Annotated in this window: 62 protein-coding genes and 1 riboswitch (2 of these 63 cut by a window edge); of the genes, 56 read left to right on the top strand and 6 right to left on the bottom strand. The window is 46.5% G+C overall.

The features are described from left to right. The 7 genes from spoIVB to NST47_RS14040 form a co-directional block, all read left to right on the top strand. On the top strand, positions 1-784 hold the 3' portion of the coding sequence (gene spoIVB / locus NST47_RS14010) for a SpoIVB peptidase (protein WP_341155712.1). Its footprint begins 548 nt before the window's first position; the window shows 784 of its 1332 coding nt (coding positions 549-1332); the start codon falls outside the window, past its left edge; its stop codon occupies positions 782-784. Positions 785-994: 210 nt separating this feature from the next. Next, a complete protein-coding gene (gene spo0A / locus NST47_RS14015; RefSeq protein ID WP_076227841.1) occupies positions 995-1798 on the top strand; it encodes a sporulation transcription factor Spo0A in 804 nt (267 codons plus the stop codon). Positions 1799-2052: 254 nt separating this feature from the next. Beyond that, positions 2053-2955, top strand: coding sequence for an ATP-dependent DNA ligase (locus NST47_RS14020; RefSeq protein ID WP_341155713.1), 903 nt, complete (start codon positions 2053-2055; stop codon positions 2953-2955). 79 nt (positions 2956-3034) lie between these two features. Beyond that, positions 3035-3316: a hypothetical protein gene (locus NST47_RS14025; protein WP_341155714.1), complete on the top strand. Its 282-nt coding sequence runs from the start codon at positions 3035-3037 to the stop codon at positions 3314-3316. 80 nt (positions 3317-3396) lie between these two features. Further along, positions 3397-4461 (top strand): putative cytokinetic ring protein SteA, encoded by a 1065-nt coding sequence (steA, locus tag NST47_RS14030; RefSeq protein ID WP_341155715.1) that lies wholly within the window; start codon positions 3397-3399, stop codon positions 4459-4461. Further along, a complete protein-coding gene (locus tag NST47_RS14035) occupies positions 4449-5204 on the top strand; it encodes a glycosyltransferase family 2 protein (RefSeq protein WP_341155716.1) in 756 nt (251 codons plus the stop codon). Before steA ends, NST47_RS14035 begins: the two co-directional genes overlap by 13 nt. 74 nt (positions 5205-5278) lie before the next feature. Next, complete coding sequence (locus NST47_RS14040) at positions 5279-6124, top strand: hypothetical protein (protein WP_341155717.1); 846 nt, start codon at positions 5279-5281, stop codon at positions 6122-6124. A 47-nt stretch (positions 6125-6171) separates the two neighbouring features. Here NST47_RS14040 and NST47_RS14045 read toward each other — a convergent pair whose 3' ends face one another. After that, a complete protein-coding gene (locus tag NST47_RS14045; protein ID WP_341155718.1) occupies positions 6172-6441 on the bottom strand; it encodes a DUF2627 domain-containing protein in 270 nt (89 codons plus the stop codon). Positions 6442-6737: 296 nt separating this feature from the next. Here NST47_RS14045 and lpdA point away from each other — a divergent pair, with 296 nt between their 5' ends. From lpdA to NST47_RS14065, 4 genes are all read left to right on the top strand, one after another. Continuing rightward, positions 6738-8159 (top strand): dihydrolipoyl dehydrogenase, encoded by a 1422-nt coding sequence (lpdA, locus tag NST47_RS14050; protein ID WP_341155719.1) that lies wholly within the window; start codon positions 6738-6740, stop codon positions 8157-8159. A gap of 92 nt (positions 8160-8251) precedes the next feature. After that, positions 8252-9265: a thiamine pyrophosphate-dependent dehydrogenase E1 component subunit alpha gene (locus NST47_RS14055; protein WP_240413962.1), complete on the top strand. Its 1014-nt coding sequence runs from the start codon at positions 8252-8254 to the stop codon at positions 9263-9265. Beyond that, a complete protein-coding gene (locus tag NST47_RS14060) occupies positions 9265-10248 on the top strand; it encodes an alpha-ketoacid dehydrogenase subunit beta (RefSeq protein WP_076227815.1) in 984 nt (327 codons plus the stop codon). Before NST47_RS14055 ends, NST47_RS14060 begins: the two co-directional genes overlap by 1 nt. 156 nt (positions 10249-10404) lie before the next feature. Continuing rightward, positions 10405-11760, top strand: a complete 1356-nt coding sequence (locus tag NST47_RS14065; protein ID WP_341155720.1) for a dihydrolipoamide acetyltransferase family protein — start codon at positions 10405-10407, stop codon at positions 11758-11760. A gap of 11 nt (positions 11761-11771) precedes the next feature. Here NST47_RS14065 and prli42 read toward each other — a convergent pair whose 3' ends face one another. Further along, positions 11772-11867 carry a stressosome-associated protein Prli42 gene (gene prli42, locus NST47_RS14070; protein ID WP_179097345.1) on the bottom strand — a complete coding sequence of 32 codons (96 nt, stop codon included), beginning with the start codon at positions 11865-11867 and terminating at the stop codon, positions 11772-11774. Positions 11868-11943: 76 nt separating this feature from the next. On the opposite strand from prli42, the gene NST47_RS14075 reads away from it, so the two are divergent. After that, complete coding sequence (locus tag NST47_RS14075) at positions 11944-13080, top strand: M20/M25/M40 family metallo-hydrolase (protein ID WP_341155721.1); 1137 nt, start codon at positions 11944-11946, stop codon at positions 13078-13080. Positions 13081-13279: 199 nt separating this feature from the next. Then, positions 13280-14440 (top strand): DUF3866 family protein, encoded by a 1161-nt coding sequence (locus NST47_RS14080; RefSeq protein WP_341155722.1) that lies wholly within the window; start codon positions 13280-13282, stop codon positions 14438-14440. On the opposite strand, the gene mciZ is transcribed toward NST47_RS14080, so the two are convergent. Beyond that, positions 14370-14585, bottom strand: a complete 216-nt coding sequence (gene mciZ, locus NST47_RS37180; protein ID WP_445667379.1) for a Z-ring formation inhibitor MciZ — start codon at positions 14583-14585, stop codon at positions 14370-14372. The genes NST47_RS14080 and mciZ overlap by 71 nt on opposite strands. A gap of 199 nt (positions 14586-14784) precedes the next feature. Here mciZ and NST47_RS14085 point away from each other — a divergent pair, with 199 nt between their 5' ends. The 4 genes from NST47_RS14085 (at position 14785) to fur (ending at position 17922) form a co-directional block, all read left to right on the top strand. Then, a complete protein-coding gene (locus NST47_RS14085) occupies positions 14785-15345 on the top strand; it encodes an NUDIX domain-containing protein (protein ID WP_076227804.1) in 561 nt (186 codons plus the stop codon). Between the two features lies 1 nt (position 15346). Further along, positions 15347-16621: an endonuclease Q family protein gene (locus NST47_RS14090; RefSeq protein ID WP_341155723.1), complete on the top strand. Its 1275-nt coding sequence runs from the start codon at positions 15347-15349 to the stop codon at positions 16619-16621. 69 nt (positions 16622-16690) lie between these two features. Further along, positions 16691-17332 carry a stage II sporulation protein M gene (gene spoIIM, locus NST47_RS14095; protein ID WP_076227800.1) on the top strand — a complete coding sequence of 214 codons (642 nt, stop codon included), beginning with the start codon at positions 16691-16693 and terminating at the stop codon, positions 17330-17332. A gap of 140 nt (positions 17333-17472) precedes the next feature. Then, entirely contained in the window at positions 17473-17922 is a 450-nt protein-coding gene (gene fur, locus NST47_RS14100) for a ferric iron uptake transcriptional regulator (protein WP_076227797.1), read from the top strand. 86 nt (positions 17923-18008) lie between these two features. On the opposite strand, the gene lepB is transcribed toward fur, so the two are convergent. After that, positions 18009-18557 carry a signal peptidase I gene (gene lepB / locus NST47_RS14105; protein ID WP_076227795.1) on the bottom strand — a complete coding sequence of 183 codons (549 nt, stop codon included), beginning with the start codon at positions 18555-18557 and terminating at the stop codon, positions 18009-18011. 178 nt (positions 18558-18735) lie between these two features. On the opposite strand from lepB, the gene ald reads away from it, so the two are divergent. The 7 genes from ald to NST47_RS14140 all read left to right on the top strand — a co-directional run bounded on the left by ald (position 18736) and on the right by NST47_RS14140 (position 25722). Beyond that, entirely contained in the window at positions 18736-19890 is a 1155-nt protein-coding gene (ald, locus tag NST47_RS14110) for an alanine dehydrogenase (protein WP_341155724.1), read from the top strand. 316 nt (positions 19891-20206) lie between these two features. Continuing rightward, positions 20207-20440, top strand: a complete 234-nt coding sequence (locus tag NST47_RS14115; protein ID WP_341155725.1) for a DUF4227 family protein — start codon at positions 20207-20209, stop codon at positions 20438-20440. 100 nt (positions 20441-20540) lie between these two features. Beyond that, complete coding sequence (gene xerD / locus NST47_RS14120) at positions 20541-21452, top strand: site-specific tyrosine recombinase XerD (RefSeq protein ID WP_262686801.1); 912 nt, start codon at positions 20541-20543, stop codon at positions 21450-21452. 145 nt (positions 21453-21597) lie between these two features. Next, positions 21598-22680: a GTPase domain-containing protein gene (locus NST47_RS14125; RefSeq protein WP_076227787.1), complete on the top strand. Its 1083-nt coding sequence runs from the start codon at positions 21598-21600 to the stop codon at positions 22678-22680. Between the two features lie 73 nt (positions 22681-22753). Continuing rightward, positions 22754-23938 carry a phosphopentomutase gene (gene deoB / locus NST47_RS14130; RefSeq protein ID WP_341155726.1) on the top strand — a complete coding sequence of 395 codons (1185 nt, stop codon included), beginning with the start codon at positions 22754-22756 and terminating at the stop codon, positions 23936-23938. Positions 23939-23999: 61 nt separating this feature from the next. After that, positions 24000-24830 carry a purine-nucleoside phosphorylase gene (locus NST47_RS14135; protein ID WP_341155727.1) on the top strand — a complete coding sequence of 277 codons (831 nt, stop codon included), beginning with the start codon at positions 24000-24002 and terminating at the stop codon, positions 24828-24830. Between the two features lie 43 nt (positions 24831-24873). Further along, positions 24874-25722, top strand: a complete 849-nt coding sequence (locus tag NST47_RS14140; protein WP_341155728.1) for a purine-nucleoside phosphorylase — start codon at positions 24874-24876, stop codon at positions 25720-25722. 95 nt (positions 25723-25817) lie between these two features. On the opposite strand, the gene NST47_RS14145 is transcribed toward NST47_RS14140, so the two are convergent. After that, on the bottom strand, positions 25818-27047 hold the full coding sequence (locus NST47_RS14145; protein WP_341155729.1) for an MFS transporter: 1230 nt from the start codon (positions 27045-27047) through the stop codon (positions 25818-25820). A gap of 217 nt (positions 27048-27264) precedes the next feature. Between NST47_RS14145 and NST47_RS14150 the strand changes: the two genes are divergently transcribed. The 8 genes from NST47_RS14150 (at position 27265) to sigF (ending at position 34648) form a co-directional block, all read left to right on the top strand. Further along, a complete protein-coding gene (locus NST47_RS14150) occupies positions 27265-27669 on the top strand; it encodes a flagellar protein (RefSeq protein WP_341155730.1) in 405 nt (134 codons plus the stop codon). 221 nt (positions 27670-27890) lie between these two features. Next, positions 27891-28268, top strand: a complete 378-nt coding sequence (locus tag NST47_RS14155; RefSeq protein ID WP_341155731.1) for a hypothetical protein — start codon at positions 27891-27893, stop codon at positions 28266-28268. Positions 28269-28354: 86 nt separating this feature from the next. After that, a complete protein-coding gene (locus NST47_RS14160) occupies positions 28355-30118 on the top strand; it encodes a methyl-accepting chemotaxis protein (protein ID WP_341155732.1) in 1764 nt (587 codons plus the stop codon). 89 nt (positions 30119-30207) lie between these two features. After that, positions 30208-31548 carry a pyrimidine-nucleoside phosphorylase gene (locus NST47_RS14165; protein ID WP_341155733.1) on the top strand — a complete coding sequence of 447 codons (1341 nt, stop codon included), beginning with the start codon at positions 30208-30210 and terminating at the stop codon, positions 31546-31548. A 184-nt stretch (positions 31549-31732) separates the two neighbouring features. Further along, complete coding sequence (locus NST47_RS14170; protein WP_341155734.1) at positions 31733-32914, top strand: D-alanyl-D-alanine carboxypeptidase family protein; 1182 nt, start codon at positions 31733-31735, stop codon at positions 32912-32914. Between the two features lie 168 nt (positions 32915-33082). Beyond that, complete coding sequence (gene spoIIAA, locus NST47_RS14175; protein WP_076227768.1) at positions 33083-33436, top strand: anti-sigma F factor antagonist; 354 nt, start codon at positions 33083-33085, stop codon at positions 33434-33436. After that, positions 33433-33879, top strand: a complete 447-nt coding sequence (gene spoIIAB, locus NST47_RS14180; RefSeq protein ID WP_076227766.1) for an anti-sigma F factor — start codon at positions 33433-33435, stop codon at positions 33877-33879. The genes spoIIAA and spoIIAB overlap by 4 nt, the downstream gene beginning before the upstream one ends. Before the next feature lie 13 nt (positions 33880-33892). Continuing rightward, complete coding sequence (gene sigF, locus NST47_RS14185) at positions 33893-34648, top strand: RNA polymerase sporulation sigma factor SigF (RefSeq protein ID WP_076227764.1); 756 nt, start codon at positions 33893-33895, stop codon at positions 34646-34648. A gap of 112 nt (positions 34649-34760) precedes the next feature. Here sigF and NST47_RS14190 read toward each other — a convergent pair whose 3' ends face one another. Beyond that, a complete protein-coding gene (locus NST47_RS14190) occupies positions 34761-34973 on the bottom strand; it encodes a DUF378 domain-containing protein (RefSeq protein ID WP_341155735.1) in 213 nt (70 codons plus the stop codon). Positions 34974-35143: 170 nt separating this feature from the next. On the opposite strand from NST47_RS14190, the gene NST47_RS14195 reads away from it, so the two are divergent. The 24 genes from NST47_RS14195 to NST47_RS14310 form a co-directional block, all read left to right on the top strand. Beyond that, entirely contained in the window at positions 35144-35782 is a 639-nt protein-coding gene (locus NST47_RS14195; protein WP_341155736.1) for a stage V sporulation protein AA, read from the top strand. Beyond that, positions 35779-36204 (top strand): stage V sporulation protein AB, encoded by a 426-nt coding sequence (locus tag NST47_RS14200; protein WP_341155737.1) that lies wholly within the window; start codon positions 35779-35781, stop codon positions 36202-36204. Before NST47_RS14195 ends, NST47_RS14200 begins: the two co-directional genes overlap by 4 nt. 56 nt (positions 36205-36260) lie before the next feature. Further along, positions 36261-37901, top strand: coding sequence for a spore germination protein (locus tag NST47_RS14205; RefSeq protein WP_445667463.1), 1641 nt, complete (start codon positions 36261-36263; stop codon positions 37899-37901). An 85-nt stretch (positions 37902-37986) separates the two neighbouring features. Beyond that, on the top strand, positions 37987-39318 hold the full coding sequence (gene lysA, locus NST47_RS14210; protein WP_341155739.1) for a diaminopimelate decarboxylase: 1332 nt from the start codon (positions 37987-37989) through the stop codon (positions 39316-39318). Between the two features lie 81 nt (positions 39319-39399). Further along, positions 39400-39831 (top strand): peptidylprolyl isomerase, encoded by a 432-nt coding sequence (locus NST47_RS14215; protein ID WP_076227749.1) that lies wholly within the window; start codon positions 39400-39402, stop codon positions 39829-39831. A 179-nt stretch (positions 39832-40010) separates the two neighbouring features. Beyond that, positions 40011-40280, top strand: coding sequence for a hypothetical protein (locus tag NST47_RS14220; protein ID WP_076227746.1), 270 nt, complete (start codon positions 40011-40013; stop codon positions 40278-40280). Between the two features lie 119 nt (positions 40281-40399). Next, a riboswitch (FMN riboswitch) is annotated at positions 40400-40566 on the top strand. Between the two features lie 220 nt (positions 40567-40786). Beyond that, a complete protein-coding gene (ribD, locus tag NST47_RS14225; RefSeq protein WP_341155740.1) occupies positions 40787-41902 on the top strand; it encodes a bifunctional diaminohydroxyphosphoribosylaminopyrimidine deaminase/5-amino-6-(5-phosphoribosylamino)uracil reductase RibD in 1116 nt (371 codons plus the stop codon). A gap of 1 nt (position 41903) precedes the next feature. Further along, a complete protein-coding gene (ribE, locus tag NST47_RS14230; RefSeq protein ID WP_341155741.1) occupies positions 41904-42569 on the top strand; it encodes a riboflavin synthase in 666 nt (221 codons plus the stop codon). Between the two features lie 27 nt (positions 42570-42596). Further along, complete coding sequence (locus NST47_RS14235) at positions 42597-43811, top strand: bifunctional 3,4-dihydroxy-2-butanone-4-phosphate synthase/GTP cyclohydrolase II (protein ID WP_076227708.1); 1215 nt, start codon at positions 42597-42599, stop codon at positions 43809-43811. A gap of 34 nt (positions 43812-43845) precedes the next feature. Next, complete coding sequence (gene ribH / locus NST47_RS14240; RefSeq protein ID WP_076227705.1) at positions 43846-44313, top strand: 6,7-dimethyl-8-ribityllumazine synthase; 468 nt, start codon at positions 43846-43848, stop codon at positions 44311-44313. Positions 44314-44376: 63 nt separating this feature from the next. Next, on the top strand, positions 44377-45168 hold the full coding sequence (locus NST47_RS14245; RefSeq protein ID WP_341155742.1) for a segregation and condensation protein A: 792 nt from the start codon (positions 44377-44379) through the stop codon (positions 45166-45168). Next, positions 45137-45754 (top strand): SMC-Scp complex subunit ScpB, encoded by a 618-nt coding sequence (gene scpB, locus NST47_RS14250; protein WP_341155743.1) that lies wholly within the window; start codon positions 45137-45139, stop codon positions 45752-45754. Before NST47_RS14245 ends, scpB begins: the two co-directional genes overlap by 32 nt. A 135-nt stretch (positions 45755-45889) precedes the next feature. After that, positions 45890-46561, top strand: coding sequence for a DUF2953 domain-containing protein (locus NST47_RS14255; protein WP_341155744.1), 672 nt, complete (start codon positions 45890-45892; stop codon positions 46559-46561). Positions 46562-46669: 108 nt separating this feature from the next. Beyond that, complete coding sequence (gene ytfJ / locus NST47_RS14260; protein WP_076228361.1) at positions 46670-47170, top strand: GerW family sporulation protein; 501 nt, start codon at positions 46670-46672, stop codon at positions 47168-47170. A 226-nt stretch (positions 47171-47396) separates the two neighbouring features. After that, the gene (locus tag NST47_RS14265; RefSeq protein ID WP_341155745.1) at positions 47397-48449 is read left to right on the top strand and encodes an HD-GYP domain-containing protein; all 1053 of its coding nucleotides are present in this window, start codon (positions 47397-47399) and stop codon (positions 48447-48449) included. A 190-nt stretch (positions 48450-48639) separates the two neighbouring features. Continuing rightward, a complete protein-coding gene (locus tag NST47_RS14270) occupies positions 48640-49812 on the top strand; it encodes a D-alanyl-D-alanine carboxypeptidase family protein (protein ID WP_341155746.1) in 1173 nt (390 codons plus the stop codon). 23 nt (positions 49813-49835) lie between these two features. Further along, complete coding sequence (locus tag NST47_RS14275; RefSeq protein WP_076227692.1) at positions 49836-50423, top strand: nucleoside recognition domain-containing protein; 588 nt, start codon at positions 49836-49838, stop codon at positions 50421-50423. A gap of 33 nt (positions 50424-50456) precedes the next feature. After that, positions 50457-50990, top strand: coding sequence for a spore maturation protein (locus NST47_RS14280; protein WP_076227690.1), 534 nt, complete (start codon positions 50457-50459; stop codon positions 50988-50990). Positions 50991-51071: 81 nt separating this feature from the next. Then, positions 51072-51818, top strand: coding sequence for a pseudouridine synthase (locus tag NST47_RS14285; protein ID WP_341155747.1), 747 nt, complete (start codon positions 51072-51074; stop codon positions 51816-51818). A 71-nt stretch (positions 51819-51889) separates the two neighbouring features. Continuing rightward, positions 51890-52432 (top strand): thiol-disulfide oxidoreductase ResA, encoded by a 543-nt coding sequence (resA, locus tag NST47_RS14290; protein WP_341155748.1) that lies wholly within the window; start codon positions 51890-51892, stop codon positions 52430-52432. A gap of 61 nt (positions 52433-52493) precedes the next feature. Further along, positions 52494-54170, top strand: a complete 1677-nt coding sequence (resB, locus tag NST47_RS14295; RefSeq protein ID WP_341155749.1) for a cytochrome c biogenesis protein ResB — start codon at positions 52494-52496, stop codon at positions 54168-54170. Continuing rightward, entirely contained in the window at positions 54170-55417 is a 1248-nt protein-coding gene (ccsA, locus tag NST47_RS14300; protein WP_341155750.1) for a cytochrome c biogenesis protein CcsA, read from the top strand. The genes resB and ccsA overlap by 1 nt, the downstream gene beginning before the upstream one ends. Positions 55418-55768: 351 nt before the next feature. Further along, the gene (locus tag NST47_RS14305; RefSeq protein ID WP_091165099.1) at positions 55769-56485 is read left to right on the top strand and encodes a response regulator transcription factor; all 717 of its coding nucleotides are present in this window, start codon (positions 55769-55771) and stop codon (positions 56483-56485) included. A 1-nt stretch (position 56486) separates the two neighbouring features. Next, positions 56487-57671: the 5' portion of an ATP-binding protein gene (locus NST47_RS14310; protein ID WP_341155751.1), read on the top strand. 669 nt of this gene lie beyond the right edge of the window; only the first 1185 of its 1854 coding nucleotides appear in the window; the start codon lies at positions 56487-56489; its stop codon lies beyond the right edge, outside the window.

The raw sequence follows: 57671 nt of genomic DNA on the forward strand, positions 1-57671 counted from the left end.
AGAGGCTGGTGAAAGCAAGAAACCCATTATTTTGACTGTAAAGCGAAATAATGAAGAGCTTGAGCTGAGTATGCAGCCAGCCTACGATATTGTGGATAAAACATATCGACTTGGGCTGTATATTCGAGACTCAGCGGCAGGTGTGGGGACACTGACCTTCTACGCACCTGATCAAGGTGTATATGGAGCATTGGGCCATGTTATCACCGATATGGATACACAAACGCCGATTGCCGTAGGTACAGGGGAGATTGTTCATTCCAATGTAACTTCGATCTCCAAAAGCCAGAATGGCGAACCTGGAGAAAAAAGAGCCCAGTTTTCCAAGGAAAGTAAAGTGCTTGGCAACATCGAGAAAAACACGTCATTCGGAATTTTTGGTCAAATGAATGAACTGCCCGATCATAGCTTTTCCAAAGAAGCTTTACCTGTCGCCTTTTCAGAAGAAGTAAAAGAAGGTCCTGCCCAGATTTATACGGTTGTGAGTGGGCAAAAGGTTGAGAAATTCGATATTGAAGTTATGCACGTGACCAAGCAGGACTTTCCGGCAACTAAAGGTATGGTTATCAAAGTCACAGACCCGCGCTTACTGGAAAAAACCGGTGGTATTGTGCAAGGAATGAGCGGGAGTCCGATTATTCAGAATGGTAAAGTGATTGGTGCTGTCACTCATGTATTTGTTAATGATCCGACTAGTGGCTATGGATGTTTTATTGAGTGGATGCTGCAGGATGCAGGCATAATGCTTCGTCAGACCTTAAATGAAACAATGAAAGCATCTTAAAAGTTCTCCCTCAAGGGGGAACTTGTTTTTTTGACTAAACATGTCGAATGGTCAGCTATCTTGAAACAAAATATTAATTATATGATAAATACAAAAAAAAATCCAGAAAAATAAATTTCGACAGAAGGAATTTTATTTATCATGTCGAAAGTATACTAAAGAAAACAATTAAACATCCATCTTTACCCATTTTGAAGGAGGAAGCTAATTTTGCAAACGATTGAAGTATTGCTGGCTGACGACAACCGAGAATTTACTAACTTACTGTCTGAATATATTGATGAGCAGGATGACATGCGTGTTTCGGGAATAGCCTATAATGGCAATGATGTTCTTCGTTTGATCGAAGAAGGCAATCGGCTTCCAGATGTACTTATCCTCGATATTATCATGCCGCATCTGGACGGTCTGGGCGTACTGGAAAAGCTGCGTGATATGAATTTGAATCCGCAACCCAAGATCATCATGTTGACGGCCTTCGGTCAAGAAAACATTACACAAAAGGCGGTTCAATTGGGTGCTTCTTATTACATACTAAAGCCGTTCGATATGGAAATATTGACAAGCCGAATCCGGCAGCTTGTCTCCAATAACCAAAGTAACTCGGTTACTTCGAACACAACAAGCACAAGAGCCAACATTGTGCAGCTTCCCAAAGGTAAAAATCTGGATGCCAATATTACAACGATTATTCACGAAATAGGTGTTCCTGCTCATATTAAAGGCTATCAATACCTGCGTGAAGCCATCACGATTATTTATAACAATATTGAAATTCTGGGTGCCATCACCAAAACCTTGTACCCGCAAATTGCCGAAAAATACAAAACTACCCCAAGCCGCGTAGAACGTGCCATCCGCCACGCGATTGAAGTCGCCTGGACGCGCGGCAACATCGACAGCATCTCGCACCTTTTCGGTTACACGATTAATATCTCGAAATCAAAGCCAACCAATTCGGAATTTATCGCCATGGTCGCGGATAAGCTCAGAATTGAGCATAAGGTATCCTGAAAGGGTAAGGAGTAGGGTATGGCAAGGGGTTGCGTGTAATGGATACTAGATACATCCAGTTGACGTTAGCCGATACACTTGTTTTCAAACCGATAATTTTTCCCATCTCACCCGATAAATCTAAAACGATTTATTGGGTGTTTGTATGTAACAAACAATTTAGATGTAAGCAATATGAGTCTATCCCGCTGGGGTTATTAGGGATGGTTATATCCATGCAACAAGCATCAAAATAGTGTAAGAGGTGAAACACAATGCTTTTTACACAAATCAAGCCAATGATCGTTAGCATAGGCAGTGAACCGTTCAACGATGAAAGGTTCATATTCGAGCCCAAATGGGACGGATGGAGGCTGCTTTTACATAAGCAAGGCAATCGAATTGAAGCCTACACACCGAACGGAAACATCGTAACCAATAAGTTTCCAGAGTTATTGGAAGCGCCTGAGGCTATAAAAGCATATTCCGCGATTTTGGATTGCGAAGGCATTGTACTGCGTGAGGGCAGACCTGTATTTGATGATTTCTCATATCGAGGGCGGCTAAGCAATTCATCAAAAATCACTCGTGCGGTAAAAACACATCCAGCAGCATTTGTAGTATTTGATGTTTTATATACGGATCGTGAGCATTTGAAAGAGCCGCTTATGATTCGGAAACAACGGCTAGCTGATATTGTCTCACTAACGCCTGTCATAGCGCCCACCATGTATATTGAAGCGCAAGGGCAAGCTTTGTTTACATTGACCAAAGATCGTGATATGGAAGGAATTGTGGCAAAGCGCAAGGAATCGAAGTACTATCTGGACACTAAAAGTCCGGATTGGTTAAAGATCAAGCACTTCAAGACGATTGACGTTATGATACTGGGATATAGAGACAAACCGTTTGAGCTTGTTATTGGATTGAACTTTAGAACTGTTCAAAATAAGCCTGTAGGTGTTGTAGAGTTAGCATGTAAGCCAGAGGAAAAGGAACACTTCCTGGGACTTGCCAAGCAGCTCCATACAGTTAAGGAGCAGAAGACACAATGGATTGAGCCGCGTTTATGTTGTCGTATTGAATATTTGGATAGAACTGATACACATCAATTAAGAACAACGGTGTTTCGGGAATTTTTGTTTGATAAGAAGCCTGAGGAATGTAGATGGACATAATAAGATAATATTTAGTATTGAGATTTAGCTTGTTTTTAAATTAATAAACATATAAACACCATTTGTGTAGGAGGAAATAATGAAATTCGATTATTGTGAATTCGAAAATGAGTCTGAGCAGTCTGTTGAAATTGACATTGGCTGCCGATTCGATGACGAGCCTGATGAGCTCTATGTCATTCAGCTTATTGTCGGTAAAGATGGGGCCTCATTAGGGATCAAGCTGCTTTTTAATGGACTGGACTGTAAGTATCAATTTAAACCGGAGGAAAAAAACTCGATAGTCAGCTATATTCAGCATAGTTTGCCAGCTATGGCCTATAAGGATTGGTTTGAAGGAAATCGGACTTTTTTATTATAAAATATCGGATGCATGCATGATATGGCACGTTCTGACCCAAAATAGAGGGAACAAGAGCTATAGAAGCGGAGTGCGTGCCAATGGCAATTAGAAAAGAGGAATCTTTAACAGGCCATATCAAGGGGATTGCCCAAGTTGATAGACGGACGAAACAGCTTGTGCGGAATATTGAACCCGGCATGGTTGCTGTGATTCATCATATGGATATGGATGAACTGGCAGCAGAAGGTTTGATTCGAGCCGATGTGAGACTAGTTGTGAACGCAGGCCCCGTCATGTCAGGAACCGTTCCCGTGCGAGGGCCCTTGCTATTATTGGACAAAGGGATACCTATTGTTCAAATAGAGCCCATGTGGCTTCCGTTTATCCCTGATCGCAGTGAGCTTCAATGGACTGAGGCTGGCATTGTCATTGATAACCATGTGCTTCCATGTGAGAGATTTACACGAGAGAAATGGTTTTTACATTATCACAAGGCATTAAGCTCTATGCAGGAGCAGTTGAGTATTTTTATGGATAATACGCTTGCCTTTGCTTCCTTGGAAAAGGAACGAATTCTGAAACCACTGCGCTGTAAAGCCATGAAAACGAGACTTGAAGGTCGGCCAGTGCTTATCGTGATTCGCGGCGATCATTATATTAGTGATCTGAAGGCGCTTCACGGTTATATTCATAAGCAGCAGCCTGTCCTCATCGGAGTGGATGGTGGAGCAGATGCTATACTCGAACAAGGCTTTATGCCAGATCTTATTGTCGGAGATATGGACAGCGTATCGGATGCAGCGCTGCTATGCGGGGCTGAGCTCGTAGTGCAAGCCTATTCAGATGGGACAGCACCAGGCATGCGCAGACTGCTGGCTATGGGGCTTCAGGCCATCACGCTTCCAGCCTGTGGCACGAGTGAGGATATGGCGCTTCTATTGGCGTATGATCACGATTGCGAATCCATCATTGCGATCGGTACGCACAATCATATGTTTGATTTTATGAAAAAGGGAAGGCTCGGCATGGGTAGCTCAATGCTCGTCCGAATCAAGGTCGGAAGTAAGCTGACTGATGCTAAAGGCTTCCATAGCTTGTTTCCTGATGAGCAAGAACACCTCTGGAAGCGCTTGTTAAGGAGGCTGTTGGGATGGTTGAGGTGACAAATCAGCTCTCTTGCAAGGGGATTTCCATTATAGTGCCTGCTTATAACGAAGAGAGACTCATCGGAGAGACACTGCGAGCCATTCGAGCGGGGATTCAACAATGGGCAAGCCATCGTGGAAGCTCGGCTAGTATTGACAATGGGGCAAAAGCTGTGGAAATTATTGTTGTTAATGATGGGAGCAGCGACGATACCTACGATACAGCAGCATCCTGGGCGGATATTATTGTCACGCATCCACGTTCATACGGTAAAGGAGCAGCCTTGAACACTGGCTGTCGTATGGCAAGAGGCAGCATTCTTGTCTTTCTGGATGCGGATCTCGGCTCATCAGCGGCTAGCTTTCCACTGATTGTAGAGCCTGTTTGGGCAGGCCAGGCAGATATGGTCATTGCCAAGCTGCCTAAAGCTGTCAAACCGGGCGGCTTCGGGATGGTAAGGAGACTGGCGCAGTTCGGTGTGTATCGGTTGTCTGGATTTGATCCCGCAGCACCATTGTCAGGTCAAAGAGCAATCCGCAGCGATGTGATGAAGCAGATAGGACGTTTTGGTGAGGGCTTTGGAGTGGAGGTAGGCCTGACGATTGATGCTGTGAGGCTCGGGTACCATGTTCAGGAATGTGAAGCATCCTTCTCTCATCGAGAAAGTGGGCGGGACTTGCGGAGCTGGCTTCATCGTGGAAAGCAATTTTCTGCGGTAGGTCGAACTCTCTGGGAACGTTACAGGTATCCGATATGTTGATAGGGGTCGGGTTGTTATTTTGCACTGGGTTGCTATGGTTGGGGCGGTCATTACTTCCTATGATCAGGATGTTTATGACGAATCATGGAATGCTTCAGCCCAACTATAAAGGACAGCAAATTGCTACAGGTTGCGGAATACTTATATGGCTGCTTGTAATAGTTAATGCCGTAGTGATGAATGGACTGGCAGTGCTGTTTCGAGGGCATGTGAGGCTGACTGGCTTTGATCAGGTGCCCTTTGTAAGCTATGTCGCCGCGTTGTCCGCGGTTGCCTTAGCGGGATTTGTAGACGATGCAATAGGCGATAAGTCAGTAAAGGGCCTGAAGGGGCATTGGCAGCTCTGGAAGGAGCAACAGATTTGCAGTACAGGTCTGATGAAAGCAATTGTAACCGGCATTGCGGCTCTTTTGTTTGTTGGTGTCGTAGCGCACGACTCTTGGTGGCATATCGGTGCTGACTTGCTGCTGCTGGGACTGATGACCAATGGTGTCAATTTACTGGACGTGCGTCCAGGCCGCGCACTCAAAGGCTTCCTAATGATCACTGCAGCAGGAACGGTAGGCCAGTTAATTGTAAACGCTGTAAGTGGACAATTGCATATAGACGAGCTGCTGCAGATGGCAATAAAGCTAGCCCCCTATGTAATGCCTGTATACATCGGTGCTTATGTTTTATTAGGGCCGGATCTTCGGGCAGAACTGATGATTGGCGATACGGGAGCCAATATGCTCGGATTTGCAATAGGCTGCTGGGTGATTCTTGGATCGGCCTGGCAGCTGCAGGCTGTTCTGATTGTATTCATGCTGGTGCTGCACATCATGGCTTGGCGATCCTCAGTATCTCTTTGGATTGAAGCCAATAGGCTGCTGCTGTGGTTCGATTTACTGGGTCGAAATAAAAATAAAACCAGCAGATAGATGGAGACGATAAAGTGTGCTGTTAACGGCTTAAGTTATCTTTTTCATTAAGGGCGCTTGCGCTTGACCTTAAAGCGTGGAGCCACATAATTGCGTTTGCGATCGCGAAAAAAAGTCCATCCCCCGAGAAAAGCAACCCCGGCCAAAAACATGATCAAACCAATTGTGAATTTTCCCCATAAAATATGAGGGTTCGTCTCTGCCGCTCCAAATTGTGCAAAAAAAGCATCCTTCATGGAAAGAAAGCCATAGGTAGCTATAAGCCCAGGAATGACTAGCATTAATACAGCTATAAAGCGGGAAAGTGTAGTTTTCATATGTGCTCCTTTGCTATATCCGAATTTGCGGATTGTGGAATTCCATTCCTTAAGGTAACATACTATCGTCAACAATTCATGTATGTTTCGTAAATTGTACTATATTTTCCACACTTATAAGAGTTACAATAGGATAAACATCAGAGGTCAGAGACTGCCGCGCAGTCGTCTCTTTAGGAAACCCAAACAGATGCTTACATAAGAAGTGGAAGATTACGAATGAGCTTTGATTTGCAATTAAAGCGGTGCAGTGCACAACAAGTTGCTGCTCCGCAAAACTATTAGGAGGTTTTTACATGACGCAAGCTTTTGATATCGTTATCCTTGGGGGAGGTATGGGTGGATATATCGCGGCCATTCGGGCTGCTCAATTAGGGAAAACGGTCGCCGTCGTGGAACGGGATAAGCTCGGAGGGACATGTCTTCATCGAGGGTGCATTCCAAGCAAGGCACTTCTGCGCAGTGCGGAAGTTTATGCAACGATGCAAGAGAGTGAGAGGTTCGGCATCGAAGCGGCCTCTGTACAGCTCAATTTTCCTAAGGTACAATCCCGGAAAACAGGCATTGTCGAGCAAATGCATAAAGGCGTTCAGTACTTAATGAAAAAACATAACATACAGGTTTTTTATGGAAACGGTCGAATTATTGGGCCCTCCATATTCTCGCCTCGCAGCGGTTCGATTTCTGTTGAACAGGCGGATGGGGAAATTATTACGCTTGTCCCGGACAAGCTGATTATTGCAACAGGTTCCCGACCACGTACACTTCCTGGTCTGACTATAGACGGCATTCATATATTAAATAGTGATGATGCTTTGCAGATGGAGCAGCTACCCGAATCGATGATCATTATCGGAGGCGGGGTTATTGGTATGGAATGGGCTTCGATGTTGAATGATTTTGGTGTTAAGGTGACAGTTGTAGAATATGCTCCAAGACTGCTGCCTACTGAGGATGCCGATGTGTCGAAGGAAATGGAACGACTGCTCAAAAAGAGAGGCGTTCAAATATTCACAGACGCTGCAGTACTCGCAGAAACGGTTAAGATTGAGTCTGGACAAGCGAATCTTGAAGTCGAACGTAAGGGCGAGCGTAGAGCTCTTCAGGCGGATAAAGTATTGGTTTGTGTAGGCCGTCAGGCGAATATCGAGGGGATTGGCTTGGAAAATACGGATGTTAAGCTTGCCGGCGGCGTTATCCGTGTTAATGAGAATCTTCAGACGGCAGAAGCTCACATTTATGCGATAGGGGATTGCATCGGCGGTCTGCAGCTTGCACATGTGGCTGGGCATGAAGGCATTCAGGCAGTAGAGCATGCAAGCGGTCAGAAGCCCCATCACCAAGAGGCGCATCAAGTGCCTCGTTGTATTTATACAAGACCTGAGGCAGCATCCATCGGTTGGACGGAAGCCCAGGCAGTAGAGCAAGGGCACGAGGTCAAGGTTGGTAAATTCCCTTATTCCGTATTGGGAAAAGCTTTGGTGCAGGGTGAGCAGGACGGTTTTGTGAAAGTAATCGCCGATAAGTCGACGAACGATATACTTGGTGTACATATGATCGGCGCCCATGTTACTGACTACATATCAGAGGCGGCTTTGGCTCAATTGTTGAATGCTACGGCCTGGGAGGTCGGGCAAACCATTCATCCTCATCCAACTCTTTCCGAGGCTCTGGGCGAAGCTATGCTTGCAGTTGATGGACGAGCTATTAACATGTAACAATTGTTTTCATCATTGAAACGGTTTATAATATATATAGTGCCAAGTATTAGTACCTAGTATTAAGTTTATTGTGGAGAGGGGTTACGTCCATGTCCATCGGACAATTGATGAAGCACCGCAAGCTGGGATTATCAGATGAACGCGCAGTTGAGATGTACACATATATGCAAAGAGCACGAAAGTTTGACGAACGCGGCTTTTTATTGCAGCGCTCTGGCAAGATCGGATTTCACGTATCGGGTATCGGACAAGAGGTTGCACAGGTTGCCGCCGCTTTTGCTTTGGAGAAGGGCAAGGACTATTTTCTTCCTTACTACCGTGATTATGGATTTGTACTTTCGGTTGGAATGAGCTTAAGAGAATTGATGTTATCCGTTTTTGCCAAGGCTGAGGACCCCAACAGTGGGGGGCGCCAAATGCCGGGTCATTTTGGACACAAGAAGCTGAACATTGTGACGGGCTCAAGTCCTGTAACGACGCAGGTTCCTCATGCGGTTGGTTTTGCGTTGGCTGCCAAGATGAAGAAGCAGGATTTCGTCGCTTTTGCTACTTTTGGTGAAGGTTCCAGCAATCAAGGTGACTTTCATGAAGGCTGCAATTTTGCCGGTGTTCATAAGCTGCCAGCGATTTTCATGTGCGAAAACAATCAGTATGCGATTTCCGTACCGCTGCATAAGCAAATTTCCGGCAGCATTGCCGAGCGGGCACTGGGGTATGGCTTTCCAGGTGTTAAGGTTGATGGAAATGATGCGCTTGAGGTGTATCGAGTCATGAAGGAAGCGCGTGAACGGGCTGTTCGCGGGGAAGGCCCGACTTTGATCGAGGCAGTTATGTATCGTATTTCGCCGCACTCTACATCCGATGATGACATGCTGTATCGTTCGAAGGAAGAGGTCGATGAGAACCGGGCAAAGGATGGCATTCCTTTATATCGTAAATATCTTGTCGATTGCGGGCTGTGGAGTGATGAGCAGGAGGAAGAACTGCTGGAGCAGCTGAAGCTGGAGATCAATGATGCTACACAATATGCAGATCAGGCGCCATTTCCTTTGCCTGAGGATACGCTGCGCCATGTGTATGCAGAAGAAGGGGAGGTACGGTAATGGCAGTTATTACTTATTTGGAGGCCATCCGTTCCGCCATGCAGGAAGAGATGGAACGCGACGAGAATGTGTTTGTATTGGGTGAGGACGTTGGCAAGGGTGGCGTACTGAACGCTACCAAGGGGCTGCGCGACAAATTTGGTGAAGAGCGGGTTATGGATACGCCCTTGGCCGAATCTGCGATAACAGGTGTAGCTATCGGTGCTGCCATGTACGGGATGAAGCCGATTGCTGAAATGCAATTTGCAGACTTTATATTTCCGGCAACCAACCAAATTATTAGCGAAGCGGCGCGCATACGTTACCGCTCCAACAATGATTGGAATTGCCCTATTGTTATTCGTGCCCCATATGGTGCTACAGGAGGTGGTGCTCTGTATCACTCGCAGTGTCCGGAATCGGTTTTTTTCGGAACTCCTGGATTAAAAATGGTTGCACCTTCTAATCCCTACGATGCAAAGGGACTGCTGAAAGCAGCCATTCGTGATGCGGACCCTGTTCTTTATTTTGAACATAAAAAATGCTACCTGGGCATTACGGGAGAGGTTCCGGAAGGCGATTATGTAGTGGAAATCGGTAAAGCGGATGTAAAGCGGCAGGGAACTGATATTACGGTAATCTCCTATGGCATCACGGTGAATTATGCACTGCAAGCGGCAGAAGAGCTTAGTAAGGAAGAAGGCATCAGTGCTCATATTCTGGATCTGCGTACACTTCAGCCATTGGATAAAGAGGCAGTTCTTGAAGCAGCCGCCAAAACCGGTAAGGTACTGATTATCCATGAGGATAACAAAACGGGTGGCGTTGGTGCTGAAGTATCGGCAATTATTGCCGAAGAAATGCTGTTTGAGCTGGATGCTCCCATCAGAAGATTATGTGCACCTGATGTCCCGGCTGTTGGTATGAATCCGCCAATGGAGAAGTTTTACTTGCTCAGCTCCGACAAAATCAAGGAAGCTATGCGGGAGCTAGCCTTATATTAGGTTATGCTTGAAGAAGGCTTTCTTAATAGAAAGCCTATCCTGTGCTTCCCATGGAAAACAAAGTTTACGCTTACGATGAAGACTTTCTTAACAGAAAGTCCAGCCTATGCTTACGAAGATAGTTTTCCTACGGAAAACTTTTAGGAGGGAAACCCAATGAATCCAAACACACGAGGAACCGAAGTGACTGTTCCGCATCTGGCGGAAAGTCTTGTTGCGGCGACCATCGGTAAATGGCTTAAGCAGCCCGGTGATTACATAGAGGAATATGATGCATTATGTGAGTTGATTACCGAGAAGGTAACTACAGAAATGCCTTCGCCCATCGCAGGGCGTCTGGTACAGATTTTGGTAGCAGACGGTGAGACAGCTGCAGTAGGTGAAGCGATATGCCTGATTGAAGAACCGGCCAGCCTCCAAAGAGAGAACGCGTCTACAACGCCCAAACCATCCGAGTCCGCTGCCAGCAGCGTGAATCATGTATCTGAGGCAGCGGATACGAGTATGCGGAGCCGTTATTCACCTTCGGTGTTAAAGCTTGCAGGAGAGTATGGCATTCGTCTTGAACATGTTCAAGGCACAGGCTTAGGCGGTCGTATCACACGTAAGGATATTGAAGAGTATGCCAGCAAGCAGAATACGCAAGCGGCGGGAGTGAACCATCAGGCAGCAGAGCGTTCATCTGGAAATGCAGCGGCTGAGGAAGCGGAGCAGCTCAAAACACGTAGAAATATGGTGAGAACGACAGGTATTCACCTCTCTGAGAATCCGACCTTGCCCAAGATTGAAGTGGAGGAGCCAACCGGAGAACCGGGGAATGAATATTTTATCGATGTGACTCCGATTCGTAATATGATTGCCAGCCGGACTCGCCAGAGTGTGAGCGAAATCCCTCATGCCTGGACGATGATCGAGGTTGACGTTACGAATCTGGTACAGCTCCGTAACAAGCTGAAGGATGATTTCAGAAAGCAGGAAGGGATCAACCTGACTTATCTTTCCTTTTTGTTGAAGGCTGTTGTCAGTGCCCTTAAAGATTTCCCGATCATGAACTCGGTATGGGCCGTGGACAAAATAATCGTGAAACGCGATATCAATCTTACGCTTCTCGTCGGGACGGAGGATTTTGTCGTCAACCCTGTCATCAAAAAAGCTGATCAAAAAAGCATTGCCGGTCTAGCCCGGGAAATCGACGAGTTGTCCCGAAAAGCCAGAGCCGGCAAGTTGACGCTGAGTGATATGCAAGGTGGTACGTTTACGGTTAATAATACAGGTGCTTTTGGTTCCATATTATCGTATCCGATCATCAATTACCCACAAGCGGCGATTGTAACCTTTGAATCGATTGTAAAAAAACCGGTCGTCATTCAGGATATGCTCGCTGTACGTTCCATGGTCAACCTGTGCTTGTCCTTGGATCATCGGATTCTGGACGGTGTTATATGCGGCCGATTCCTGCAGCGGATTAAAGAGAACCTGGAGTCGTATAACCAGGAAACCAAATTGTACTAGGCGATAGGTTCCTACAAAAACGAGTTTAAGGAAAACAATATGGTGGACAAAAGCATGGAAGCTAACATTGCGTAAATAATAATTTTGAATACCAGTTTGTTGCGCATGAAGTTCAACTCCTTATTTATATGGGCTTGATCGTATAATTCTATTTTAACTTAAATCATGCTGAGGAGGAAAGAGATGATTCAGGAAAAAAGATTGGTATCGGAATTCATTGAGTTGGTTCAGGTGGATAGTGAGACTAGGTTCGAGCAGGAAATTAGCAAGGTCTTGAAGCAAAAGTTTACAGCACTTGGGTTAAAGGTTGTGGAGGATGATGTAGCGGCCAAGATTGGACATGGTTCCGGCAATCTGATTTGCACATTGGCAGCAACAACGGATGCTAAGGTTCCGAGATTATTTTTTACCTCACACATGGATACAGTAACACCAGGAAAAGGTATCAAACCACAGATTGGTGAGGATGGAATTATCCGCAGTGATGGAACCACGATTCTTGGCAGTGATGATAAAGCAGGCTTAGCCGCGATGTTCGAGGCTATCCGGGTGTTGAAGGAGCAGAACATCAAGCATGGTCAAATTCAGTTCGTCATTACGGCAGGCGAGGAAGCTGGCTTGAAGGGTGCCCGTGCGATGAATCCGAGCTGGATGGAAGCTGATTATGGTTATGCGCTGGACTCCAATGGAAATATCGGCGATATTGCCGTAGCCGCGCCTACACAAGCCAAAATCATCATAGGCTTTTCCGGACGCTCCGCACATGCCGGGGTTAATCCGGAAGCGGGTATCAGTGCTATTACCGTTGCGAGCAAAGCCATTGCACGGATGCCGCTTGGACGTATTGATAAAGAAACAACGGCTAATATCGGTCGATTCGCAGGTGGTGTGAATGGCGCAACGAATATTGTTGTGGATCGTGTAGAGCTTGAAGCCGAAGCGCGCAGTATCGTTCAGGATAAGCTGGATCGCCAAGTAGAGGCAATGCGTAAGGCATGCGAGGAAGCCGCGGCAGAGATGGGGGCCAAGCTTGACTTTCATAGCGAATTGATCTATCCGGCCTATATGTTTGACGAAGAGGCACCGGTAGTTAAGCTTGCTATGGACGCAATGCGGAAACTCGGTCTTAGTCCTACAACCTTCCACTCCGGTGGAGGCAGCGATGCCAATGTTTTCAACGGTATGGGTGTTCCTACCGTGAATCTGGCCGTTGGATATGAGCATATCCACACGACAGCAGAGCAAATCGCCATTAAGGATATGGTGAAGGTAGCAGAAGTAGTAGTTCAAATTATTAAAGATGTAGCAGGGCAGCAATAATCCGCAACACAACGAAAATCGTATTCAAGCAAACCGTCATTCCAGTATCTGGATTGGCGGTTTTTTTGGGTTGAATAAATGTTGTGTTGACAATCATTCGAGCTGCGGAGCCTTCATATAGTTAATACACAGTGCTGGAATACAGCCGTACATGAAAGCTGTAGGAGGGTGAACACAAGTGCAATGGGAGCTTGCTATAGTGACTCAGATCTTGGAACACCGCCATGGTTTGCAAGAGCTAAATGTCAAGATGCAAAATGGAGCTGTTAGCAAAGCAATTCACTATACAGACGATCATTGTCAGGTGACAGTCAACGATCAAGTGCTGCTGAACACAACAGCTGTTTCGTTACAATTGGGTACAGGAGGGTATCATATTGTCCATGCTGTGTTGCCAAGAAATGGCGAAGAAACCTGTGAGGCCAATGCTTCAAGTGCATTTGAACAAGCTTCATGTCATTCATGCCTATTCGATTCCAAACCGATAGATCGCAGCCGTGGACATATTATGAAGCTGCGGTATACATCACTGCAGCGTCCGGTACTCGCGGCTGAGGAGCAGGCTAGTCCATATCATGCGATGTTTAAGCACAGGCAATCACTGCTGGGGGTGCCTGTGCTTATCGGTGAGCTGCACAGTATGCTGCCAGCTGCGGTATGCCGCCTTCAACAGCTTTCGCGCGAATCCGGAATCACTTGCCGTATTGCTTATGTCATGTCGGATGGCGGGGCACTGCCGATTGCCTTCAGCCGTCATACAGCCGAGCTGCGTAAGCTGAACTGGCTTGTCGGTACTGTTACATATGGTCATGCTTATGGAGGCGATGTAGAAGCCGTTAATAAATATACGGCGTTATTGGCTGCCAGGCATGTATTAAAGGCCGATATAGTAATTGTTACGATGGGGCCGGGAAGTGTTGGAACGGGTACGAGGCTGGGCTTTAGCGGATTGGAGACAGGAGAGCTCATGAATGCTTCAGTAGCTTTGGGTGGCTTCCCCTGGCTTATTCCCAGAATCAGCTTTGCCGACTCACGTCCCAGTCATCACGGGATCAGCCATCATACCTTAACCGTTTTGCAAGATATCGCTGCTACCCGATGCAGAGTGGTTCTGCCTGACCTGCAACAAGAGCAGGGCGTCTACCTTAGGCAGCAAGCAGAACGAGCATTGTTATCCCACAAGCACGAGCTTGAATGGCGTGCTCCGGTATCTGGTTCCTTGTGGGAGGCCGCTCTGGTACCGTATGCCTTATCTATACTTACTATGGGTAGGGGATTGTCGGCGGATCCTACATATTTTGCAGGAATAGGGACGGCTGTGGAGGCTGCATGGGATTATTGGCTGGAGACACGGAATTAGTATGGGTATAATCGGTTTGTTCTGCCAAATACGTCAAAAGGCTCGTATCCTCGGAACGCTTCCGTTGCGCCAATTGCAAATATCTACGAATTTCCCATACTTGTCCCACCATACTAATTTGTTTTTCGGATACATAGGTTTTCATGATCTTGTCCCTCTTTTCCGGTAAAATAGGATCTTTACACCGTATGTGCTGCCGGGAGCAATTATGTCATTTATTTATATTGCAGTCGACGGACCCTGCTATATAACAAGGTTGTGACTATGATATAATGAAACCTTAAGTCAAGTGTCTGTTATTAGTATTACAGCAAATTGAGTTATTTAAAACGGAGGAATCATCGATGTCGCAAATAAATAATAATAAATTTGAAGAAGTTACCCTTTCTACCCAACCGATTTTTGAAGGTAAAATCATTTCGCTGCAGGTGGATACAGTCCGCCTTCCTAACGGCAAGACAGCTACACGCGAGATCGTCAAGCATCCGGGAGCAGTAGCCGTATTAGCATTAGTAGATGATAAGATGCTCGTAGTGGAGCAGTATCGCAAGCCGCTGGAAAGAAACCAGATCGAAATTCCAGCAGGCAAGCTTGATGCCGGTGAAGATCCGTTGGAAGCGGCCAAGCGGGAGCTGGAAGAAGAGACAGGGTATAGCTGTGATACGATGAAGCTGGTGTGCTCGTTTTACACCTCCCCGGGCTTTGCCGATGAAATCATTCATTTGTATGTGGCTGACCAGCTAACCAAAGGTGACGCCCACCTCGATGAGGACGAATTTCTTGACGTGGAGAGCATCACGCTCGAGCAAGCTCAGCAATACATGCGTGAACAGCGGATTAGCGATGCCAAAACGATTACTGCTGTATATGCATGGCAGGTATATAAGCTGACAGGAAGCTTCTAAGATGGAACTGAGACCGTTTTACGCAGACCTTCACATTCATATTGGACGAACCGAAGAAGGACAGGCCGTAAAAATTAGCGGGTCCAAGGATTTGACGTTTTATAACATTGCCCGTGAGGCATCTGATCGTAAAGGGATGGATATGGTAGGTATCATTGACTGTCAATCCCCTGCTGTTCAGCGGGAAATGCAGCATTATCTGGATAAAGGCGAAATGGAGGAGCTTGCTGAAGGTGGGATTCGTTACCATCATTCAACGGTCATATTAGGCAGTGAGATAGAGATTCGTGATCCTGGTATGGGTACTGCGCACTTGTTGGCTTATTTGCCAACACTGGCTAAGATGCAGGAGTTTACACGTTGGATGTCCCAGCATATGAAAAATGTAGGGCTCAGTTCGCAGCGGATCTATGTTCCAGCCAAGGTGCTTCAGGATGAAGTTGTGGGCCGCGGCGGATTGCTGGTTCCTGCACATATCTTCACTCCACATAAAAGCATGTACGGTAGCTGTTCCACACGGATGGAGCATGTGCTGGATCTGGACAAGATTGCTGCTGTTGAGCTGGGCTTAAGCGCTGATTCGGACATGGCTGGAGTGATATCGGAGCTTGACCGATATACGTTTCTGACCAATTCGGATGCACATTCTTTGGCCAAAATCGGTCGTGAATACAACGTGCTGCAGCTGGCGGAACCGAATTTTGAAGAGCTGCGTAAAGCCCTGGCGAACCAGGATGGGAGATCTGTGTTAGCTAATTATGGCCTGAATCCTCGACTTGGCAAGTATCACCGAACCTACTGCTCAGCATGCAGCACGATTCTGGATGAGCGGGAAACGACTGTTGAGCGGTGCATCTTTTGTGGCAGCAAGAAAGTCGTTCGCGGCGTGATGGATCGCATTCTGGACATCGCGGATCGTTCACTGGCTGCTGACACTGCATCGACAGACTCATCAGCTAAGAATGTAATGACCGAACCGCCGAGCAGACCTCCTTATCACTATCAGGTGCCTTTGGAATATATGCCTGGCCTTGGTCCCAGAAAGCTGAATCTGCTATTGGAGCAATTCGGAACAGAGATGCGTGTATTGCATCATGTTACCCATCAGCAATTGCTGGACACGGTGGGTGAGGATATTGCTGATTTCATCATCCAGGCTCGCGAGGATAAGCTGACTCTGCAGACAGGCGGTGGGGGGCAATACGGTAAAGTGGTGAATCATCCGCGTGGTAAAGCGGTAGATACTCAGGCAATGATTCACACCGATAAATCCTAGCCAGTTAGTCATAACAGATGCTGTCTCCTCATATGCTTGTACTATAAACGTGCAAGGGGGGCCAACACCATGAACCGTAATCGTTCAATGGAGCTCTATATGAAGGAGCATCTGTCGCTGTATATTTTTGTCGGAGTGATTTTTCTTACAGGTGTTGTTTTCGGAACCGTGATGGCGGGGGCACTGTCTTTGGAGCAAAAGCAGGAGATTATGCGCTTCATAGGCAATTTTTTTTCATCGGTGGAGCAGGGGGCCTTGGCGGATGTCAGAACTACCTTCCTCCAGTCATTCGGTTTGCATATGAAGTGGATTTTAATTATATGGGTGCTCGGTATGTCCGTAATTGGGCTGCCATTAATCCTTATCCTTGATTTTTTAAAAGGGGTGCTGATCGGCTTTAGCGTCAGTTATCTGGTCGGGCAATTTGCCTGGAAAGGTCTTTTGTTTGCTCTTGTATCGATTGCACCGCAAAATTTGATCGTCATACCTGCTTTATGGGTGTGTAGTGTGACTGCAATAGCTTTCTCCATCCATTTGGTCAAAAATCGGTTGATGGTTCGAAACGGGATGTTTTATGAGCCTTTTATGCGTTATGCTGGAACTATTTTACTCTCTGGCTTGTTGCTGGCGGGTGTCGCAATGTTCGAAGCTAGCGTTTCACCGATTATGATGAAGTGGGTAACACCCATGCTGATTACGATGACTCCGTAAATGTTTGACTTTCCGGCATTCCTCCCCCTATAATATAAGATGAAGCCCAGCAGATTTCCCGGTCTATTTTGTTATGTATAACGGGATGCAATAGCTTATGTAGCAGGTTTTGTTGTCGCAAAACCCGTAGGGGGAGGAACATGGAAGCTCGCATCGAAAAAATTAAGCAGCAGCTCCAATCACATGGCTATAAGCTAACTCCTCAACGAGAAGCTACGGTTCGTGTGTTGTTGGAAAATGAAGAGGATCATCTTAGTGCCGAGGATGTGTTCATGCTCGTCAAAGACAAGGCGCCAGAAATCGGCCTTGCAACCGTATATCGCACACTTGAATTGTTGAGTGAACTGCATGTGGTTGAAAAAATGAATTTCGGTGACGGAGTAGCCCGTTACGATCTTCGTAATGAAAGTAATCGTCATCATCATCATCATTTAATCTGTGTGCAGTGTGGAACTGTGGATGAAATCATGGAAGACTGGCTGACAGAGCTGGAAGAGCGAGTGGAGAGCGAGTATCGCTTTAAAGTGCTCGACCATCGATTGGATTTCCAAGGTATCTGCCATCGCTGCCGTGACAAAAACAATTCATAATATCAAACAAAACCTTCTCACACTTGTCTGTTTAGCAGCAAGTTGAGAAGGTTTTTTGCCGCCATCAGGCGGTTTATTTCAGTTTCTTACATCTTGGTTCCGAGTACGTGGTCCAGAGGGATAAATCCAATGCTCCGACTGTCTTTGCTGTTGTTGCGGTTATCACCCATGACAAAAAGATGTTTGGCGGGAACTGTGATAGAGTGCTCTGACGTATAGTTCATTTGCTCGTTCAGGTAAGGCTCGTCCAATGCGACGCCATTGCGAAATACCTTATGGTCTTTAAATTCAAGCACATCACCCGGCTTGCCGATGACACGTTTAATATAAAAGCTGCGGTCACTGTTTCCTGTAAATAAAGTAATTAAGGGATGCTCGGCTAAATCATCAATCAGATTGCGTGTGCGGTCTACACGGCTGTCAATAATGACGATATCCCCGTATTTGGGTTCTTGATTCAAGGTGTGCGAGATTTTGGAGACGAAGATGCGCTGCTCGTCATGAAGGGTTGGGTCCATGGAATGGCCGAGAACATTGGTCGGCTGAATAATAAATACTCCAATTAACATGGCACAACCAAAAGCGATTCCGATCGAACTCACCCAGCTGCGGAGCTCTGAAGTTATTTTTTTCATTAATAGAGCCAATTCCTTTCGATTGCTATGATGAATATTAAAAGTATAACACGCTGGAGACTCCAATTTCAAAGATTGCGAATACACTTAAAATAAGATTAATTGACGGGCAAATAGGGGAAATTAGGGTAATTACGATTTCATAAGCTGGCTGATCTTTCGAGAGGAGTTGGAATCAATGACAGGACATCACCGCATCATAGGGGTACCCAAGGAAATCAAAAATAACGAAAATCGTGTCGCGTTAACACCAGGAGGCGCAGCTTATCTGCATGTGCAGGGGCATCGGGTGCTGATGGAATCGGGGGCCGGCGAGGGTAGTGGATTTACGGATCAGGACTACTTGAATGAAGGTGCAGAAGTACTGGATCAAGCAGCCGATGTATGGGGCCAAGCCGATATGATTATGAAGGTCAAGGAGCCCTTGCCGGAAGAGTACGGTTTCTTTAGAAAGGATTTGTTATTGTTTACGTATTTGCATTTGGCTGCCGAGTCGAGGCTTGCTGAAGCGCTAATTAAGTCTCATGTAACCGGAGTTGCCTACGAAACGATCCAGATGACGAATGGTAGCTTGCCATTGCTTACTCCGATGAGTGAGGTAGCGGGAAGGATGTCAGTTCAGATCGGTGCGCAGTTTTTGGAACGGTTAAATGGGGGAAGGGGCATATTGCTGGGCGGAGTTCCAGGCGTGCCGCCTGCTGATGTCATTATTTTGGGTGGAGGGGTTGTAGGAACCAATGCGGCCAAGATGGCAATGGGGCTTGGGGCTAATGTCCTCATCATCGACCGCAGTACAGACCGGCTTCGCTATCTGGATGATGTGTTTCAAGGAAGACTCCGTACACTGATGTCCAGTCCCTACAATATTGCGAGCGCTGTAAAAAGAGCAGACTTGTTAATCGGTGCAGTGCTGATACCTGGCGCACGAGCGCCAAAGCTGGTTACCGAGCAAATGGTTCAGCAAATGAAGCAGGGCTCGGTAATAGTCGATGTGGCTGTAGATCAAGGAGGAACCATAGAGACCATCGATCGGGTAACTACGCATAGCGATCCTGTATACGTCAAGCATGGTGTTATCCATTATGCTGTGGCCAACATGCCTGGAGCCGTACCGAGGACGTCTACAATGGCGCTGACGAATGTCACGTTGGCTTATGCTTCCGAGCTCGCCGGGAAGGGACTTGGAGAAGCGATACGCGTACATCCTGAGCTGCGACCGGGTGTGAATACTTTCCAGGGGCATGTTACGCATGCTGCAGTTGCTGACGCCTTGAAGCTACCGTGGGTAGAGCTGGACAGCCTGCTGTCTGGTGATCAGGACAAGGGAACATAAATGTGGACAGGAAGGCATAAAATGAGAGTGAGAAAATTTGGTGAATAAACTGAATGGTGAATAAGTGCCGCTGCGCGGCCAGAGTGCTCTTCCGATCGCTGTTGTTTTCGAATTTTCTGATTGTATAAATGATGTATTGGTTGAAATTCGAAAACAAAGGCGAGCGCTCCGCTTCTCCAGAACACACCGGCCACTCCGCTTTCCATTCACCGAGCTTTTAAGAGAGTGGTAGAAGGAGAAGTTTTGCTTTGCAAAACTTGCAGGATTGCAACTTACGCTATGCAAGCTTCCTAATAAACTCACAGGAGGTTATCCTATGATCATTTATGTTCGCGACTGGTTAAATCGGGGGAAGTATATTTTGTTTTTCTTGGTGTTGACATCGATTTTGTACCATATGATGCTGTTTGTGACCGAATGGATCAAGCCGGTGGAGAAGTATAAGGAGCCGGTCGGCGGATCGGTGAAGGTATTTCAAAACCATACCAAGCTAACGGATCAGGCGCCTATGGGTGAGCGCTTGAAGCTGTTTTATTGGCTTGGCGAATAAGCTTTTGACAAGATAAGAAGGATTCTGATCTTCCATGTTGAATTTGTTCTAGACAGGAAGAGTATGTGGTATAGGGTTGACAATAGGAAGGGAATTTTGCATGAAAAACCAATTGCATGATTTTGTACATTTTTTGTCCGAAGAGCGGGGACTGTCGAAGAATACATTGGAATCCTATAAAAGAGATATTTCCCAGTATCTCGATTATCTTGGTGAACAGGGATTTTTGACATTGAAGGACACAAAAAAATTACATATTGCTAATTATTTGCTGCATTTAAAGCAGCTGGGACGAGCGACAGCTACTCAATCCCGAACGGTGGTGTCCATTCGCGCGTTTTATCAATTTCTTGTGCGCGAGCGTATCGTTGATCAAGATCCTACGATGCAGCTGGAAATTCCCAAGCTGGAGAAGCGAGCGCCGAACGTACTGACGATCGGGGAGATGGAGTCGCTGCTGGACTCCCCACTGACGAATACACCTAACGGGATGCGCGATAAAGCGATGCTGGAGCTGCTGTATGCAACCGGAATTCGGGTCTCGGAGCTGATTTCTCTGGATGTGGACAATGTGAATCTCGACGTGGGTTTTATCCGCTGTGTAGGAAAAGCATCCAAGGAACGGATTATTCCGCTTGGAGGCATCGCGGCAGAATTCGTTGGCTCTTTTATCAAGATCATGAGACCGAAGATGCTCAAGCAATCCAAAGACGAGCAAGCCTTGTTTGTTAGCCATCTGGGCACGAGAATTACACGCCAGGGCTTCTGGAAAATTATTAAGCGGTATGCCGCAGAAACCAAAATTGTCAAAGAAATTACACCTCATACCTTGAGACATTCGTTTGCGGTGCATTTATTGGAAAATGGAGCGGATTTGCGTTCTGTTCAGGAGATGCTGGGCCATGCGGATATATCAACAACCCAGATTTACATGCAGGTCAACCGTAATAAAATGAAGGAAGTGTACGATCGCGCTCATCCGCGAGCCAAAAGCAAGGAACAGATGCAATAATGTATAATTGATAAAGCAGGCTGCCTATTCCATTAGGCGGCCTTTTGTATAATCTTGGCGGCAGACTCGAAGGATATAAGCGTGTAACGTCGAATCTTAAAGGATTGGGTAATGAACCTACATAATGAGAATGAGGTGATTTCAATTGACAGAGCTGAATCCTGCATCGTTCAACAATATACAAGAAATCATAAATGAGCTGGGCAAGGAAAAAAACACGAAAATCAACATCGCTTTATTCGGTCAGCCAGGCTCCGGCAAATCATCCTTGATCAATGCCATTATCGGTGAGAATGTGGCCGAGGTGTCGACCCGTACAGATACAACAACTGAAGAAGGAAGCGTCGTGTGGGGTGAGGATGATTCGCTGCTATTGACCGATCTTCCGGGTTTTGGAACGAGTCAGTTCCCGGCTAATGAATATTGGCAGCGATTTACACTGGATAAATATGATCTGTTTATTTGCGTATTTTCGGGCAAATTTCATCAGGCTGATGACGAGCTGTTTAATAAAATTATAGAAAAAGGCAAGCCGTGTATTTTTGTGAGAAATTACTCAGACACGCTGTTTGATACGAAGAGACTCAAAACAAAAGATGACTTGAAAGCTGAAATTCGCGAAGCGGTGGCTCAGCGCTATGGTGTGGATACGAGGCTTATTTTTACGAGCTGTGTAACCGGTGAAGGGGTCGGGGAACTGATCGAGGAAATTGAGAATAGGCTGTCCGCTTCCAAAAGAGCCAAATGGGAACGCAATGCAAAAGCGTACTCGCTGGATTTTTTGAAGAAAAAAAAAGAAGCTTGTAAAAAGTTCATATCCTTGACGGCCGCTGCTGCCGCTGCAAATGGTCTGAACCCGATTCCGGGGCTGAATATAGCGATTGACATCGGTATTTTGCAAAAGATGTTTATGCAAATCAGAAAAAATTTCGATCTGTCCGAAGATAAGCTGAAGTCAAGGCTGCATCTATATCCGCATCTTGCGAATGTAGCCAATAATATTCTCAAATCCGTTTCGACCCAAGGGGTCATTCATTTACTGGAAAAGCAGGCGGGCCACGTAGCCGCACAGCAGCTGTCCAAATATATTCCATTTATCGGACAAGCTATTTCCGCAACGGCAGGATTTGGCATCACCTATATGGCAGGCAAATCGTATCTGGATAACTGCTATGAAGTCGCGGAAGCTATGCTGAAGGAAGATTTGCATTATTCCATATCTGAATAAGTGCTTTGCAAACGACCCACCGTTTTGCGATAATAGCAAAAAGGTGGGATTTTCACTATTGGAGGTGGCTGGATTGAGTTTTCAACGTATTTGCATCATCGTATTGGACAGTGTTGGTATAGGAGAGCTTCCAGATGCAGTGGCCTTTGGAGATGTGGGAGCCCATACATTAGGACATATCGCAGATCGTAATCAAGGCTTTGCCTTGCCTCATCTGGAGCAATTGGGACTTGGCCGCATAGCGCCGATTCAAGGCATAGCCGCCGTAGATCAACCACTTGCTTACATTGGCAAGATGGCTGAAGCTTCAGTAGGCAAGGACACTATGACAGGACATTGGGAAATTGCAGGACTTCGTGTGAGCATTCCATTCAATGTATTCCCGGATGGATTTCCTGCTGAATTGCTTGAGCGCTTTGAACAGGAAACCGGTCGCAAGGTGCTTGGCAATAAACCGGCTTCGGGGACGGAGATATTGGATGAGCTTGGGGAACAGCAGATGGCAACCGGAGATTGGATCGTCTACACATCGGCGGACAGTGTATTTCAGCTTGCTGCGCATGAAGAAATCATTCCGCTTGACGAGCTGTACCGTGCGTGCGAGATTGCTCGCAGACTCACATTGGAGGAACCTTACGCAGTGGGACGTGTAATTGCGCGGCCCTACATCGGCAAGCCTGGGGCCTTTAAGCGGACACCGAATCGGCATGACTACGCGGTAAAGCCACCACAGTCTACTGTGCTTAATTATTTGCAGGAGGCAGGACTGGATTGTATCGCTGTAGGTAAGATCAATGATATCTTTTCCGGGGAAGGCATCACGCATTCTCGTCCAACCAAAAGCAATCTGGATGGTATACAAGCTACAATCGAGCAGCTTAAGCAGCCATTTCATGGCTTGCTGTTTACGAATCTGGTCGATTTTGATTCCTTATACGGTCATCGACGCGATCCTGTTGGTTATGCAGACGCACTCCGGGAATTTGACGAATGGCTGCCGCGCATTATGGAGCAGATCGGAGAGGATGACCTGCTTATTTTGACCGCTGATCATGGCAACGATCCGATTCATGCAGGAACAGATCACACTCGTGAATACGTGCCGCTGCTTGCTTACAGCCCGAGCTTCAAACACGGAGGAACGCTTGGCATACGCCAAACCTTTGCCGATCTGGGAGCGACGGTAGCGGATAATTTTGGGACTGCATCGACCGGTAACGGGGTAAGCTTTTTACAGGAATTGAAAACGGACGAATAATCGTCCTTACATACAGGCGGGACGTGCGAGAACAGATTAATTATATAGGAGGCTTAAGGCCATGGGAGATCAAGCATTGCTCGTCAGCATCAAGGAAGCCGCACAATATATTCGTACCCAATACGCAACTGCACCGCAAATCGGTCTGATCCTTGGGTCAGGCTTGGGTGTGATCGCTGATTTGGTAGAAAATGCAACGGTAATTGCTTATCATGATATTCCGCATTTTCCGATATCAACTGTTGAAGGGCATGCAGGTGAGCTGCTGCTCGGCACCATTCACGGTAAACATGTGCTCTTGATGAAGGGGCGTTTTCATCTGTATGAGGGCTACGGGGTTGATGTGGTTTCATTTCCGGTCAGGGTGATGAAGGAATTGGGTGTGCAAACCCTGATCGTGACAAATGCGGCAGGCGGAGTTAACATCTCGTATGAGGTCGGCGATCTGATGGTGATTAAGGATCATATCAACTTTACATTCCGCAATCCGCTCATCGGACCTAATTTCAGTGAATTGGGAGTTCGTTTTCCCGATATGTCGGAAGCTTACAGCCGCCGTCTTCGGCAAACAGCTCATGAGGTCGCCTCAGAGCAGGGTCTGAAGCTGCCGGAAGGTGTGTATGCAGGATTAACCGGACCTACCTATGAAACCCCCGCAGAAATCCGTATGCTGCGCACGCTGGGTGCTGATGCGGTTGGCATGTCCACCGTAGCCGAGGTTATTGTAGCGCGACATGCCGGGATTGAAGTGTTAGGATTCTCCTGCATTAGCAATATGGCTGCCGGTATTCTGGATCAACCCTTATCGCATCAGGAGGTCATGGAAACGACCGAGCGCGTCAAACCGAAGTTTCTGAAATTGATTCTCGGAATTGTTGCCAAGCTTGGCTGACTATGAGTACCCAATAAATATAGGGAAAGGAGATTGAACGAACTTGGAAACGAATTACGTACAACAAATACAAGAGGCAGCAGACTGGATTCGCCAACGTTTGGGTGGCCTTGTCCCGCAGATCGGTCTCGTTCTGGGCTCGGGCTTGGGTGATATCGCTAATCAGGTCGAAGCACCTTTAACGATTGCCTACAATGAAATTCCACATTTTCCTGTATCCACGGTTGAAGGTCATGCCGGACAGTTTGTTATAGGAACGTTAGAAGGCAAGTCGGTTATTGTGATGCAGGGACGTTTTCATTATTATGAGGGCTACTCGATGAAAAAAGTAGTTTTTCCTATATACGTGATGAAGCAGCTTGGCGTTCAATCGCTTGTGATTACGAATGCCGCAGGCGGCATGAACCGTGAATTCCAGGCAGGTGATCTGATGCTGATTTCCGACCATCTGAATTTAACTGGGGACAATCCATTAATTGGGGTTAACCACCCGGAGCTGGGAGTTCGCTTCCCCGATATGTCAGAAGCCTATAACCGCGAGTACCGAGCTTTAGCCAAGAAAATAGCAGACAGTATGCGCCAGGAGCAAAGCGCTATTCGATTGCAGGAAGGCGTCTACAGCGGGATTAGCGGTCCGAGTTACCTGCCGCCAGCAGAGCTGACCATGCTGGCCCGTTTGGGCGGTGATGCGGTAGGAATGTCCACGGTAGGCGAGGTGGCTGCTGCACGTCATTGCGGTTTAAAGGTGCTTGGTATTTCCTGCATTACCGACATGGCAATTGGCGAGGAGCTTGAGCCTTTGACGCATGAGCAGGTGGTAGCCGTGGCGAATCGGACGAAGCCGATGTTTATTGAGCTGGTGAGAAGGTTCGTCGCTCAGGTGAATGTGTAGTATAAGTTAGTTGCATCTGCAAACACAAATATCCCGGACCACGTATAAGGTGGAACGGGATATTTGTGTTGAAGCAGAATTGAGGTACCGTGCGGTTAATTGGGAGCTGACTGCCGGTCATCTGCTTCTTTAGCCCACTCTGCAAGCTTACGGTCAGAGGGCAGGAAGATGGCAAGCAGTCCGAGAAGAGGAAGGAAGGCGCACAGCTTGATCACATAGTCAATACTTGTGGAGTCGGCCAGCATGCCAAGCAGAGCAGCGCCAAGACCTCCGGCTCCGAAGGCAAGGCCAAAAAAGAGGCCGGATACGGTGCCAATGTTGCCAGGAAGCAGTTCTTGGGCATACACAACGTTAACCGAACCGCTGGACATGATCGTAAAACCGATAATGATGCAAAAAACGATACTGATCTGGAAATTAACGTAGGGAAGCAAGAAGGCGAACGGCAGTGCCCCGAGGATGGAAAACCAGATTACATTGCGACGTCCCCATCGGTCGGATAATGGACCGCCGAAAAAGGTCCCGGCCGCACCTGCCGCCAAAAATGCAAACACACACCATTGCGCTTCCTGAACAGAAAGCTGAAAGCGTTCGATGAGATAAAAGGAGTAAAAGCTGGTGATCCCCGCCAAATAAGCCATCTTGGAGGTGAGAATCAGCACCAGGATGGAAATGGCCGCAGTCACTTTACCGCGATTTGTAACAGCCTTTCCTTTAGAAGAATGATCCCGCTTGTTAACCGTATTCACGCGCAGCTTGCTGCTGTACCACTTAGCTGTAAATATTTGAATACCCAGAGCAAGTGCTGCTAGCAGGGTGAACCATATAATTCCAAACTGGCCGAGAGGTACGAAGATAAGCGCGGTCATTATCGGTGCCAATGCCTGCCCCGCATTGCCTCCTACTTGAAATATGCTTTGAGCCAGCCCTCTTCTTGCACCAGCTGCCAAATAAGCGACCTTCGCTGATTCTGGATGGAATATGGATGAGCCGATCCCGACGAGGATGGCTGAACCCAGCATTGTCCAGAAGCCGAACGCAAAGGCCATCCCGATTACTCCGATTAAAGTAGCCACGACACCAAGCGGCAGCAGATAAGGCTGTGGCTTCCTGTCGCTGTATAAACCGACAGCAGGCTGAAGAACCGATGCCGTTAAATTTAAAGCGAAAGCGATCAGTCCAAGCTGCGAATATGACAAGGACAACGATTCTTTAATTATTGGAAATATAGCGGGAACGATAGATTGTATGGTGTCATTTAACAAATGAACCATGCTGACTGCGATCAAAATACCAAACACCGTTTTATTCGTTTTCACCTGCATAGGTCAGCCCTCCTCACGATAATTAATTTTGGAAAGTATAGCATAAGATGAACTGCTTATGTTTAAAAATCGGTTAGTAACCCAAATAAATTACCTGAAGTAGCAGTCTCAGGAAAATAATTTATAAAATAATCTTGATTTATATGTATTAGTACCTACAAGCGTGCTATAATTGGTGCAATGGAACTACATCATTTTGGGGTAGGAAGTGACAATCATGAGTATTTTGATGGTAGCCAATTGTCCCGGTTGCGGTAAAGTATTTCAAAAAAACCTGCGTAATCTGTGTCAGGATTGCGTAAGTAATCTCCAGAATGAGTTCAACGCCTGTGATCGTTATCTGCGTAGTAACCGCAAAGCCACTACGGAGCAACTGAGTGAGGCGGTTGGAGTTTCTGTTAAACAAATCATAATATGGATTAAGGATAAGCGGTTGCCTGTTACTGATTATCCTAACTTAACATACCCTTGTAATAGCTGCAGAGAACCGATTAGACAACAAGAGATGTGCTATCCCTGCCGCAGTCGTTTAACCAAGGATATTCGTGAAATGCAGGACAAGGATGCGAGCAGGGTCCAGCAGGGCTTTGGTTTCAGAAGTCGTGTAGGCGGTCGATTCTAGATAGGCTCGTTAAACTTTCGCCAACAGGTGGAGGTTTTTTTGTTTTTTTGTGTAAATATGATAGAATGTCAAAGGTAGCTGTGAACGGATTGCAAATTGTCACAAACTTTTCACCGGAACCACCCAAAAGGGAATAGGTAAAGCTGGGTTCATTAGGTACAATGATAGTATACGAATTTGAAGAAGGATTTTTTACGCAAAACATTTAGGGGGATTTATTGATGACAAAGTGGATTATGTTTAGCTGTATTATTGTTGCCTGTTTGCTTGGAGCGGGTGTGTTGTTCCAGGATATTTCGGTACGTCAGTCAGAAATGGCTTCACAAGCTCATGCCGGACCTCAATTGAAATTCATTGCTTCGAACTTTCAATTTGATCAGGCTGAATATAAAGTGAAAGCTGGCGAAAAAGTTACGGTTTCCCTTTTGAACAAGGAAGGTCTGCATGCGATGGAAATCGTAGGTCTGAACGTGAAATTGGACGGCACAAACAAATCGGCTGAGGTTACCTTTGACAAACCGGGCACTTATGAGGTGCATTGCATTTTGCCTTGCGGTACCGGACATGCTAACATGAAATCGACATTAATTGTGTCATAGGATTATAAAAGAAGCCGTAAAGGCTTCTTTTTTTGTGCGAAAAATAGTATCTTTACCTATATATTGTTTGTGAGAGGCGGGTAATTATGAGTTTGATTACAACATTCAAAAAACATTTAGTGCTTCGAATTGTAGCAGCAATCACGGTTGTCATTCTTTTACTGTCCGGTGGATACATCTTGTTGCAAGTTCTGAACACGAAGAGTGCGGCTCAGGAGGTTATTACCGATAACGGTATGAGAACAGCTTACAGCTATGCAGCACAGCTGGAAACCCGACAATATGAGGATTTCTTGACGAATCCGCAGGAAGATGAGCTTTACTGGAAGCTGCGATCAGAGCTTGACCGTTTTCGTACTCAGATTGGTGCCATGTATGTGTATTTTGTCAGAATTGATGAGCAGCAAAAGCCTTTACTCATGATTGATGGCCAGCCGCGGAACTCGCAAACCGCATCGCCGATTAATGAAGTAACCGATATCCCCAAGGATGCCGTGGTTTTGCTGCTGAAGGGAGAGAATGCGAGCTCGGATTTAATTGAGGATGCCAAATATGGTAAATACATATCTGCCTATGCACCGGTAAAGGATGCAAATGGTAAATTAGTCGGAGTATTGGGGATAGATACCGCGGCAGCTGTAGTTGATAGTATTACCATGAACGTACTGGGGAAAAGCATTTACTTTTACATACTTATGCTGGTCGTGACATTGGTCAGTCTTGGATTCATAGTTTGGTTTGTTGTTCGCGCACTGCGTCCTTTAAGAGTCATTACCTCTAGTGCCGAAAGTATGGCGACAGGTGATCTGGCTCAGGCCAAGGTGATTTTATCATCAAATCCAGTCAAGTCGGAGGACGAAATCGGAACTGCCTACAAAGCTATGGTTATGATGTCCGGAAATTTGAATGAAATTATTCGTACGATCATATCCCGGATTGCTGAAACGTCCGATCAAATGGTTAACTCGTCTGCACAGTTTAACGAGGATGCCGTCGTGATGCTGGATATGAATGTTATTATCAAAGAAACGATTCAGCAAATTATGGATGGTGCCCGTTCCCAAAAGCTGAGTGCGGATGACAGCGCTCAGGCGATGGAAGAGATTGCAGTCGGCATCCAGCGAATTGCGGAATCGTCGATGACGGTATCCGATGCTGCGGTCATTGCGCTTGAGGTTGCAGCAGCCGGTAAGGAAACGAGTATGAAGATGAAGCATCGAATTGATAGTATTTATTCAAAGGCTGAAGAAGCTGTTACCAGAGTGGAGGTTCTCAAACAATATTCGGCCAAAATCGAAGGTGTTTTAAGCGCTATCACTGAATTTTCGAGTCAAACGAAGCTGCTTGCCCTGAATGCTTCCATTGAAGCTGCCCGTGCAGGTGAGCATGGTAGCGGGTTTGCGGTTGTAGCCGGAGAAGTCCGGAAGCTTGCTGAAGCATCCTCTGCCTCTGTGCAGTCCATTGCGTCCTTGCTATACAACATTGAGCAGGAATCTCAACGAATTGGCGACAAAATGGATGATGCAGCGAATGAGATCCGGGAAGGGGTTGCTTTGTCCGAGAAGGCTGAGCAGTCTTTCGAACGTGTTGTGGAAGTATTTCGTTTGGTTACGATGCAAATTCAGGAGGTATCCGCTGCTGCACAACAGATGTCGGCCGGATCCGAGGAGGTTGCGGCATCCGTCAACGGTATTGCCTATATTGCCAAGGAAGTATCGGAGCAGACCGATCATATTCATGATTTAACGAATCAACAGCTTGATAAAATGCGCCACGTTGCGGATGCCTCTTCCATCCTGAGCGTAATGACCCATGATATGATACAAGCTGTACAGCAGGTTAAAGTGTAGCTGTGTATATGGGGTAAAACTAGGAGTCTGTCCCTATGTATGATAAAATTTAACCATCCATTCATAAAATAGCGATGAGGTGGCTGGCGATGAGAACGGTTGAACTGATTCAAAAAAAACGTGATGCTGAGCAATTAACGACAGCGGAAATCGATTATATGATTCAAGGCTACACAAAAGGGGACATTCCCGATTACCAGATGTCGGCCTGGGCAATGGCCATATATTTCAACGGTATGACTGCTAAGGAAACAGCAGATTTGACTCTGGCTATGGCACGATCCGGTGATCAGGCGGAGCTCGGTTCCATTCCCGGAGTCAAAGTGGACAAACACAGCACAGGTGGTGTTGGCGATACGACGACACTGATTCTGGCTCCACTAGTGGCAGCGGCAGGTGTGCCTGTAGCCAAGATGTCAGGTCGCGGACTTGGTCATACAGGAGGAACGATCGACAAGCTGGAAGCTATTGCAGGCTTTAAGGTAGAACTGGGCAAGGAGCAGTTTTTGCAGCAGGTAACCGATATCGGAGTTGCGGTGATCGGCCAATCCGGCAATATGACACCTGCGGACAAAAAATTGTATGGACTACGTGACGTTACGGCCACGATTGAATCGATTCCCTTAATTGCAAGCTCGATCATGAGCAAGAAGATTGCTTCGGGCGCTGATGCGATTGTGCTGGATGTAAAAACCGGCAATGGCGCTTTTATGAAGTCATTGGAGGATTCGATTAAGCTGGCTCAGGCTATGGTAGAAATCGGTGAAGAGGTTGGCAGAGAAACCGTAGCAGTAATTACCAATATGGATGAACCGCTGGGTGAAGCGATCGGTAACGCACTGGAGGTTCGCGAGGCTATAGAAACACTGCAGGGCCGAGGCCCTGCTGATTTGACTGAGCTTTGTATTGTACTGGCGGCTCACATGGTCGTGCTGGGTGGCAAAGCGGCAACTTACGAAGAAGCCAAGGCCAAGGTGACCGAACTGCTGCACAATGGGTCCGCATTAGCCAAGCTGAAGCAGCTTGTAGGCGCTCAGGGCGGGAATGAGGCAATCATCGACAATCCGGAGCTATTGGTATCCGCGCCCTATCAGGTGCCTGTCATGGCTGCAGAGGATGGCACTGTCTCTCGGATTGATGCTGAGGCACTGGGTGTTACCGCCATGCTGCTTGGAGCCGGCAGAGCGACCAAAGAGGACCAGATCGATCTTGCAGTCGGTATGGTACTTCGTAAAAAGGTCGGTGACGCTGTCAGGTCTGGCGAGACATTAGCGGAGCTGTATATGAATAACAATGAACCGATGTTTACAGAAGATATCACTCAACGTACACGTTCAGCATTTACCCTGGTTACAGGCAGTGCTGCCAGATCTCCGCTTATTTATGCGATTGTTACCAAGCACGGTGTTGAGATGATTCAACAGGCATGACCCTACACACCCTGTAAGCTGAACTGAGCACCCTTTGCTTCGATGCAAGAGGGTGTTTTTTTGTGCATGCTGCTGGGAGGCTATCATCCTGTTTTCATTTTCCAACGTTTGGAATATTTAAGGAGAATTTCGTCAACAATGAATAGAAGTAGTTTAACCTTTAGGATGGAGGGATAGAAAAGGTATGTTTACGAAAACAATCAAGCTGTTGCTATGCATTCATTTACTTGTGGCTTGTAGTCTACCCATTGCTTGGGCTGAAGAAAAGCAGCAGCCTAATCAGACAGTAGATTTGGCTCCGAACGCATCTTCAGCGGTTACGATGGATGTGGACACAGGTACAGTCATATTTGAAAAAAACAAGGATGCGAAGCTGCCGCCAGCGAGTATTACCAAAATCATGACGATGCTGCTCGTGATGGAGGCCTTGGATCAAGGTAAGATCAAGATGACGGATAAGGTCCGCACAAGCGAATATGCGGCATCGATGGGAGGCTCGCAGATCTTTCTGGAGCCGGGTGAGGAAATGACGGTTCAGGATATGATGAAGGGTATCGCAATGGCGTCAGGCAATGATGCCTCCGTGGCCATGGCTGAGAAGCTTGCCGGCTCAGAGCAAGCCTTTGTACAGATGATGAATGACCGTGCAGGCCAGCTGGGAATGAAAAATACTCATTTTGTCAACTGTAACGGACTTCCTGCAGATAACCATTACTCCTCTGCGAACGATATCGCTTTGATGTCTCGCGAGTTATTAAAGCATGAGGAAATTACGCAATTCACGGGAACGTATCAGGACTATTTGCGCAAGGATACGGCCAAGCCCTTTTGGCTCGTGAATACGAATAAATTGGTCCGTTTCTATAGCGGAGCAGACGGCTTGAAGACGGGCTACACAAGTGAGGCCAAATTCTGCCTGTCGGCTACTGCCAAAAGAGATAATTTTCGAATTATTACCGTTGTTATGGGTGAACCCAATACCAAGACCCGCAATGCCGAAGTATCAAATCTGTTTGACTATGCTTTTTCACAATATATGAGCTATCCGATTTACAAAACCGGCGATTCGATCGGTGAGCTTAAGATCAGCAAGGGCGAGCAGTCGGTCATGCCGCTGACGGCCAAGCATTCCTACAGTATGCTGCTGAAGAAGGGCGAAGCCGGTAATGACATTCGTCATGAGGTGCAGCTGCTGCCAGATTTGAAGGCGCCGATCGCGATTGGTCAGCCCATAGGTAAAATCGTTGTATACAAAGGGGATCAGGTGCTCTCCGAATTTCCGCTGGAGTCATCGATTGAAGTCAGCAAGGCTGGCTGGTGGGTGCTGATGAAACGAAGCGCCAAACAATTATTTTTTATAGACTAATACAGTAACCTTGGCAAAGGAACGACCAACTGCTCATATAGGCTGGCTGCTTCCCGATCATGTCGCATTTCTTTACTTTCTGGCACATTTCTTCTAGTTTTGTCGAGTGGCAGGAAAAGGGAATTCCTGTGTAGAAATGGTGTGCATGAAAGGGAAGGAGTGAGCAGCGTGAGTCTGCATATTGAAATCGAGCACCACCGTACAGCAATCATTGTCAGGCTGAAGGGTGAGTTGGATCATCACACGGCCGAGACGGTTAAGCTGCGTATGGAAGAGGCTCTGAATAAGAGTAATGTTAACCATATGATTCTGAGCTTTAAGGAATTGTCCTTCATGGACAGCTCTGGTCTTGGGGTCATTCTGGGACGCTATAAGCAGATTAAAGCCAGGGATGGAAGGCTGGTTGTGTGCGATCTGAACCCGGCTGTACATCGCTTGCTGGAGATGTCAGGGCTATTCAAAATTGTGTCCACTTATGATAACGAAAAACAGGCTCTTGGCAGTTTGGAGGCCGTATCATGAGTGAACGGAATTTTATGACCCTGCAGTTTGCCAGTCGATCCGAAAATGAATCCTTTGCACGGGTGACGGTGGCAGCCTTTGTAACGCAGCTTGATCCGACTCTGGAGGAATTAACGGATATGAAAACCGTCGTATCTGAGGCGGTTACCAATGCGATTATTCATGGTTATGACAATCATCCTGATTGTGTGGTCACGATTGAAGCCGAGATCGAGGATGACACGTTATATTTAACGATTGAGGATCAGGGTGCAGGCATTGCCGATTTAGAGCAGGCCAAGCAGCCGCTGTATACGACCAAGCCGGAGCTTGAACGTTCAGGAATGGGCTTTACGATCATGGAAAATTTTATGGATGAGATCGAAGTGACAACAGCCATCGGCGTCGGTACAAAAATCAAAATGAAAAAGCGAATTGAATCTAAAAAAGCTTTGTTCAATTAGGGGTCGATTCTATATGGATGTCGATTTGAAACATGCTTCTCACCGATACCTGGATGATAGCGAAGTCAAGCGCTTAATTGCATTAAGTCAATCCGGTGATTCACTTGCCAGAGAAACGCTGGTCAATTGTAATATCCGTCTGGTTTGGTCGGTTGTGCAGCGATTTTTGAACCGGGGCTATGAGGCCGATGATCTGTTCCAGATTGGCTGCATCGGATTGCTCAAATCGGTCGATAAATTCGATTTATCTTACGATGTGAAATTTTCTACTTATGCGGTGCCTATGATTATTGGTGAGATCCAACGCTTTCTTAGAGATGACGGTACACTCAAGGTGAGCCGCTCACTGAAGGAGCTTGCTAATAAAATCCGCAAAACAAAGGACGAACTATCGAAAAATAATGGTCGTCTGCCCACAATTAAGGAAGTTGCTGACGAACTGCAAATCACCCCAGAGGAAGTGGTATTTGCTCAGGAGGCGAATAAGCCGCTGGCTTCGATTCACGAAACGGTGTTCGAAAACGACGGAGATCCCATTACGTTGATTGATCAAATTGCCGATGAAGGCCAGGATAAATGGTTTGAAAAACTCGCCTTGAATGAAGCGATAGGCACCTTAAACGAACGGGAGAGGCTGATCGTCTATCTGAGATATTATCGCGATCAGACCCAGTCCGAGGTAGCGAATCGATTAGGTATTTCGCAGGTACAGGTGTCCAGGCTGGAGAAAAAAATCCTACAGTCGATCAAGGATCAGATTGCCCAATAAATGAATACCTTGTAGCTCGAATAGAAAAATGGCCTTCAAACTTATGGTTTGAGGGCCACTTTTTATAGATTGTGCAAGACTGCATAACCGCACTTCGAATCACGCCCTCGATCTATCTGGCTTTTTTGGTCTCATCCGAAAATAAATATTTCAGGCAGTACAGACCGCACAAGCCTACGATGGCATACACGACACGGCTGAAGCCTGAGGATGCGCGATGAACCTCTCCACCGAATATCGCTGTAACAAGGTCCCATTGAAATAAACCGATAAGCAGCCAGTTCAAAGCCCCTATAATAACGAGCGTCAATGCGAATTTTCCCATAATTCATAACTCCCTTCCTTCTAGCAGGATTTACGACCTTACGATTACTTTCCCATAAAGAGCGATAACTTATACAAGCATCAAGAGAATTATTGCCATGACTGTTGGTGATTAGGAGAGGAGCTTTTTTTTCATACTATGGGATAAATACGCAAGGGAAGTGATGGGGCATGATAACCGGTACTGCCGGTGCAACTTTGTATATCCGTTTACGCAAAAGGATGTGTATACGTCGGGGGGACCCGGTTGTACTCGGCGCTGTCGCGCAAATGCTGGTTGATGCCGAATACGAACCCTCCTTGCAAATGCTGCTGCTGCATCGTCCGCGGGAGCATGAAGGCAGCATGCTGTTGATCGATATGATGCTCATTGTGAGTAAAATTAAAAAACTGTACCCGTTTATGCAAATTGAGCATTTTGGCGAACCGCATTGTCTGATCGAAATCAAGGATGAGCGCAAGCCGCCGAGGTTGATTTGGATTGCTCTTGTGTGGCTGCTTTTGTTCGTCGGATCGGGCTTAGCCATTATGAACTTCCATGCAGATGTCAGTATGGGGGTTGTCCATCAACGTATTTACAGGCTGCTTACAGGGGAATGGGCAGAATACCCGCTCTTACTGCAGATTCCGTATTCAATCGGCATTGGTGTGGGAATGATCATATTTTTTAACCACCTGTTCAAAAAGAAATTCAATGAGGAACCGAGTCCTCTCGAGGTGGAAATGTTTATGTATCAGGAAAATGTAAATCATTACGTCATTACCGAGGAGTATTGCAGAATCCATGAAGCGGAGGATGAGCCCAAATGAATCAGTGGTGGCTAGTCCCCGTACAGCTGTTTATTGGATTGGCGGGTGGAATCGCCGTAGGCAGCGGGATGGTTGCCTTTCTCGTTGTGCTGGATATCATTCCGCGGCTGGCTCAAATAACTCGTTCTTACCGGTACATCCGTGCTTATGAATGGTCCGTCATAGGCGGTTCGGTGTTTTTTACACTATCAGATTTTTTCGTGTGGTCCTTTTCATTACATCCGTTGACAGCAGTTTTGCTCGGCTTGTTGGCAGGAGGGTTTGTTGGCATGCTGGCAGGGGCATTGACGGAGGTAATGAACGTACTGCCGATTCTCGCCAAACGGGTAGGGATGGCCTCCTATATGCTGTGGCTGCTGATGGCCATGGTGTTCGGAAAAGTGCTGGGGTCATTGCTGGATTGGCTGCACGTCCTGGGTTAACTAACAACATGTGAGGTGGGAGTGTTATGAAAAAATTGTGGACGCGTCCAAAGCAAATGCAGGGCTCTGTCGGAGAAGATTCGGATCGGACTGACGAGCCTCTTATCATTGATGCCGAAGGCAATGTTACTGAATCGGAGAACAATAAGCAATCCGCGGTCAAACAGACCCAAAACTTGGCGAAAGAGGACAGCATAGCTACCGAATTTGATGCTTTAAAAAAGATACTGGAGCATAGGGTTGGGCTGCATACCAGCTTTGATGTTGTATTTCGTGAAATGGTGTTTGGCGGAAAAAAAGCAGGAATATTTTATTATAATGGTTTTGCCAAGGACAACGTGCTTACGATGGTGCTCGACCGTTTGTCTACGGCGGAGCACGTTAGTGATCATGCCAAGGATGAAGCGATTACGGATATTCCGATTCAGCATGAGGTCGGTCACTCTGCGGGACAGGACACGATTCAGCTCTTCATGGACGCTTTGATACCTCATATTCAGGTGAAGCAGACGGACAAATTGAATGAAGTTATCGATGAGGTGGCGATGGGAGCTACCGGATTTTTCTTTGAAGGGTCCGCGGCAGCTATTGTTGTTGATGCCAAAAGCTTCCCGGTCCGTTCGACAGAGGAGCCTGATTTGGAACGGGTTGTACGGGGATCACGTGATGGCTTCGTGGAAACGCTGCTCACCAATGTGACGTTGGTCAGGCGCCGGATTCGTGATCCGCGTCTCAAGCTTGAAATGCTGCGTGTCGGGCGTCGAACTCATACGGATGTGTGTATGGCCTACATCGATGATATTTGCGACCCGGCTTTGGTAGAAGCAATTCGTGATAAAATCAATCAAATCCAGGTTGAAGGTCTGCCTCTGGCTGAAAAACAGCTGGAAGAAGCCCTTGTGGGCAAAAGCTGGAATCCGTATCCGATGGTTCGGTATTCGGAACGTCCAGATGTCATTGCGGTTCATCTGCTTGAGGGACATGTTACTTTGTTTGTGGATACTTCGCCAAGTGTCATTATATTGCCGGCAACCTTTTTCCATCATGTGCAGCATGCAGAGGAGTATCGCCAAACGCCTATGGCAGGAACATACCTGCGTTGGGTCCGATTTCTTGGAATCGCCGCTTCACTGTTTTTACTGCCCCTCTGGTTTTTGCTTGTGAGCTCGCCTGAGCTGAAGCCAATCGGAATGGACTTTATCGGTCCGCAGGAAGCCGTAAAGCTGCCGCTGTTGGTGCAATTTTTAATAGCCGAGCTCGGGATAGATCTGATGCGAATGGCTGCTGTGCATACTCCTGCGCCGCTTACAACAGCAATGGGCTTGGTGGCTGCGGTATTGGTCGGAGAAGTAGCGGTTAAGACGGGGCTGTTCGTCAATGAGGTGATCTTATATCTGGCTGTTGCCGCCGTAGGCACGTTCGCTACACCGAGCTATGAACTTGGGCTCGCCAATCGATTGACTCGACTGATGCTGCTGATTGCTTCTGCAATATGGAAAGTTCCGGGTTTCGTCATCGTTTCTACGGTTTGGGTCATCTATCTGGCGACACGAAGATCGTATAATGCCCCTTATTTGTGGCCGTTCATACCTTTTAACGTAAAGGCGATGCGGGAAATTGTTCTTCGCAGGCCATTCCTTGCTGTCAAGACCAGAATGAGTTTAACCAAGCCTGCGGATAGCACCAGACAGCCATAAGCGAGGTGGGCTCAATACATATTGTCAGCTCATGCCCCATTATGGTATTTTAGATATAATGTCAACGGGGAGAGGGAAATTAAATATGTATTTGCATGGAACGAGTACAATTAACGATTATGGGCATTTGCAAGTTGGTGGATGCGATACAACAGATCTGGTAGAGCGCTTTGGCACTCCGCTGTATGTTATGGATGAAGCATTGATCCGTCAAAGATGCCGTGAATATGTAGAAGCTTTTCGCGAAACAGGCTTGAAATTTCAGGTTGCCTATGCAAGCAAAGCATTTTGTGTGATGGCCATGTGCCGCTTAGTAGAAGAAGAGGGAATGTCATTGGACATTGTGTCTGATGGGGAACTGTATACAGCACTTCAGGCCGGATTCCCAGCCGAACGGATACATTTTCATGGAAATAACAAGACGCCTATGGAAATTGAAATGGCCATTGATGCAGGGATTGGCTGCTTCGTTGTCGATAATTTGGTGGAGCTTCATATGTTGAATGCCATTGCGGGGCAGAAGCGTCAGAGAGTGAATATTTTATTCCGTATTACACCTGGCGTTGAGGCTCATACGCATGAATATATTTCTACAGGTCAAACGGATTCGAAATTTGGATTGGATTTGGATAACGGGTCTGCCTACCATGCCATTGAGGAAGCCACCAAGCTCCCTTATATCAAGCTGTTGGGCGTCCATTCACATATCGGGTCGCAAATTTTTGAGGTGCAAGGATTTCAGATGGCTGTTGATAAAGTTATCGGCTTCGCGGCTAAGGTTCGTGATGAGCTGAACGTTGTTTTCTCCGTAATTAATTTGGGGGGCGGGTTTGGTATCCGCTATGTCGAGGGTGATACGCCGCTGCCGATTTCTCAATATGTCAAAGCAATCGCTGAATCGATTAGCAGCAACTTTAGCCGTTATGATTACCCAACACCGGAAATCTGGGTGGAGCCAGGCCGCAGCATCGTTGGAGATTCAGGGACAACCTTATACACGGTAGGTACGCACAAGGATATCCCGGGCGTCCGTAAATATGTAGCTGTTGATGGGGGTATGACCGATAACCCGCGTCCTGCCTTGTATCAATCCCGTTATGAGGCCATGCTTGCGAATCGGGCTACTGAGAAGGAAGAAGAGCTTGTATCGATAGCCGGCAAATGTTGTGAGAGCGGAGATATGTTGATTTGGGATGTTACGCTTCCTGAGGTTCAGTCTGGAGATATCTTGGCTGTATCCTGCACGGGTGCTTACAATTACGCAATGGCCAGCAATTATAACCGGATTCGCCGTCCCGCAGTCGTATTTGTGAATAATGGTGAAGCCGAGGTTGTGGTTGAACGCGAGTCGTATGATAACATTGTCGGCAATGACCGTATCCCGGCGAGAATGAAGCAAACCACAAAGTCCTTGTAGTCTAGCATTTGTGCAGAGCTGCAGGATGTAGTACAATAAAACACATTGAACAGGAAGATCACAAAGGAGTGTACATGTTACATGTCAAAACAAGCACAAATCAAACTTGCCAATGGCGGCGAAGTCGTTATCGATTTATTTGAAAAAGATGCCCCTAACACAGTAGCGAACTTTGAAAAGCTAGCAAATGATGGTTTTTATGATGGCCTCGTATTTCATCGTGTAATTCCTGGTTTTATGGCACAAGGTGGTTGTCCTACGGGTACAGGCACTGGCGGCCCAGGCTACAAGATCAACTGTGAAATCAATCCAAACAAGCATGAGCGTGGAACACTGGCTATGGCGCATGCAGGCCGTAATACAGGTGGAAGTCAGTTCTACATCTGCTATGGTCCACAACCGCATCTGGATGGTCAACATACCGTATTCGGTAAAGTGACTTCAGGTATGGAGCTTGTTGACCAATTCAAAGGCAGAGACCAAATGGAATCCGTCAAAGTGGTAGAAGTTTAATTGCTGCCCAAGCATTGCTTATTTGAAGCTATAGCCGAGTCCCCCTCAATCTAGAAGGGGCTCGGCTTTTCTTGTTTGGAAGCGATTTGAATAAATGATCCTATTCTATCATGTAAATGACTTCCATATATGCTATATTGACAAGGATTGTTAGTAGTTGAGAAGGTGAGGTCAATCACATGGATAAAGCGAAATACATAGCTTCAATTGAACATGTGGACGGTACGGTCAAGACCATTAAAGAGATTTCAATTTTTTGTGATCCATCCACATCACCGAATGTTGGAGATTTTATTCAGGCATTCAAGGAGCAAGGCATGGATATGGAGCTTAAGGATTATATCAATATGGTATTTGTTCCCGTGGACCGAGCCAGCAATGATCATGTATCGATTCGTATTATCCGAACTTTCAAGGATTTGACGTACCACGTAAATAAAAGAAAATAAATCTGTGTAGATCAAAGTTTTAACATACTAACTGTTGCAATTTCACGAAAATGATGTTAAAATTCTGTCAAAGTATTTTCCAACCTACTTAGTAGGAATTCTAACAACATAATCAAGATGTTTTCCTTCGGGGCGGGGTGAAATTCCCCACCGGCGGTGATATGAGACGCTTAACAGCGTTTTGTTCAGTCCGTGACCCGTGGGCTTCAGCTTTATTGCTGCAGTCACCGGTGGACTTGGTGAAATTCCGAGACCGACAGTATAGTCTGGATGGGAGAAGGGAAAACGTGGACACTGGTATTTGTCGTGGGTTGTTATGAAACCAACTGCAGCATGATATGAAAAATAGGTTTAGGGCCTGTTCAATTTGTGTTGCCTTGGAACATTCAATCGCGTAGATGCGCTATCACTCTGCGTTTTTTTCGTAATTCTTTCACAAGCCCCTTCTGTAGAGAAGAGGGCTTTTTTTGTTAACCCAATAGCAATTTGGCAGGGAAGTGACTTTGATGGAGCTGTTGAATGATGAATATTACATGCGGCTTGCGATTCAGCTTGCTGGGGCTGCAGCAGGCCAAACGGGAATTAATCCGGTCGTAGGCTGCGTGCTCGTCAAGGACGGCAGGATCGTTGGAATGGGTGCTCATCTCAAACGGGGAACGGCTCATGCTGAAATTCACGCTTTGCAGATGGCCGGGGCTGAAGCAGAAGGGAGCACAGCCTATGTTACCTTAGAGCCCTGCAGCCATTTTGGCATCACGCCACCCTGCAGCGACCGACTTATTAAAGAAAAGGTGAAACGTGTCGTTGTGGGCAGCGAGGATCCCAACCCACTGGTAGCTGGAACCGGGATTGAACGTTTGAGACAGCATGGTTTGGAGGTCGTAACGGGGGTGTTAGCCGAAGCGTGCCGGGAGCTGAACGAGACGTTCAATCATTTCATCGGTTCCAAACGCCCGTTCGTCACGATGAAGACGGCCAGCACACTGGATGGCAAGATTGCCTCCAGGACGGGGGATAGTAAATGGATTACGAATGCGGAATCTCGCACTCATGTTCATAATTTACGTCATCGTCACCAAGCGATTATGGTTGGTATAGGCACCGTTCTTGCAGATGATCCCTTGTTGACGACACGACTGGATGTACCTGCGCTGCACCCGATTCGGCTCATTGTCGATTCTACCTTGCGGCTGCCGCTTGATTCCAAGGTAGTGACGGATCGTACCGCAGAGACACTTGTCCTGACAACAGAGAATGCTTCAGAGTCATCCAAACTGCGGCTTGAAACGGCTGGTGTGACCGTCATTTCATGTGGCAGCGGGCCTCAAGTGGATCTGAGCAAGGCAATGGAGCAGTTGGGTGGACGCGATATCGCATCGATTTTACTCGAAGGCGGCGGCACACTGAATGGTGCCATGCTGCAACAGCAGCTGGTTAACAAGGTTCATTTGTTCTTCGCACCCAAAATTATTGGAGGCGGCCGTCAATCACTGGATACGATGCCCTTTGCAGGATTTGATCGTATGGAGGAAGCTATCCGCTTGGAACGTACTACGATTCAACAGTTTGGTGAGGATGTTTGCGTGACTGGATATCCACGCTACAGCAGCGAGGTGAGGTAAGATGTTTACAGGTATTATTGAAGAAATTGGCAATATGAGAAGTATTTCACGGCAGGGGCAGGCGATGATATTGAGCATTGGTGCCAGCCGTATCCTGGAGGATGTTCATCTGGGAGACAGTATTTCTGTCAATGGTGTTTGTTTGACCGTCGTGAAATATGATGGCTCATCGATTACGGTCGATGTCATGCCGGAAACGTTCCGACGAACGACACTTAGCAAGCTTCATACCGGTGATCCAGTGAATCTGGAGCGTGCGATGGCGGTGGGCGGACGTTTTGGTGGTCATATTGTTCAAGGACATGTGGATTCGATAGGAACGATTACTAGCAGAACGACCGATCAAAATGCGGTTGTCTACGAAATCGAGCCGGAGGATACAGCTATTTTGAAATATATGATTCCCCATGGCTCGATCACCATTGATGGTATTAGCCTAACGCTAGTGCAAGTAACCGATCAACGATTTACGGTCTCCATCATTCCACATACACTAGCGCAAACGGTGCTCCAGCATAAGAAACCTGGTGATGAAGTGAATCTGGAGGCTGATGTATTGGGCAAATATATGGAGAAGCTGCTGGGCTTTCGTACACATGGCGGAGGCTCAGAGAATAAATCTAGTAAGCTAACAGCTGCGTTTTTGGCGGAGAATGGATTCATGTAAGCAAACATAGAGAGGTGGGAGTGGGAAATGACAGTACCTATTCAATTTAATACTATCGAGGAAGCTATCTACGATTTGATGTTGGGTAAGGTCATTATCGCTGTTGACGATGAGGACCGTGAGAACGAAGGAGATTTCATTGCACTAGCGGACAAGGCGACTCCCGAGATTATTAATTTTATGATCAAGGAAGGACGCGGATTGGTGTGCGTGCCTATTACCGAGGAGCGTGCCCAGGAGCTGGAGCTGCCGCCTATGGTTTCGAGAAATACCGACTATCATGGAACAGCATTTACTGTCTCGGTAGACGGGGCCGATACGACAACGGGAATTTCCGCTACCGAGCGCTCCATGACCGTAAAAGCACTTATTGATCCAAGCTCAAAGCCGCATAGCTTTCGTCGACCTGGACATATCTTCCCCTTGATTGCCAAAGCAGGTGGCGTATTGCGCCGCACCGGTCATACCGAGGCTGCTATCGATCTGGCTCGTATGTGCGGCTCTTATCCGGCAGCGGTCATTTGCGAAATTATTAAAGAAGATGGAGAAATGGCGCGTGTTCCGGAATTAATGGAATTTAGCCAAAAGCATGATATCAAGATCATCACGATCAAAGATATGATTCACTATCGCAATCACAAGGAGAAATTGGTAAACCGTGAGGTTGAGGTCAAGCTGCCAACGGACTACGGTGTGTATAAAGCCATAGCGTATTCCAACGCTGTCGATCAAAAAGAGCATGTAGCGCTTGTTAAAGGTAAGATCGATGGCTCGGTGCCGACTCTGGTTCGTGTTCACTCGGAGTGCTTGACGGGCGATGTATTCCATTCCCACCGCTGCGATTGCGGACCTCAGCTGAACGCGGCGCTTAAACAGATCGATGAAGCGGGTTCCGGTGTGCTGCTGTATATGCGTCAGGAAGGTCGCGGCATCGGCTTGATTAACAAGCTGAAGGCTTATGTCCTGCAAGAAGAGGGTTTGGACACTGTGGACGCGAATATTAAATTGGGCTTTGCGCCTGATTTGCGTGAATACGGCATTGGCGCCCAAATATTGAAGGACCTGGGCTTGCAAAAGATTCGCTTGCTGACGAACAATCCTCGTAAAATCAAAGGCTTAGAGGGTTATGGTCTGGAAGTTGTAGAACGGGTACCGATTCAAATGCAGGAAAATGAATCCAATGCGAGCTATTTACACACGAAACATGAAAAATTAGGACACTTGCTTGATTTTCAAATCTAATAAAAAATGATAAATTGAAAGGATGTTAATCATCATGACAAAAATTTACGAGGGACATTTAGTTTCAGAGGGTTTAAAATACGGAGTTGTTGTTGCCCGTTTCAATGAATTTATTACAGGCAAGCTGCTGAGTGGCGCTTTAGATGCATTCAAACGCCATGGAGCGACTGAAGACGAGGTTGAGGTTGCATGGGTGCCAGGAGCTTTCGAAATCGCTCTGATTGCCCAAAAAATGGCCGAAAGCGGTAAATACGATGCCGTCATCACCCTGGGTGCAGTTATTCGTGGTTCCACACCGCATTTTGATTATGTGTGCAGTGAAGCAGCCAAAGGCGTTGCCGCGATCAATCTCAAAACCGGTGTACCGACGATTTTTGGTGTATTGACTACTGATTCGATTGAACAGGCGATTGAGCGCGCGGGCACCAAGGCTGGCAACAAGGGCTGGGAAGCGGCTGTAAGTGCAATTGAGATGGCGAATTTGACCAAACAGTTCTCCTAATATACAATTCAATACGAGCCTGAACGTTTGAACGGCTGCTAACATTTTAAGGGGGAACGACGGTTGGACAAGGTTACGTATAAGCTTGACAAGTTTGAGGGCCCCCTTGATTTGTTGCTGCACTTGATTGATCGATCCGAAGTTGATATCTATAATATACCTATTAAAGAGATTACCGACCAATATATGAGCTATCTCGATACGATGCAGGAGCTGGAGATGGAGCTGACGAGTGAATTCTTATTAATGGCAGCTACACTTCTGTCCATCAAAAGCAAGATGTTACTGCCAAAGCCTCCTATCATTGAGATGGACGATTATGACGATTACTTGTTCGACGAGGATTACGATCCGCGCTCTGAGCTGGTTGAAAAACTGATCGAATACCGCAAATATAAAGCGATTGCCGACCATTTGCGTGACAAAGAACTTGAACGCAAGCTTATCTATACCCGTGAGCCTGAGGACTTATCACCCTATATTCATCAAATCGTCGAGAATCCGGTTAAAGGACTCGGAGTTACGGATCTAGTAAATGCATTTCAGAGGGCTATGCAGCGTATGGCCAGCAGAAACATGGTTACCAAAATACGCAAGGATGAAATATCGGTCAAAGACCGAATGAAAGATGTAGTAAGGTGGTTAAAGGAAGCGGACGGCAAAATATTGTTTTCCAAATTAACCGATGGTGATTATTCGCGGGAAAGTATTGTCACTACCTTTTTGGCATTACTGGAGCTCATGAAGATGAAAATGATCGTGTGCTATCAGCACCGATTTTTCGAGGATATCGTCATACAGGCAAGAGAGGAAGGAAAGGCGGATGGATTTTCAACAGATGAAATCAGTTATTGAAGGCTTGCTATTTGTCGCTGGAGACGAGGGTCTGGATACCAAGCAGCTTGCTGAGGTGTTGGAACTTAGTACGGATGTTGTGCGTAATTTGATAGGGGATCTGCAAGGAGACTTACGGAACAGCAAGCGAGGTTTGCAAATTGTTGGGCTCGCCGGAACCTACCAATTAACGACGCTTCCAGCCCATGCGCCATATTTTGAACGGCTTGCCTATTCTCCTTCACGCTCATCTTTGTCACAGGCTGCTTTGGAAACCTTGGCAATAGTCGCTTACAAACAACCGATAACCCGGGTGGAGATCGAAGAGATTCGTGGTGTCAAGGCTGAACGAGCGTTGCATACACTCGTGGCCAAGGATTTAATCAAGGAAGTCGATCGTGCAGACGCTCCTGGTCGACCGATATTATATGGAACCACAAAGCCGTTTCTGGATTACTTTGCACTGGGTACGATTGAGGAGCTTCCGGAATCTTCGCTGTTCCAGAACGATGACAATTTGGAAGAGGAGACTCGCCTGTTGTTCAGTAAACTGGACAATGGGGAAAGGCATCAAATCTCCTTTGATGATGTAACCGAAAGTGAATAATATTGATCGACGAGGCACCTGGAATGATTTAATCAAATAGGGCTATACTAACTCCTGGAAAGAAGCTTAAGCTTCTGCGATAAGGGGTTTTTTGTTTTTTCAGGCTGTAATATTAAAAATGAGGGGTGAGCGATATTGAATTATTGGATTATAGCTGCTGTGATTATTGCGGTAGTGGCGCTTCTCTCAAGTCCCATTAGATGCCGGTTAACGATTGTAAGAGAAGCACAGGATGATGATATCACGTTTGATATTCATGGGCTGTACGGGATGCTCAAGAAACGAATCGCGGTTCCTTTTATCCAATTTAAAAATTTTGTCGAGGGTGTTAATGTAGAGGCTGCATATATCGATAAGAAGGAACATCAAGTGATCAGTGTAAAAGAAGAGAAAATTACCAAGCGCAGTATTAAAGAAAGTTTTAATAATGCATTAGAGCTGCTTAGGAACTGCTTTCAATTTCACGAATGGCTGACGATCACGTTAACCCACGTCAAGTGCATTCAATTTGACTGGAAAACCTCTGTCGGTATTGGCGATGCACCGGAAACGGCTATGGCCACCGGTATGATATGGGGATTAAAATCGACGATGCTCGGTTTTTTGTCCCGCTACATTAAGCTGGATGCACGACCGAAGCTGCAAGTTATACCGCAGTATAACCAGACCCGATTTTCCACCGAGGTATTGGTAAAGCTGCAAATAAGCATGTGGTTCATCCTTATTGCCGGGATACGTTTATTGACAAGGATTCTCAAAATAAAAGGCGGTTTGAAGACGTGGCGAAGAGTGTTGTTTAAAGCTTGAAGGGCGAGTTTGCTTTACATAGTAATACCGCTTTTCGGTTAAGCTATACTTGCGTTGATTTCCTTATGTTTGAGGAATCCAGTACACAACAAGGAGGCACAACCAATGATGACAGAGCATCCCATACAAGGTCTTATGAAGACGGCAATGGAAAACATTAAGGAAATGGTCGATGTCAACACAATCGTGGGGGATCCGGTGGAAACTCCCGATGGTAGTGTGATTATGCCGATATCAAAAGTCGGCTTTGGCTTCGCGGCAGGTGGCAGCGAGTTCGGACAAGAAGATTCCGCATCGGGTAATTCGTCGGGAGCGGGCCGTCACGATGGAGCGAATGCACAGGTTTCACTTCCGTTTGGCGGAGGCAGCGGTGGAGGCGTATCAATCACACCTATTGCTTTTCTGGTCGTAGGTAAGCAAGGTGTCAAAATTGTTCCATTGGACAATCAAACGCATTTGCTGGAAAGACTGATTGATGCAGCACCTAGTGTTGTCGATCGTATTCAAAGCATGATGAAGGGTGGACTGAATTCCACTACCCATAATCAGGCTGGAAGCGGAACGATAAGTGTAACGAATCCATCGGACAATCCAAACTATATTGTCTAAAGCTTGCTTTATTATTCAATAGGTCCACAGCCTTATACCAAGATCTATAAAGAGCTGCTCATCGTAATGATGGGCAGCTTTACCTATTTATTGAGGAAAATAGATTGCTCTTTTTGCAGGTTTCTTTTATATTTATTTTATCTGGATTTAATGAAAATTTTGAGAGAATTTGATGAAAGAGGTTTTCTTGGTGCGGTTATTGCCTACACGGTCTTGCAGTCCGGGAATGAAGCTTGCTAAATGTATTTATAATGAAGACGGGCTTGTTTTATTAAATGAACGTGTTGAACTGACCCAAGCTTTAATTAATCGGCTGCAGCAATTTGGAGTCGACTTTGTTTACATTCAAGATAGGGATACCGATGATATCGAAGTTGAAGACGCGATAAGTCAAGAAACGAAAATGAAGGCATTGGCCGAAATCAAAACCCAATTCAGAAAAGCGATGGAAGAGAACAGCAAAAGTAAATTTTCAAAAAATGCGTTTATGGGCAGAGCATTTGGCAATGTGATCAAAATGATCATGCAAGATTTGGATTCGCGTGAAGGTACGCACATCATGCTGTTGAATATGAATGTTCTGAATAATTATGTATTCAACCATTCGCTTAACGTATGTATTTACGCGACGATGCTTGGAATGGCTAACGGTTACAATCGTGAAGAAATTGCTGTGCTTGGCATGGGTGCACTGCTTCATGATATCGGTAAAACGCAAATTAATCAGGATCTTATCAAAAAGCCGGGCAAGCTGTCGCCTCAGGAATTTGCCGAGGTCAAGATGCATGCGGAGCTCGGTTATCGGCTGCTAAAAGACGAGCCTAACATGCCTTTGCTGGCTGCTCACTGTGCGTTCCAGCACCATGAGCGGGAAAATGGCAGTGGTTATCCAAGAGGAATCAAAGGCAATGAGATTCATGATTACGCCAAGCTGATCGCCATCATAGACAGCTATGATGCCATGACTACACATCGTCCGTATCGATTGGCTATGCTGCCGCATCAGGCGATGGAAATTTTGTTCTCGGGTGTGGAAACTTTATATGATTATAAGAAGGTTGCCTTATTTCGGGATAACGTGGCTATTTATCCACTTGGACTCAGTGTCAAGCTGAGCACAGGCGAGAAGGGTGTTGTTGTGGTTATTAATCCTGCCATCCCGCAGCGACCTACTATTCGCATCATGGAGGGTGCGGATGGAGAGAAGATTACACAGCCTTATGAGGTAGATTTATCGAAGCAGCTAACCGTATTTGTTAGTGAAGTAGAGATGCCGTGAATACTGCAATTATATCGTAGTCCATCTAGATCCTTAAGGACCTGCAAAGTCCTGAGGGTCTTTTTTGTGTTCCGCAAATGACGGGGAGCTGTGGCTTTTGAAGAGGACATATAATGGGACAGGACCCGCATATACATGTACAAGATCGGTATGTCCATAATTGAACCTATGTTGGCAGGAGGACCCTTTTATGAAAAAAAACGTTGTGCTCTTATTGTTGCCGGTGCTGCTGGTAACGATATGGGCCCCATCACCCGCACTGCAAGCCGCCCCAGCAATTTCGACCCACGCGGAGACGGCCGCCTTAATTGATGTACGCTCGGGCCGGGTATTGTACAGCAAACAGGGCGACAAGCAGATGCGTATCGCCAGCTTGACTAAAATCATGACGGCGATTGTAGCTGTGGAACAGGGGAAGCTATCAGATTCAGTGAAGGTGGGCAAAAATGCTTTTGGAAAGGAAGGCTCTTCGATTTATTTGAAGCTTAATGAAGAAATGAGCCTGCACCATTTGTTGTATGGGATGATGCTGCGTTCAGGCAACGATGCGGCAACGGCGATTGCCGAGCATGTTGGAGGTACCGTTGAAGGTTTTGCGTATCTGATGAATGAGAAAGCACGAATGATCGGGATGGAGCATTCTTCGTTCAAGAATCCATCCGGACTGGATGAGGAGGGACATTATTCAACCGCAAATGATATGGCCAAATTGGCCGCATATTCCCTGCGCAATCCGCAATTTCAGGAAATTGTAAAAACCAAGCTCAAGAAAGCTCCCAATCCAAATGAAGCATGGGATTACACATGGTTGAATAAGAACAAAATGCTGCAGCTCTACGATGGAGCCGATGGGGTGAAAACAGGCTATACCAAGCTGGCTATGCGTTGTTTGGTTTCTTCGGCAACCCGCGGCGGACAGCAGCTGGCGGTGGTCACCTTGAATGATGGGGATGATTGGGCCGATCATGCCAAGCTGCTGGACTACGGCTTCGCCAACTATCCGCTGCTGCCTTTAGTTAATAAGGGTGATGTGATCGAAGGGACAGAGTGGGTAGCAGGTAAAGAGTTCCTGTATCCAACACAGGAATCCGAACAGGGACACTATTCGTATCGGGTGGAGTTAAATGATGCCAATTCGCCAAGCTTTCGTCTGGGTGATGTGGGCAGGCTGGTTTATACACTAAACGGCAAGGAAATCGGTGGTGTTCCATTGGTCCCGAAGGATAGCCCGAGATTGAAGCTGAAGGAGCGTTCTGCATTTTCATTTGATCAGTCACAGTCGGCTGCAGCTTCTTATGCAGAAAAATGGCTGTTTATCGTTCAATTTATAGTCCGTACTTTATTCACCGGACGTGTTGGATAATCATCCGAGATGGGGGTTGACCTATGGTTAATTTTATCTGGTTATTTTTTATTGTTGCCGGTGTTGGCGTCGCCGCGGCGCAAGGGAATATTGAGCTGGTTACACAGGCGACCTTTGATGGTGCGAAAAGCGGGGTCACCGTATGCTTTGGCTTGATTAGCATCATGGTATTCTGGCTTGGGATCATGCGTATTGCCGAGGATGCGGGATTACTGAAGCTGCTGGCTTCTTTGCTGCGTCCAATCGTTCGGTTCCTGTTTCCAAGTGTACCTAAGGACCATCCGGCTCTGGGCTATATCATGTCGAATATGGGGGCGAATATATTGGGGTTGGGTAATGCGGCAACACCGATGGGGATCAAAGCGATGCAAGAGCTGCAGCTGCTGAACAGCAATAAAGAGACAGCGAGTCCGGCTATGTGCACACTGCTGGCTCTGAATACGGCGAGCATTACCTTGATCCCGACAACATTGATCGCGATTAGAATGAACTTCAATTCCTTGAACCCGGCCGAGATTGTCGGGACAACGTTAATGGCTACTTTTGTGTCCACCCTCGCGGCTATTTTTGTGGATAGATGGTACCGCGCACGCAATTCCATACAGCACTAATGTCAACAACCGATAGGAAGGGATGATTCCGTTATGTACGCCTTCGTTAATCTGATATCAGCCTGGGCGATTCCAATGATCATTGTGTTTATACCCCTCTATGCCTTGTATCGTAAGGTACCCGTTTACGAATCCTTTGTGGACGGGGCTAAGGATGGCTTTGATACCGCGATCCGAATCATCCCGCATTTGGTAGGCATGATGGTAGCAATCAGCATATTCAGAGCTTCGGGTGCCATGGAGCTGATGACCAATTGGGTGAAACCTTTTTGCGAAATGATAGGTATTCCAAGCGAGGTGCTGCCGCTGGCTATTTTACGTCCGATAACGGGGGCAGGATCACTTGCCTTTACCACCGATCTGCTGCAGCAGTTTGGCCCCGATTCCATGGTCGGGCGTATAGCATCCACGATTCAGGGGAGCACCGATACTACGATGTATGTGATTACTGTCTACTTTGGGGCGATAGGCATCCGTAAAGCAAGCTATGCGCTAAAAGTGGGATTGATCTCGGATGCAGTCGGGTTCGCTGCTTCCATTTTTATTTGTTATTTGGTATTTGCTTAGAACTGACACAGATTTTCGCCTGAGCAACTTGTGATTTCTCTGTAGGATGAGTATCATTAGGTTTGAGGTGAATGGAGACTAATGGAACGATTACAAAAAGTATTGGCAGAAGCGGGAGTAGCCTCCCGTCGTAAGTGTGAGGAATTGATATCGGCTGGACGTGTTCAGGTTAACGATGAGGTTGTGACGACGCTTGGAGTTAAGGTTGATGCCAGCAAAGATGTAATTACCGTAGACGGCCGCAAGATCCGTCAGGAGAAAAAAGTATACGTGCTGTTTAATAAGCCAAAAGGGGTTATAACGAGTGCTTCCGATCCAGGTGGACGGAAAATCGTAACCGATTTTCTGGTGGATATCAAGGAACGGATTTATCCGGTAGGTCGGCTTGACTATGATACCGAGGGCTTGCTGCTGCTGACCAATGATGGGGAATTCGCCAATTTGCTAACGCATCCAAGGCATCATGTGCCGCGTACTTACCATGCCACAGTAAAAGGGGTTCCACATGGTTCGTTATTGGACAAGCTGCGTGATGGAATCGAGCTCGAAGATGGGATGACGGCGCCTGCGGAAGTGGATTATTACGATATTGATCCGGCCAAAAAGGAAACCATTGTTTCCATTACTATTTATGAAGGACGTAACCGTCAGGTTCGCCGTATGTTCGATGCCATTCAATTTCCTTTAATCAAGCTCAAGCGTGTTCAATTTGGACCTATAGCTTTGACCGGAGTGCCACGTGGGAAATTCCGCCATCTCGAAGCCAAAGAAATCAAAGAGTTGACCGAAGAAGCGCTAAGGACACATAAAATTCAAAAAGACAAATAAGCGTTGGCATTAAAGTTAGCTATAATGAAAATAAAGCAAAACTGACTAGCTTCCGTTTGGAGTGAACATCAATGGGCAAAAATAAAAGATGGATACAGCTGGCGATTTTTGCCATTGCCATAGTGATCGGTGCATTGACGCTGTTCAATAATTTGTATGCCACGGATAAACGACCGGTTGAAGGCTCCAAGGCGCCTGATTTTACTTTGTCCGGATTGGATGGCAAGAAACATACGCTGTCTGATTATAAAGGAAAAACGGTGATGGTTAACTTCTGGGGTACGTTCTGTCCGCCATGTAAGGAAGAAATGCCTGCCATTCAACATCAATTTGACAAGCGTGACACCCAAAATGTAGAGTTTCTTGCTCTCAATCTCGGTGAAAGTAAAATAACGGTGCAAAGCTTTATTGACCAGTATAAAATTACATTTCCAATTTTACTGGATGACAACGAAGCAACGCGCAAGCGGTACGGTGTCAGTAATTATCCGACAACGTTCTTTATTTCTCCAGACGGCAAGATTGCCAAGATTATGGTCGGGGAGATGAGTGAGGCTTTTATTGAAAAGACACTTGAATCGATCAAAGCTTCCGCCCAAGCTGCTCCCAAATAATTGATCATTACAATGAGAACCGATTGCAAGACAGTAAGAAAGAAAGCTCAGGAGGCGCCCCATGATTCAAAACACAAAATGTGAATGCGGTCACCTGAATCATGTCGGGACCGTACTTTGCGAAGCCTGTGGAAAGCCTCTCTATGAAGAGGCTGGCACGGAGCCGCTTGAAATGCGTTATGACGGAGTGGCGAGACGCTCCCAAAAAGCCAATCCGGATGTAATTGACAAGGTATGGAATTTCTTCTCTTCCGTTAAGATCGCCATCTACATGATCATTATTACGTTGGTGGGCTCGGCAGTAGGCACGATTTATCCGCAGGAAAATTCATTTCTTAATTTTGACCCTTCAACCTATTATGAAGAAACGTACGGGACGTTAGGGAAAATTTATTATTTACTGGGACTGTCGCATACCTTTGAATCCTGGTGGTTTATCGGGCTCCTATTAATGATAGGAACCTCGCTTGTCGTTTGCAGCCTAGATAGGGTACTGCCGCTTTACAGAGCTCTATCCAAGCAGCAAATCCGAAAGCACCTTAAATTCATTTTACGTCAAAAGGTTTCCTATAGCGGTGATCTTCCTCACAAGGACATTTCTTCAGAGGCAGCAGAGCAAGCCTGGGTTCAACAAGCTGCCGAGCAATTGAAGAAAAAGCACTATCGTGTACATACAGAAGGTACCGCACTGCTGGCGGAAAAGAATCGGTTTAGCCGCTGGGGACCTTATATCAACCATATCGGACTTATTATTTTTTTGCTGGCCATTCTGATGAGAAGTATACCAGGCTGGCATATGGACCAGCATGTCGCTTTTCCTGAAGGACAAGTTGTCAAAATTCCTGAAACGTCGTATTACCTGAAAAATGAAAAATTCACATTGGAATATTATGATGCGAATGAGATGTCTGAAGGATTTCGTGCCAAGGATCAGGCAGTACCCAAAATATACGAAACGAACGCGGTCTTATACACATGTAAAGCCGATTGTGATGATCCTTTCAAGCAGCCTGTGCTTGAGGAGGTTCACCGTCAAAATATTATTGTGAATGAACCGCTTGAGTATAAAGGATTAATGGCTTACCAATTTGACTTCAAGGAATCACCGATGCTGATTTCCGTAAAGCCTACGCTCAAGGACAAACAAACCGGTACTGCATACGGCAGCCTGGACTTGTCGATGACGAGGCCTCAAGACAGCTATCAGGTGGGACCTTATACTTTAAAGGTAAAAGCATATTTCCCGGATTTTGGACTGGATGAAAAAGGGGTTCCGATAACCAAATCCAAGGACCCCAAGATGCCGGCATTTATATTCTCGATTACAGGCCCGGAATTAGCAGCGGAAGGTGTGCCCTACCTTTACTTTCCAAGACAGGTAGACAAGGTTACATTCCGTCAGGATGACATCAATGGCGAGATTGGAAACAAGCTGGAGCTTTCTGTTAATTCTATGGCCGATGTGCAGTTTTCAGAATACATCAGTTATTTGAATATTCGTGTGGATCGTGCAATGCCGTATATTTGGGTGGGGGCTGCGATTTCCATGATCGGGCTGGTTATGGGCTTTTACTGGCATCATCGTCGTATCTGGCTTCGAATCGATAATGGACGGCTGTCTCTTGGCGCTCATACAAACAAAAACTGGTTTGGCATTCGTCAGGAAGTCGCCCAGGTTCTTCATAAATCGGGAATTGAAGCCGATCCCAAATCGTTGGAAACAGGAGTGGTCACATAATGACAAGCAGTTCGTTTTTACTAATCGGTTTCATCGTCTATAACCTGGCTTTTCTGATGTTCGTTATTGCCATCCTTGGCAGGAAGTGGGCTCAGGATAATCCTATCGAGCATACGAGAAAATGGGGTAATTATGCGATAGGAGCCACAATTATCGGACTTGCCGGTCATGCGGGATTCTTCTTTACAAGATGGTATGAAGCGGGACATATACCTACAAGCAACATGTATGAGTTTATGACATTTCTTGGAATGATGATTATTGTTGCTTTTATTGTGGTGTACTTTATATATCGTGCGCCTGTACTCGGGGTATTTGCAGTGCCGATCGGAATCATCATTATTGGCTATGCATCTGTATTTCCCAAGGACGTACAGCCGCTTATCCCGGCTCTGCAAAGCTATTGGCTGAAGATTCATGTTACGACAGCGGCATTTGGAGAAGCATTTTTTGCAGTCGGCTTTGCTGCTGGTTTGATGTATCTGCTGCGCTGTGTTAATTTTGATAGCAAGGAGAAAGGTGATCGCAAGGAACAGCGTGGAGTTGAGGTTACGATATTTTCCTTGGTCATGATCATAGCTTTTGTCATTTCCATATTTGGTTTTAATGCATCCGGCTATCATGCCAGATTCGCTAACGATGTGCTCTACACGGGTAAGGATGGCGTGGAGCAGACCATTAAGCAAAATGTTGATTATGTACTGCCACCGATCTTCAAGCCTTTTGAAGGGGAACAGGTGGAGATGAAGCCATTTCTTGGCATGACTGAGGCGCCATTCGAGGCTCCATCATGGATGAAGGGATCGAACGCCGGCCGCAAGCTCAATACGGTGGTTTGGTCCATTGCTGGCGGCTTGATTCTTTATGGATTGCTTCGTCTGATTGCCCGCAAGCCGTTAGGGGCTGCAATCAGTCCATTGCTGAAAGGCATTGATCTTGAAGATATTGATGAAATCAGCTATCGGGCGATTGCGATAGGTTATCCGATTTTCACACTGGGTGCTTTGATTTTTGCTATGATCTGGGCGGCTGAGGCATGGGGCCGATTCTGGGGCTGGGATCCCAAGGAAGTGTGGGCACTGATCGTCTTCTTGTATTACGCTGCATATTTGCATCTACGGTTTTCAAAAGGATGGCAGGGTAAACGTTCGGCCTGGCTCGCCGTGATCGGTTTTATAGTCGTTATGTTTACACTGGTTGGGGTAAATCTGGTTATCGCAGGATTGCATTCGTATTCCGGAGCATAACATTTTGTGAAAAAGTCGTGAATTTTATCCATGCTATCGGTTATTCCGAGAAAGGGATGGTATTCCACCGCGGCTCCACCCCACAAAGTGAAGAAAAGCTTTCGAAGCGAATTCCGAATACTTTGAGGGGACCCCGTGAAAGGCATATTATTTTATGAGGTAACAAATTGAACTTCAAAGGCGGCCGTTACACTTTCCATACCATTCCCTTTCCCTCCATACACCTGCATGAATAAAATTCACATAAACGTATTACAAAAAAAATATGTTCGTAAACTCATTTCATAAAATACTGCGAAGTACGCTTAATTAAGGACATATAACAATAGAACAGAGAGGGTTGAAAAGCTGATGTCTGATGTTAAAATGACGATTTTGGTAGTCGACGATGAAGAGCGGATTCGCCGCTTGCTGCGCATGTATCTGGAGAAAGAAAATTTCATTATCGATGAAGCGGAAGATGGCGAAACGGCTTTGAAAAAAGCACTTGAAACCGATTACGATTTAATATTGCTCGATGTCATGCTGCCGGGTATTGATGGCAACGAGGTGTGTGCAAGATTGCGGCAGGTTAAATCAACTCCGGTCATTATGCTTACGGCCAAGGGTGAGGAAACGAACCGGGTACAGGGCTTTGAGATGGGTGCAGACGACTACGTCGTGAAACCGTTTAGTCCACGTGAGGTGATTTATCGGGTCAAAGCGATCCTGAGAAGATCCTCGGTGACGGCTTATTTATCCAAGGAAGTTAATTCGAGCAACAATATTGTATTTCCTAACCTCATCATTGAGCATGATGCGCATCGGGTGAGCGCGGGTGGCCAGGAGGTTGCACTGACGCCCAAGGAGTACGAGCTGCTGCATTATTTGGCGGTATCGCCGGACAAAGTATTTTCACGGGAAGAGCTGTTGAAGGACGTATGGAATTATGAATTTTTTGGGGATCTGAGAACGGTGGATACGCATGTCAAGAGGCTGCGTGAAAAGCTGAATAAAGTGTCGCCGGATGCTGCTTCCATGATTACAACCGTGTGGGGCGTCGGATACAAGCTTGAGGTGCCAAAGTAACGTGTTTAGCTTAAAAGGTATCGTAGGTAAGCTTTGGCTGACTATAATCGGACTTGTGGCTGTTGTTCTGCTCGTGCTTGGTTTGTTTCTCAGTCAATATCTGGAAACATCTTTTCCCAAATCTCAGGACCAGATCGAGAATTTACGAAAGCTGGGGCAGAAGGTGACCAGCGGCATTGCTTTACACAATGAGGATGAGCGTTACATTGATTTGGTTAATGATCTGTTAAGTGCCCAGGATGCAACGGTCTTTGTCGTTAATGTTGACTTGCAGCCGATGAAATTATCGTCCCAGAAGCCGAACTCTATAAATTTGCAATACGATGATTTTTTTTCGGCTGTCATGCTGAAGCGGGTGTTTGCTGGAGAAACTATTGACAATCAAACTGTTAACAGTACGGGCAGCAGACAGCAGATGAACAGCCAATACTCAGCTGTAGCGGTTCCTTTGACGGACTCCACACAGCAAAAAATCATCGGCGCAGCCATTTTATATCAATCGGTTCAATCTGTAGAAGCGACACAGGCTTACGTCATCCGTTTATTTGCTTATGTGTCCTTGATCGGCTTTTTAATGACTACTTTTTTTGCTTTCTTTCTACTGACGAAAATTACCCAGCCTTTACTGAAGCTTAAAAAAGCAGCCGATTTAATTTCACTTGGAGAATATGGAACCCGGGTTCCTATCACCTCATCAGATGAAATCGGTGAACTGGGTAAGACGTTTAATCGTATGGGTGAGGAATTATCCGATACGATCAAGGCGCTCAGTCACGAAAAAGAGCATTTATCCAGTATATTACGCAGTATGACAGACGCTGTTATTACATTTGATTCAGATGGAAGTGTGATCCTGGCTAATCCTCAGGGCGATAAAATCGTCAATGACTGGAACCAGATCCACTGGATTGATGGAGAAACAGAGCAATCCATGCTGCCCGTGCTTCAACAGCACAGATCGGTCATACCCGAGCCAATGAGAATGCTGTTTGACGAAGTTATTACAGGAGCCAAAGAAATTACTTCCAAGCTGCATGTTCAAAACGAGGTATGGTCCGTTGTCATGACCCCGTTGTATGCTCGTGCGGCCGTGCGCGGCGTGGTTGCGGTTTTGCGTGATGTTACAGAGGAATTCAGGCTGGACAAGCTGCGCAAGGATTTTGTAGCCAACGTATCTCACGAGCTT

The sequence above is a fragment of the Paenibacillus sp. FSL H8-0034 genome, assembly GCF_038000305.1.
Taxonomy (GTDB): Bacteria; Bacillota; Bacilli; order Paenibacillales; family NBRC-103111; genus Paenibacillus_S.

Excerpts from the sequence above, each read along its gene's own strand:
- NST47_RS14020 (WP_341155713.1), top strand. The coding sequence starts at position 2,053 with ATGCTTTTTACACAAATCAAGCCAATGATCGTTAGCATAGGCAGTGAA.
- NST47_RS14025 (WP_341155714.1), top strand. The coding sequence starts at position 3,035 with ATGAAATTCGATTATTGTGAATTCGAAAATGAGTCTGAGCAGTCTGTT.
- steA (WP_341155715.1), top strand. The coding sequence starts at position 3,397 with ATGGCAATTAGAAAAGAGGAATCTTTAACAGGCCATATCAAGGGGATT.
- NST47_RS14035 (WP_341155716.1), top strand. The coding sequence starts at position 4,449 with ATGGTTGAGGTGACAAATCAGCTCTCTTGCAAGGGGATTTCCATTATA.
- NST47_RS14040 (WP_341155717.1), top strand. The coding sequence starts at position 5,279 with ATGACGAATCATGGAATGCTTCAGCCCAACTATAAAGGACAGCAAATT.
- NST47_RS14045 (WP_341155718.1), bottom strand. The coding sequence starts at position 6,441 with ATGAAAACTACACTTTCCCGCTTTATAGCTGTATTAATGCTAGTCATT.
- lpdA (WP_341155719.1), top strand. The coding sequence starts at position 6,738 with ATGACGCAAGCTTTTGATATCGTTATCCTTGGGGGAGGTATGGGTGGA.
- NST47_RS14055 (WP_240413962.1), top strand. The coding sequence starts at position 8,252 with ATGTCCATCGGACAATTGATGAAGCACCGCAAGCTGGGATTATCAGAT.
- NST47_RS14060 (WP_076227815.1), top strand. The coding sequence starts at position 9,265 with ATGGCAGTTATTACTTATTTGGAGGCCATCCGTTCCGCCATGCAGGAA.
- NST47_RS14065 (WP_341155720.1), top strand. The coding sequence starts at position 10,405 with ATGAATCCAAACACACGAGGAACCGAAGTGACTGTTCCGCATCTGGCG.
- prli42 (WP_179097345.1), bottom strand. The coding sequence starts at position 11,867 with ATGCGCAACAAACTGGTATTCAAAATTATTATTTACGCAATGTTAGCT.
- NST47_RS14075 (WP_341155721.1), top strand. The coding sequence starts at position 11,944 with ATGATTCAGGAAAAAAGATTGGTATCGGAATTCATTGAGTTGGTTCAG.
- mciZ (WP_445667379.1), bottom strand. The coding sequence starts at position 14,585 with ATGAAAACCTATGTATCCGAAAAACAAATTAGTATGGTGGGACAAGTA.
- NST47_RS14085 (WP_076227804.1), top strand. The coding sequence starts at position 14,785 with ATGTCGCAAATAAATAATAATAAATTTGAAGAAGTTACCCTTTCTACC.
- NST47_RS14090 (WP_341155723.1), top strand. The coding sequence starts at position 15,347 with ATGGAACTGAGACCGTTTTACGCAGACCTTCACATTCATATTGGACGA.
- spoIIM (WP_076227800.1), top strand. The coding sequence starts at position 16,691 with ATGAACCGTAATCGTTCAATGGAGCTCTATATGAAGGAGCATCTGTCG.
- fur (WP_076227797.1), top strand. The coding sequence starts at position 17,473 with ATGGAAGCTCGCATCGAAAAAATTAAGCAGCAGCTCCAATCACATGGC.
- lepB (WP_076227795.1), bottom strand. The coding sequence starts at position 18,557 with ATGAAAAAAATAACTTCAGAGCTCCGCAGCTGGGTGAGTTCGATCGGA.
- ald (WP_341155724.1), top strand. The coding sequence starts at position 18,736 with ATGACAGGACATCACCGCATCATAGGGGTACCCAAGGAAATCAAAAAT.
- NST47_RS14115 (WP_341155725.1), top strand. The coding sequence starts at position 20,207 with ATGATCATTTATGTTCGCGACTGGTTAAATCGGGGGAAGTATATTTTG.
- xerD (WP_262686801.1), top strand. The coding sequence starts at position 20,541 with ATGAAAAACCAATTGCATGATTTTGTACATTTTTTGTCCGAAGAGCGG.
- NST47_RS14135 (WP_341155727.1), top strand. The coding sequence starts at position 24,000 with ATGGGAGATCAAGCATTGCTCGTCAGCATCAAGGAAGCCGCACAATAT.
- NST47_RS14145 (WP_341155729.1), bottom strand. The coding sequence starts at position 27,047 with ATGCAGGTGAAAACGAATAAAACGGTGTTTGGTATTTTGATCGCAGTC.
- NST47_RS14150 (WP_341155730.1), top strand. The coding sequence starts at position 27,265 with ATGAGTATTTTGATGGTAGCCAATTGTCCCGGTTGCGGTAAAGTATTT.
- NST47_RS14155 (WP_341155731.1), top strand. The coding sequence starts at position 27,891 with ATGACAAAGTGGATTATGTTTAGCTGTATTATTGTTGCCTGTTTGCTT.
- NST47_RS14160 (WP_341155732.1), top strand. The coding sequence starts at position 28,355 with ATGAGTTTGATTACAACATTCAAAAAACATTTAGTGCTTCGAATTGTA.
- NST47_RS14165 (WP_341155733.1), top strand. The coding sequence starts at position 30,208 with ATGAGAACGGTTGAACTGATTCAAAAAAAACGTGATGCTGAGCAATTA.
- NST47_RS14170 (WP_341155734.1), top strand. The coding sequence starts at position 31,733 with ATGTTTACGAAAACAATCAAGCTGTTGCTATGCATTCATTTACTTGTG.
- spoIIAB (WP_076227766.1), top strand. The coding sequence starts at position 33,433 with ATGAGTGAACGGAATTTTATGACCCTGCAGTTTGCCAGTCGATCCGAA.
- sigF (WP_076227764.1), top strand. The coding sequence starts at position 33,893 with ATGGATGTCGATTTGAAACATGCTTCTCACCGATACCTGGATGATAGC.
- NST47_RS14190 (WP_341155735.1), bottom strand. The coding sequence starts at position 34,973 with ATGGGAAAATTCGCATTGACGCTCGTTATTATAGGGGCTTTGAACTGG.
- NST47_RS14195 (WP_341155736.1), top strand. The coding sequence starts at position 35,144 with ATGATAACCGGTACTGCCGGTGCAACTTTGTATATCCGTTTACGCAAA.
- NST47_RS14200 (WP_341155737.1), top strand. The coding sequence starts at position 35,779 with ATGAATCAGTGGTGGCTAGTCCCCGTACAGCTGTTTATTGGATTGGCG.
- NST47_RS14205 (WP_445667463.1), top strand. The coding sequence starts at position 36,261 with ATGCAGGGCTCTGTCGGAGAAGATTCGGATCGGACTGACGAGCCTCTT.
- lysA (WP_341155739.1), top strand. The coding sequence starts at position 37,987 with ATGTATTTGCATGGAACGAGTACAATTAACGATTATGGGCATTTGCAA.
- NST47_RS14215 (WP_076227749.1), top strand. The coding sequence starts at position 39,400 with ATGTCAAAACAAGCACAAATCAAACTTGCCAATGGCGGCGAAGTCGTT.
- NST47_RS14220 (WP_076227746.1), top strand. The coding sequence starts at position 40,011 with ATGGATAAAGCGAAATACATAGCTTCAATTGAACATGTGGACGGTACG.
- ribD (WP_341155740.1), top strand. The coding sequence starts at position 40,787 with ATGGAGCTGTTGAATGATGAATATTACATGCGGCTTGCGATTCAGCTT.
- ribE (WP_341155741.1), top strand. The coding sequence starts at position 41,904 with ATGTTTACAGGTATTATTGAAGAAATTGGCAATATGAGAAGTATTTCA.
- NST47_RS14235 (WP_076227708.1), top strand. The coding sequence starts at position 42,597 with ATGACAGTACCTATTCAATTTAATACTATCGAGGAAGCTATCTACGAT.
- ribH (WP_076227705.1), top strand. The coding sequence starts at position 43,846 with ATGACAAAAATTTACGAGGGACATTTAGTTTCAGAGGGTTTAAAATAC.
- scpB (WP_341155743.1), top strand. The coding sequence starts at position 45,137 with ATGGATTTTCAACAGATGAAATCAGTTATTGAAGGCTTGCTATTTGTC.
- ytfJ (WP_076228361.1), top strand. The coding sequence starts at position 46,670 with ATGACAGAGCATCCCATACAAGGTCTTATGAAGACGGCAATGGAAAAC.
- NST47_RS14265 (WP_341155745.1), top strand. The coding sequence starts at position 47,397 with ATGAAGCTTGCTAAATGTATTTATAATGAAGACGGGCTTGTTTTATTA.
- NST47_RS14270 (WP_341155746.1), top strand. The coding sequence starts at position 48,640 with ATGAAAAAAAACGTTGTGCTCTTATTGTTGCCGGTGCTGCTGGTAACG.
- NST47_RS14275 (WP_076227692.1), top strand. The coding sequence starts at position 49,836 with ATGGTTAATTTTATCTGGTTATTTTTTATTGTTGCCGGTGTTGGCGTC.
- NST47_RS14280 (WP_076227690.1), top strand. The coding sequence starts at position 50,457 with ATGTACGCCTTCGTTAATCTGATATCAGCCTGGGCGATTCCAATGATC.
- NST47_RS14285 (WP_341155747.1), top strand. The coding sequence starts at position 51,072 with ATGGAACGATTACAAAAAGTATTGGCAGAAGCGGGAGTAGCCTCCCGT.
- resA (WP_341155748.1), top strand. The coding sequence starts at position 51,890 with ATGGGCAAAAATAAAAGATGGATACAGCTGGCGATTTTTGCCATTGCC.
- resB (WP_341155749.1), top strand. The coding sequence starts at position 52,494 with ATGATTCAAAACACAAAATGTGAATGCGGTCACCTGAATCATGTCGGG.
- ccsA (WP_341155750.1), top strand. The coding sequence starts at position 54,170 with ATGACAAGCAGTTCGTTTTTACTAATCGGTTTCATCGTCTATAACCTG.
- NST47_RS14305 (WP_091165099.1), top strand. The coding sequence starts at position 55,769 with ATGTCTGATGTTAAAATGACGATTTTGGTAGTCGACGATGAAGAGCGG.